General features: G+C 67.4%; 41 protein-coding genes and 2 pseudogenes (2 of these 43 running past the window's edge). 16 read left to right on the plus strand and 27 right to left on the minus strand.

The features are described 5' to 3' along the window. Positions 1-1,006: the 3' portion of an MFS transporter gene (locus tag AB0I03_RS01245; RefSeq protein ID WP_360404464.1), read on the plus strand. It extends 110 nt beyond the left edge of the window; only the last 1,006 of its 1,116 coding nucleotides appear in the window; the start codon falls outside the window, past its left edge; its stop codon occupies positions 1,004-1,006. 81 nt (positions 1,007-1,087) lie between these two features. Here AB0I03_RS01245 and AB0I03_RS01250 read toward each other — a convergent pair whose 3' ends face one another. Then, the gene (locus AB0I03_RS01250) at positions 1,088-2,089 is read right to left on the minus strand and encodes a TerC family protein (RefSeq protein ID WP_360404467.1); all 1,002 of its coding nucleotides are present in this window, start codon (positions 2,087-2,089) and stop codon (positions 1,088-1,090) included. 298 nt (positions 2,090-2,387) lie between these two features. Between AB0I03_RS01250 and AB0I03_RS01255 the strand changes: the two genes are divergently transcribed. Next, positions 2,388-4,448, plus strand: a complete 2,061-nt coding sequence (locus tag AB0I03_RS01255) for a DUF262 domain-containing protein (protein WP_360404470.1) — start codon at positions 2,388-2,390, stop codon at positions 4,446-4,448. A 79-nt stretch (positions 4,449-4,527) separates the two neighbouring features. Here AB0I03_RS01255 and AB0I03_RS01260 read toward each other — a convergent pair whose 3' ends face one another. The 5 genes from AB0I03_RS01260 to AB0I03_RS01280 form a co-directional block, all read right to left on the minus strand. Beyond that, complete coding sequence (locus tag AB0I03_RS01260; protein ID WP_360404473.1) at positions 4,528-6,678, minus strand: UvrD-helicase domain-containing protein; 2,151 nt, start codon at positions 6,676-6,678, stop codon at positions 4,528-4,530. Positions 6,679-6,805: 127 nt separating this feature from the next. Then, entirely contained in the window at positions 6,806-7,561 is a 756-nt protein-coding gene (gene drmC / locus AB0I03_RS01265; RefSeq protein ID WP_360404476.1) for a DISARM system phospholipase D-like protein DrmC, read from the minus strand. Further along, complete coding sequence (locus AB0I03_RS01270) at positions 7,552-9,399, minus strand: DUF1998 domain-containing protein (protein ID WP_360404479.1); 1,848 nt, start codon at positions 9,397-9,399, stop codon at positions 7,552-7,554. The genes drmC and AB0I03_RS01270 overlap by 10 nt, the downstream gene beginning before the upstream one ends. 3 nt (positions 9,400-9,402) lie before the next feature. Further along, a complete protein-coding gene (drmA, locus tag AB0I03_RS01275; RefSeq protein ID WP_360404482.1) occupies positions 9,403-13,113 on the minus strand; it encodes a DISARM system helicase DrmA in 3,711 nt (1,236 codons plus the stop codon). 158 nt (positions 13,114-13,271) lie between these two features. Further along, positions 13,272-14,897, minus strand: a complete 1,626-nt coding sequence (locus AB0I03_RS01280) for an LPXTG cell wall anchor domain-containing protein (protein WP_360404485.1) — start codon at positions 14,895-14,897, stop codon at positions 13,272-13,274. Positions 14,898-15,516: 619 nt separating this feature from the next. Here AB0I03_RS01280 and AB0I03_RS01285 point away from each other — a divergent pair. Continuing rightward, positions 15,517-15,891, plus strand: a complete 375-nt coding sequence (locus AB0I03_RS01285; RefSeq protein WP_360404488.1) for a hypothetical protein — start codon at positions 15,517-15,519, stop codon at positions 15,889-15,891. 135 nt (positions 15,892-16,026) lie between these two features. Here AB0I03_RS01285 and AB0I03_RS01290 read toward each other — a convergent pair whose 3' ends face one another. Then, positions 16,027-16,383, minus strand: coding sequence for a hypothetical protein (locus AB0I03_RS01290; protein ID WP_360404491.1), 357 nt, complete (start codon positions 16,381-16,383; stop codon positions 16,027-16,029). Beyond that, complete coding sequence (locus AB0I03_RS01295; RefSeq protein ID WP_360404494.1) at positions 16,380-16,796, minus strand: hypothetical protein; 417 nt, start codon at positions 16,794-16,796, stop codon at positions 16,380-16,382. The genes AB0I03_RS01290 and AB0I03_RS01295 overlap by 4 nt, the downstream gene beginning before the upstream one ends. A 442-nt stretch (positions 16,797-17,238) precedes the next feature. Between AB0I03_RS01295 and AB0I03_RS01300 the strand changes: the two genes are divergently transcribed. After that, complete coding sequence (locus tag AB0I03_RS01300; RefSeq protein ID WP_360404497.1) at positions 17,239-18,471, plus strand: hypothetical protein; 1,233 nt, start codon at positions 17,239-17,241, stop codon at positions 18,469-18,471. Positions 18,472-18,746: 275 nt separating this feature from the next. On the opposite strand, the gene AB0I03_RS01305 is transcribed toward AB0I03_RS01300, so the two are convergent. From AB0I03_RS01305 to drmD, 4 genes are all read right to left on the minus strand, one after another. Further along, positions 18,747-18,932 carry a DUF397 domain-containing protein gene (locus tag AB0I03_RS01305; RefSeq protein WP_360404500.1) on the minus strand — a complete coding sequence of 62 codons (186 nt, stop codon included), beginning with the start codon at positions 18,930-18,932 and terminating at the stop codon, positions 18,747-18,749. Beyond that, positions 18,929-19,750, minus strand: coding sequence for a helix-turn-helix transcriptional regulator (locus tag AB0I03_RS01310; RefSeq protein WP_360404503.1), 822 nt, complete (start codon positions 19,748-19,750; stop codon positions 18,929-18,931). Before AB0I03_RS01310 ends, AB0I03_RS01305 begins: the two co-directional genes overlap by 4 nt. Before the next feature lie 151 nt (positions 19,751-19,901). Beyond that, on the minus strand, positions 19,902-24,113 hold the full coding sequence (locus AB0I03_RS01315; protein WP_360404506.1) for a DNA methyltransferase: 4,212 nt from the start codon (positions 24,111-24,113) through the stop codon (positions 19,902-19,904). After that, positions 24,110-27,208, minus strand: a complete 3,099-nt coding sequence (drmD, locus tag AB0I03_RS01320) for a DISARM system SNF2-like helicase DrmD (RefSeq protein ID WP_360404509.1) — start codon at positions 27,206-27,208, stop codon at positions 24,110-24,112. The genes AB0I03_RS01315 and drmD overlap by 4 nt, the downstream gene beginning before the upstream one ends. Before the next feature lie 259 nt (positions 27,209-27,467). Between drmD and AB0I03_RS01325 the strand changes: the two genes are divergently transcribed. Next, complete coding sequence (locus AB0I03_RS01325) at positions 27,468-28,595, plus strand: hypothetical protein (RefSeq protein WP_360404512.1); 1,128 nt, start codon at positions 27,468-27,470, stop codon at positions 28,593-28,595. A gap of 41 nt (positions 28,596-28,636) precedes the next feature. Here AB0I03_RS01325 and AB0I03_RS01330 read toward each other — a convergent pair whose 3' ends face one another. The 3 genes from AB0I03_RS01330 to AB0I03_RS01340 form a co-directional block, all read right to left on the minus strand. After that, positions 28,637-29,179: a hypothetical protein gene (locus tag AB0I03_RS01330; RefSeq protein WP_360404515.1), complete on the minus strand. Its 543-nt coding sequence runs from the start codon at positions 29,177-29,179 to the stop codon at positions 28,637-28,639. A gap of 85 nt (positions 29,180-29,264) precedes the next feature. Then, positions 29,265-29,831, minus strand: coding sequence for a TetR family transcriptional regulator (locus tag AB0I03_RS01335; RefSeq protein ID WP_360404518.1), 567 nt, complete (start codon positions 29,829-29,831; stop codon positions 29,265-29,267). A 104-nt stretch (positions 29,832-29,935) separates the two neighbouring features. Further along, a complete protein-coding gene (locus AB0I03_RS01340; protein WP_360404521.1) occupies positions 29,936-31,378 on the minus strand; it encodes a TIGR02710 family CRISPR-associated CARF protein in 1,443 nt (480 codons plus the stop codon). 119 nt (positions 31,379-31,497) lie between these two features. Between AB0I03_RS01340 and AB0I03_RS01345 the strand changes: the two genes are divergently transcribed. The 3 genes from AB0I03_RS01345 to AB0I03_RS01355 all read left to right on the plus strand — a co-directional run bounded on the left by AB0I03_RS01345 (position 31,498) and on the right by AB0I03_RS01355 (position 36,304). Continuing rightward, the gene (locus AB0I03_RS01345) at positions 31,498-32,505 is read left to right on the plus strand and encodes a CBS domain-containing protein (RefSeq protein WP_360404524.1); all 1,008 of its coding nucleotides are present in this window, start codon (positions 31,498-31,500) and stop codon (positions 32,503-32,505) included. Between the two features lie 104 nt (positions 32,506-32,609). Continuing rightward, on the plus strand, positions 32,610-33,257 hold the full coding sequence (locus AB0I03_RS01350; RefSeq protein ID WP_360404527.1) for a hypothetical protein: 648 nt from the start codon (positions 32,610-32,612) through the stop codon (positions 33,255-33,257). Then, complete coding sequence (locus AB0I03_RS01355; protein ID WP_360404530.1) at positions 33,254-36,304, plus strand: ATP-binding protein; 3,051 nt, start codon at positions 33,254-33,256, stop codon at positions 36,302-36,304. Before AB0I03_RS01350 ends, AB0I03_RS01355 begins: the two co-directional genes overlap by 4 nt. A gap of 10 nt (positions 36,305-36,314) precedes the next feature. Here AB0I03_RS01355 and AB0I03_RS01360 read toward each other — a convergent pair whose 3' ends face one another. The 3 genes from AB0I03_RS01360 to AB0I03_RS01370 all read right to left on the minus strand — a co-directional run bounded on the left by AB0I03_RS01360 (position 36,315) and on the right by AB0I03_RS01370 (position 38,551). After that, complete coding sequence (locus tag AB0I03_RS01360) at positions 36,315-36,719, minus strand: YchJ family protein (protein ID WP_360404533.1); 405 nt, start codon at positions 36,717-36,719, stop codon at positions 36,315-36,317. A gap of 55 nt (positions 36,720-36,774) precedes the next feature. Beyond that, the gene (locus AB0I03_RS01365) at positions 36,775-37,590 is read right to left on the minus strand and encodes an SGNH/GDSL hydrolase family protein (protein WP_360404536.1); all 816 of its coding nucleotides are present in this window, start codon (positions 37,588-37,590) and stop codon (positions 36,775-36,777) included. A gap of 139 nt (positions 37,591-37,729) precedes the next feature. Next, positions 37,730-38,551, minus strand: coding sequence for an SGNH/GDSL hydrolase family protein (locus AB0I03_RS01370; protein WP_360404539.1), 822 nt, complete (start codon positions 38,549-38,551; stop codon positions 37,730-37,732). A gap of 254 nt (positions 38,552-38,805) precedes the next feature. Between AB0I03_RS01370 and AB0I03_RS01375 the strand changes: the two genes are divergently transcribed. The 4 genes from AB0I03_RS01375 to AB0I03_RS01390 all read left to right on the plus strand — a co-directional run bounded on the left by AB0I03_RS01375 (position 38,806) and on the right by AB0I03_RS01390 (position 42,937). Continuing rightward, a complete protein-coding gene (locus tag AB0I03_RS01375; protein ID WP_360404542.1) occupies positions 38,806-39,834 on the plus strand; it encodes a LacI family DNA-binding transcriptional regulator in 1,029 nt (342 codons plus the stop codon). Between the two features lie 231 nt (positions 39,835-40,065). Further along, on the plus strand, positions 40,066-41,112 hold the full coding sequence (locus AB0I03_RS01380; RefSeq protein ID WP_360404545.1) for an ABC transporter substrate-binding protein: 1,047 nt from the start codon (positions 40,066-40,068) through the stop codon (positions 41,110-41,112). A 53-nt stretch (positions 41,113-41,165) separates the two neighbouring features. Further along, positions 41,166-42,173: an iron chelate uptake ABC transporter family permease subunit gene (locus tag AB0I03_RS01385; RefSeq protein WP_360405888.1), complete on the plus strand. Its 1,008-nt coding sequence runs from the start codon at positions 41,166-41,168 to the stop codon at positions 42,171-42,173. Further along, a complete protein-coding gene (locus tag AB0I03_RS01390) occupies positions 42,170-42,937 on the plus strand; it encodes an ATP-binding cassette domain-containing protein (RefSeq protein ID WP_360404548.1) in 768 nt (255 codons plus the stop codon). Before AB0I03_RS01385 ends, AB0I03_RS01390 begins: the two co-directional genes overlap by 4 nt. A 4-nt stretch (positions 42,938-42,941) precedes the next feature. On the opposite strand, the gene AB0I03_RS01395 is transcribed toward AB0I03_RS01390, so the two are convergent. After that, positions 42,942-44,102 (minus strand): MFS transporter, encoded by a 1,161-nt coding sequence (locus AB0I03_RS01395; protein ID WP_360404551.1) that lies wholly within the window; start codon positions 44,100-44,102, stop codon positions 42,942-42,944. A gap of 76 nt (positions 44,103-44,178) precedes the next feature. On the opposite strand from AB0I03_RS01395, the gene AB0I03_RS01400 reads away from it, so the two are divergent. The 4 genes from AB0I03_RS01400 to AB0I03_RS01415 all read left to right on the plus strand — a co-directional run bounded on the left by AB0I03_RS01400 (position 44,179) and on the right by AB0I03_RS01415 (position 51,573). Beyond that, positions 44,179-44,937, plus strand: a complete 759-nt coding sequence (locus AB0I03_RS01400) for a helix-turn-helix transcriptional regulator (RefSeq protein ID WP_360404554.1) — start codon at positions 44,179-44,181, stop codon at positions 44,935-44,937. A 203-nt stretch (positions 44,938-45,140) separates the two neighbouring features. Continuing rightward, on the plus strand, positions 45,141-47,384 hold the full coding sequence (locus AB0I03_RS01405; RefSeq protein WP_360404557.1) for a carbohydrate-binding protein: 2,244 nt from the start codon (positions 45,141-45,143) through the stop codon (positions 47,382-47,384). Between the two features lie 141 nt (positions 47,385-47,525). Beyond that, positions 47,526-48,113, plus strand: coding sequence for a TIGR03086 family metal-binding protein (locus AB0I03_RS01410; RefSeq protein ID WP_360404560.1), 588 nt, complete (start codon positions 47,526-47,528; stop codon positions 48,111-48,113). 223 nt (positions 48,114-48,336) lie between these two features. Continuing rightward, positions 48,337-51,573: a COR domain-containing protein gene (locus AB0I03_RS01415; RefSeq protein WP_360405891.1), complete on the plus strand. Its 3,237-nt coding sequence runs from the start codon at positions 48,337-48,339 to the stop codon at positions 51,571-51,573. Positions 51,574-51,641: 68 nt separating this feature from the next. Here AB0I03_RS01415 and AB0I03_RS01420 read toward each other — a convergent pair whose 3' ends face one another. The 8 genes and pseudogenes from AB0I03_RS01420 to AB0I03_RS01455 form a co-directional block, all read right to left on the minus strand. Next, the gene (locus tag AB0I03_RS01420; RefSeq protein WP_360404563.1) at positions 51,642-52,016 is read right to left on the minus strand and encodes a hypothetical protein; all 375 of its coding nucleotides are present in this window, start codon (positions 52,014-52,016) and stop codon (positions 51,642-51,644) included. Positions 52,017-52,409: 393 nt separating this feature from the next. After that, entirely contained in the window at positions 52,410-52,796 is a 387-nt protein-coding gene (locus AB0I03_RS01425) for an MTH938/NDUFAF3 family protein (RefSeq protein ID WP_360404566.1), read from the minus strand. A 232-nt stretch (positions 52,797-53,028) separates the two neighbouring features. Further along, positions 53,029-54,723 carry a DUF6055 domain-containing protein gene (locus tag AB0I03_RS01430; protein ID WP_360404569.1) on the minus strand — a complete coding sequence of 565 codons (1,695 nt, stop codon included), beginning with the start codon at positions 54,721-54,723 and terminating at the stop codon, positions 53,029-53,031. A 275-nt stretch (positions 54,724-54,998) separates the two neighbouring features. Then, the gene (locus AB0I03_RS01435; protein ID WP_360404572.1) at positions 54,999-55,583 is read right to left on the minus strand and encodes a hypothetical protein; all 585 of its coding nucleotides are present in this window, start codon (positions 55,581-55,583) and stop codon (positions 54,999-55,001) included. A 143-nt stretch (positions 55,584-55,726) separates the two neighbouring features. Then, on the minus strand, positions 55,727-56,548 hold the full coding sequence (gene fdhD / locus AB0I03_RS01440; protein ID WP_360404575.1) for a formate dehydrogenase accessory sulfurtransferase FdhD: 822 nt from the start codon (positions 56,546-56,548) through the stop codon (positions 55,727-55,729). Between the two features lie 121 nt (positions 56,549-56,669). Then, positions 56,670-56,765, minus strand: a pseudogene (locus AB0I03_RS01445) (zinc ribbon domain-containing protein); the annotation flags it as partial. Positions 56,766-56,778: 13 nt separating this feature from the next. Continuing rightward, positions 56,779-56,913: pseudogene (locus AB0I03_RS01450) on the minus strand (helix-turn-helix domain-containing protein); the annotation flags it as partial. A gap of 91 nt (positions 56,914-57,004) precedes the next feature. After that, positions 57,005-57,671: the end of an FdhF/YdeP family oxidoreductase gene (locus AB0I03_RS01455; protein ID WP_360404578.1), read on the minus strand. It continues 1,688 nt past the right edge of the window; the window shows 667 of its 2,355 coding nt (coding positions 1,689-2,355); the start codon falls outside the window, past its right edge; its stop codon occupies positions 57,005-57,007.

A 57,671-nucleotide genomic window follows, 5' to 3' on the forward strand; every position in this document is an offset into this window, starting at 1 on the left:
CCTGGCCGGGATCGCCGCCGAGCTCGACCGGCCCCGCGGCGAACTCGTCTGGCTCACCATGACGTTCGGCGCGGGCCTGGTCCTGGCCGCCGCGGCCGGCCCGGCCGTGCTCCGCGCGGGCGCGGGCCTGGTGATGCGGCTGGCGTGCGCGGTGATCGCGGTCGGCGCGGTGGTCATGGCCGCGTCGCCGCAACTGCCGGTCGCGGGCACGGGATCCGTGCTCGTCGGGTTCGGTTGCGCCGCAGTCGCTCTCGCTACGCCGTCACTACTGCGCGGCCCAGGCGCGGCGAAGCGGATCACGATCATGGTCGGGCTCGCCAGCGCCGCCGGGGTCTGCGCGCCGCTGGCGTTCGGGGCGCTGGAGTCGGTGGGCGTGCCCGGCCGCTGGGCGCTGCTGAGCGCCGTGCCGGTGCTGCTCGCGGGGGCCGTGCACCGCACGGTCCAAGGCCCTCCGGACGAGGCGGTCGCCACCGGCGGCGGCGTCCCGGTCGGTCCGGCGGCGCTCGCGTGGTCGCGGATCGTCCTCTGTGTAGGGATCGAGTTCTGCTTCTCGATCTGGAGCGTGGCCCGCCTGGTGGACACCGGGGTCGCGCTCGGCACGGCTTCGGCGCTCGGGGCGAGCTTCGGCATCGGGATGGCCGCGGGCCGCCTGGTGGGGCCGCGGTTCGTGGACCGGCCGTGGGCGGTGCACGCGGCGCTGGCGACGATCGCGGTCGGCACCGTGGTGGTCTACCTCGGGCAGGATCCGGTGACCGTGACCGCCGGGGTCGCGGTCGCGAGCCTCGGCATCGCGCCGCTGTACCCGATCATGCTGGGGCGCCTGGTCGGCATCCCGGGCCTGAGCGGGCGGCACTCGGCGTCGATCGGGTCGCTCGCTTCGGGGACGGCGATCCTGTCGGCGCCCGCGGTGCTGGGCTGGCTGGACGGGCGGATCGGGTTGCGGGAGGCGTTCCTGCTGCCGATCCCGCTGCTGGTGATCCTGCTGGTCCTCTCGAGGCGCCGGTAGCGCAGCGGCCCCGGACGCAGCAGGCCCGGATCGTGCATCCTATAGGAAATATGATGCACGATCCGGGCCGCTGAACGACTGCTAGTACTCGTCGTCCCTCTTCTTGGTGGCCGTGAGCGAGCCGGCGTGGGCCTTCTCCTCGGGGCTCATGCGGGTCTTGATGAGGCTGGCCACGGTCACGACGATGAGGACGCCGATGACCACGGTGAGGCTGACCGGCGTCGAGACCTCGGGGACCGCGGGGTCGATGTCGACGTGGGCCCAGTGCAGGACCAGCTTCACGCCGATGAACAGCAGGATGATGGCCAGGCCGGCCGAGAGGTAGACGAGGCGGTCGAGCAGGCCCTTGACGAGGAAGAACAGTGCGCGCAGGCCCAGCAGCGCGAAGGCGTTCGCGGTGAAGACGATGTATGCCTCCTGCGTGACGCCGAAGACGGCCGGGATGGAGTCGAGCGCGAAGAGCAGGTCGACGCTGCCGATGGCGATGAGGACGATGAACAGCGGGGTGAACAGCCGCTTGCCGTCCACTTTGGTGGTGAGTTTGCCGTCGACGTAGTCCTGGGTGATGGGCAGGAAGCGGCGGGCGCCGCGGACCATCAGGTTCGACTCGACGTCGGGGTCCTCGTTGCGGTGGCGGAAGAGCTGGATCGCCGTGTAGACGAGCAGCAGGCCGAACACCAGGAACATGAACGAGAACGAGTTGATGAGCGCGGAGCCGAGCGCAATGAAGATCGCGCGCATGATGAGCGCGAGGACGATGCCGAAGGTGAGGACCTTGTGCTGGTGGTGGTCCGGTACCGCGAAGGTGCTCATGATGATCACGAACACGAACAGGTTGTCCACCGAGAGGCTCTTCTCGATGATGTAGCCGGCGAAGTACTCGGTGCCCGCGGCGTTCCCGTACTGGGTGCCGAACCAGATGCCGAAGACGATCGCGATGGCGATGTAGAAGACCGACCAGGCCGTGGCCTCCCTGAAACCGACATGGTGCGGGCGCACTGCAGCGAGGATCAGGTCCACCGCCAGCAGGACGACGATGAGGCCGATGGTTCCGGCCCAAGTGAGTGGGCTGATATCGAGCAACGCTTCCTCCGTCAGATTGCCATCATCACGACTGCAGGGTTGACATCATCCCCCCAGTGCCCGCATCCTAACGGCCGCTTGCCCCGTTTGTCACGACCACCCTGACGACCGTGACCTCGACCAAAGCATGATCACGACCACGCCGCGGCCGATCTGGCTTTTCCGCGTCCCTGAGAACCTTGGTCGAGAAGCCGCCTACTTCCGTTGCGGCGGCGAACCAGGGCGCGAATCCCGCTCGTGGATTGCCGCTACTATCAGTACGCCTAGCGTCGCCCTTCGGACTCCGGAGTGAACCCCCATGCGTCTGTACAAGGACACCACCTATTCCGTACGGCACCTCGTCGAAGCCATCGAACGGGGCCGCATCGCCTTGCCGGAGCTGCAGCGCCCGTTCGTATGGAACACCACCCAGGTCCGGGACCTCTTCGACTCCATGTACCGCGGCTATCCGATCGGATACCTGCTGTTCTGGGAGACCGGGGCCGAGGCTTCGCGCCGCGGAATCGGCGAATCCGATGGCGAGAGCGCCGCGCACCTCATCATCGACGGGCAGCAGCGGACCACCGCGCTCTTCGCGGTGCTCACCGGACGGCCGGTGCTCAAAAAGGACTATTCGCGGGCGCGCATCACCATCGCGTTCCGTCCGGCCGACGAGACGTTCGCGGTGGCCAATGCCGCAAGCCGCAACGATCCCGAGTTCATCAATGACATCTCCGTGGCCTTTGCGCCAGGATACGACCAGTTCACCGAGACCATGGGCTTCATCGCCCGTCTCGCCGAGCACCGCGAGGTGCCCGCTGAAGAACAGGGACGCATCGCCCGCGCCATCAGCCAGCTCCGCGACCTCGCCAACACGGACTTCAAGGTCATCGAACTCTCAGCTTCCGCCGGTGTCGAAGAGGTCTCGGAGATCTTCGTCCGCATCAACTCCGCAGGCACCGAGCTCAACCGGTCCGACTTCCTGCTGACACTCATGAGCGTCTACTGGGAGCAGGGGCGCCAGGAGTTGGAGCGGTTCTGCGAGGACACCCGCACACCGCGCACCGACGGGAAACCCTCCCCGTTCAACTGGCACCTGCACCCCAAGCCGGTGGTGCTCCTGCGCGCCGCCATCGCGCTCGCCTTCCGCCGCGCCCGCCTCGACAGTGTCTACACCGTGCTCAGCGGTCGCGACGTCCCTGAAGGGCCAGAGCGGGCCGCCCGCATCGGCGAGCAGTTCGAGAAGCTCGCCGCGGCCCAGAACCAGGTGCTCGACCTCCTCAACTGGCACGAGTTCATGCAGTGCCTGGAGCTCGCGGGATTCCGGGGCCGGAAGATGATCACCTCGGAGAACGCGGTGGTCTTCGCCTATGTGATGTGGTTGATCGGTCGCATCGAGTTCAAGGTCCCCATCGATCGCCTGCGGCACCTGGTCGCACGCTGGTTCTTCATGGGGCAGACGACCAGTCGCTACTCGGGTTCGTTCGAGACCCAGGTCGAACGGGATCTCGCGCAGATCTCGGCCCTCGCGAAAGGGGACGCCGACGCCTATGTGGGCCTGCTCTCGCGTCTCATCGACGAGCGGATGACCAGCGACTGGTGGGCCGTGACGCTCCCGGGCGACCTCGCCTCATCCGGCAGCCGCTCTCCCGTGCTCTTCGGATATATCGCTGCGTTGAACATCCTCGACGCCGACGCGCTCCTCTCGAAGGTGAAAGTCCGCACCCGGCTCGACCCCTCCGTGCACGTCCGCAAAGGCATCGAGCGCCACCACCTGTTCCCCCAGAACTTCCTGAAGAACGGGTTGGGGATCAAGGACCGCAGCAGGATCAACCAGTTCGCGAACATGGCCCTCGTCGAATGGGCCGACAACATAGCCGTCTCCGACCGTCCGCCCGCCGAGTACTGGCCGGCGCAGGTGCGGGCCAATCGGCTCCCTGACGCGGATCTGGCTCGGCAGGTGTACTGGCACGCGCTGCCCGAGGGCTGGACCGGCATGGAGTACGAGGAGTTCCTGTCCGCCCGCCGCCGGCTCATGGCCGCAGTCATGAAGGACGCGTTCGACCTGCTGGCGAAGGACGACTACCTGGCCGCCTACCCCGAGCCGGCCCCGGCGACCCGGCCCGTCGCCACGACTGTGGCGGACTTGATCGGTCTGGGGCTCGTCATGTCAGGCGAATCCCTGGTCAACGAGTCGGACGAGGTCCAGGCGACGGTTCTGGAGGACGGGCGCCTGGAGTATGACGGCGCGGTCTTCGAAACGCCGGACGAAGCGGCCCGCTCCGCCGCGGGGAACCCCTGCGACGGCTGGGCCTACTGGTCGGTGGAGTCCCCTGGGGACGGACCCCAGACACTCGCTTCACTGCTGCGGGAGGCCTAACCCGGACGTTCGAACCTGATCAGCGTGAACTTCCGCTCCATCCCAGAGTGGTTGCAGGGGCTGACTGCGGGTGGCGCCGTCACGCGGCGGCGAGGCGCAGAAGGGGGCTGGGTTCGCCGGTCCAGGTGAAGACCACTGCGTCGCGGGCGCGGGTGGCGGCTACGAAGAGCAGGTTGCGGGCCTTCGCCATCTCCAGCTCGAATCGCTGCGGGTCGGTGTCGGCCAGTTTGCGCACGTAGCCGTACGGGAACTTGTCAGCGCCGATGCCGGAGACCATCATGAACCGGTACTCGAGTCCTTTGAGGCGGTGCATGGTGCCGACGTGGACGGTGTCGGAGGAGGGGACCGCGTCCGCGGCGAGCGCGGCGGCCGGGACACCTGCGGCGTTCAGGCCGTCGATCACCTTGGCGGCCATGGCTTTGAGCGGGACGGCCACGGCGATGCCTCCGGTGCCGTGAGCCTCGGTCCAGGCCCGGACCTGCGTTGCGATCGTGGCGAGTTCGGCCTCCGGCGTGGTTTGCGGCCTGAACTCCGGGAGTGCGCCGCTCATGACGGACCGGTATCCGGCCAGGCTGTCGGTGTCGCCGTCGAGGTCGTCGGCTTGTGCGCCGGAGCCGATGGCGAGCGCGGCGAGCAGGATCTCCCTGGTGGTGCGGTAGTTGAGGGTCAGGCGCTTGGAACGGCCGCGGATGTCGATGCCGAGCTGGCCGAGTGTCACGGGCTGGCCGTAGATGCGCTGGAAGGTGTCGCCGGTGATGAACAGGTCGTCAACGGCTTCGGGGACGAGGGCGCGCAGGAGAACCCAGTGCGCGGGGGTGAGGTCCTGGGCTTCGTCAATGACGATGTGGCGGTAGCGGTAGTCCCCTTTGAGCCGGTGCTTCTCGGCGACCGCGGTGGTGGCGCGCACTTGCGGCCAGCACCATGCCCCGCGCTCAGCGAGCAGCTTGTTGAAGCGTTCCACGAGTTCCCACACCCTGGCCCGCTGGATCCGGTTGAGCCGCCGGGGTCGCTTGACCCGCCGGGCCTGGAGGTATTCGGCACGGCTGGTGACCAGCTGCGCGCAGACGACGTCGTTCCATTCGCTGAGCAGGAAGTCGGCGTCGAACTCGGTCTCACCCCGGTCGCTTCGTACCTGCTCCCACGCTGCGAGCATGTCGTCGTCGCCCATGAGGGCTCCGAGGTCGCCTTGCTCACGGGCCAGCCGGTGGACGACGGCGTCGAGGTGCTCGACGTCGACGCGGGCCAGGGCCTCCTGGTCGAGGAGCAGGCCCAGTTTGGACTTGAGGTCGGCGGCGAGGTTGCGGGTGAAGGTGGTGAGCAGGATGCGTTCGCCGCTCGCGGGGTCGAGGCCGCGGGCGAGACGGGCCGTGCGGTGGAGCGCGACGACCGTCTTGCCTGTGCCGGGCCCGCCGCTGACGCGAGCGGGGCCTTTGTAAGTGCGGTCGATGAGCTGCTGCTGGGTCGGGTGGGTCCAGAGTCGCCAGGCTTCGAAGCGGCCGTCGAGCATGGCGGTGACGGCCGCGTCGGAGCTGGTGACGTAGCTGGTGCGCCGTTCGACGGCGGCGGCGAAGTCGCTGGTGTCGACCGGTTCGGGGGCGCGGACGGGGGCGGTGACGAACTCTTCGATCTCGGCGAGGGTGAAGCCGGCATCGATGGCGTTGAGGATTTCGGCGGTGTGGCGGGGCGCGACGTCGCAGAAGGCCTTGAGCTGGTCGCCGGTGGCGATCTGGCGGATCGCGGGGAGGAGCGGGGCGGCGACGCCGAAGTCGAGGAGGACGTCGTCGGGGTAGTCCTTGAACAGGTCTGTCACCGCAACTGCCCGAACGGGGTGGGCCGGTGCGGCGGGTTCGGGGCTCCGCTCAGATTCGGCTACGGCGCTGTGGATCTCGTCGAAGTCGGCGACTTCGAAGGCGCCGGTGACGCCGTTGACATGGGCGGTGTAGCGGTGGTCGATCCGGTCGTAGGAGGACTGGCGGGGAGCGACGTCGATGAGGACGAAGTGGGCGCGGGCGACTTCGCAGAGGATGGCCCGGTAGTCGTCAGTGATCCGCGCGGACCAGAGTCGGCGGTCGCCTTGGAGGCGTTTGAGGCGCAGGCCGGGCAGGTCCATGTTGGCGCAGAACTTCGATTGGAATTCGGCGTAGCGGGCCTGGACGGCGCGGTCGAGTTTCGCGAGGCGGCGGGCGGCGTTGCCGTAGACGGAGAGGACGGCGGACTGCGGCTCGGTCAAGACGGCTCCCTGGGATGCCTGGAAGAGTGGTTCAGGGCGGGAATCACAGCATCGGCGATGAACAGCGTTCGCAATACTACCGTCCGTGATGAATGCTGGTGAAACCGGCGCGGGACGCGATGAACCGTCATATTCGCACGAGCTGTCCATTGCGGACGAGGCCGCGCAGGTGCTCGGCGGTGCGTTTGGGGGCCGGGCCGCCGCTGATGAGAAGGCCGGCTTCGAGGTTCTTCTCGATGCCGGAGGTGGTGAAGTTAGCGCTGGTCGACAGCAGGAGCTGGTCGTCGGCGAGGGCGAGTTTGGCGTGGAGCCTGGCGTCCTCAGGGCGAGTGGCGCGGTCCCAGGTGTAGAGCTTCGCGCCGGTCACGGTGGCGAAGGCGGCGGCGGGCTCGGAACCGGAGATCGCCGACCCGGCCCCTGCGAGGGTCTCGACGGCAATGTTGACGGTGACGCCGTGGGCGATTCGGCGCTGGAGCTGTTCGAGCATCGGCGGGTACGGCTTGGCGGAGTAGGTGGTGAGCCACAGCTCCTGTTCAGCGGCGACGAGGACGCTGAGGAGGGCTCGCCAGGTGGAACGGACCGGGACGCCCGGCACCGTAGGGCCGGTCCAGACCACTTCGGCGGCCCGGGGCCAGTTGAGAAGGCCCGCGAAGAACCCGTGAAGGAAATCGAGGGCTCGCTGCTCACCCAGTTCGCGGCAGGCATTGCAGAGTTTTCCGAGGAGTTCGGCGGCTTCGGGATGGCCGAGGCGTTCGGCCAGCATCGCCGGGTGTTCCGCGGCGACGATGTCGTTGATGTTGCTGATGATCGTGTGCGGGCCGACGAGATCGAGCAGCTCGATGGCATAGAGGTGGACCGCCTCGCGCGGTCGTATCACTCCCATGGCGGCAGGAAGGTCAGGCCGTCGCCGAGGTCGGCGACGAAGCGGCGGTCGAGGAAGCGGTTCCCGCGTTCGCAGGTGGTCTCAGAGACGAACAGGCAGGCGTGGCAGGCGGCGCCATGGAGCGAGTCGGCCGGTTCGGCGGGAAGGTGGTCGGAGCAGACCGGGTCGCTGGAGCAGCGTTCGGCGGCGGTGAGGGCCTTGCCGACGATCCGGGTGAGCTGGGAGGACTCGGCGAGGCTGACGAGTCCGCCGAGAGTGCCCTCCGCGTCCGGCACGGCCGTGTAGATGAGGATGCCGGCCCGGTCTTCGCCGTTGCTGTAGATGCGTTCGGCCAGGCTCGCGGAGTTGTAGCCGCATTCGAGTGCGATGGAGCGGATGAGCAGGTGTGACAAGGTATGCAGGACTACGTACCCGGTGCCGGGCCAGCCTTTCTCCGCGTCGAAGGCGGCACCGAGCCGGTGCGAGTGGCGCTTGCCCCGGAACTCCTTCCAAGCCGCCCGGAGCCGCTGGACGGCTTCGCTCGACTCGGTCTTCGCCGTCCATTCGGCGAGGGCTTCGGCGTCGACACGGAGAAAGATCCCTTCCCCGAAGACCTCGCTGGCGGGAGCCCATTTGGGGGCGCCGCGGCCGATGGACGCGGTGGGGACGAGATCGGGTTCCTCGGGGTCGGGCGCGTCGAGCCGGGTGAAGCCGTAGAACGCGCGCACAGCCCGGAGTCGTTCGGCGCGGACCACATCGGTGAAGAAGGGCCGCAACCGCTCCGGGACGCCGTCGCTGCCGCGGACGGCGGTGAAGTTCCGGCCGTCGTCGGCGAGCTGCCCGGCGGTGAAGGCCTTCCATTCAGGTTCGAGGAGGTCCTGCTGCTCCTCGGTGCCGGGGGCGGCCGGAATGTAGGAGTCCATTGCGGCCTTGAAGTCCGCGGCCTCGAATTCGGCGAAGGGCTTGAGCGCCGGGACGGAGCGCATCACCAGTGCAAGCTGCTCGGCGGCGAACCCCGCGAACGGCTGGATCGAATCCCAATACTCGGCGATGAGGCCGGCCAGCTTGTCGGCAGTGTCGGGCGGCACGGACAGGACCGCCGCGGTCTGCGGGAACCACAGGTTCGAGGCGCCCACGATGAGGGGCACGGCGTCTTCGGTGCAGGGCCCGAACTCGCGAAGGTGCGGATGCCTGCCGCGGCAGCCGGGCAGGTTCGCCTTGCCCAACTCCCCCATCGCGTCGCGAAGGTTGCGCTGCGATCCGCAGTTGCCGCATTTGATGAGCACGTTGACGGCTCGGTTGCCGGCCCGGTCGAGCATGGACAGCTGCGGGAACTCCGCCTTGGGGCAAGCCGCGCCGTGGTGGACGAACCATTCGTACGGGAATTCGTCCAGATGCCCGTTCCGGCAGGTCAGCAGGAAGCGGGCCGGGATGGCCTTGAAGTCCTTGTTGTTCTTGCATTTCACGTGCTCGAACCGGGCTTCGTCGGGCCGCCCCGTCTTGGTGTTGATATAGGTGAAGATCCGGCTGTCGATCGGCGCGAGCCGATCGCAGCCGGTGCAGCGCAGCCAGGCCGGGAAGGGCCGCACCGGTACCCCGATCGGGGACTTGTCGTCCTCTTCGGAGAGCGGAATCAGCCGGAGTCCGTCCACCCCTCGGCCGATCTTCCGCCGGACCTCGTCGAGGAGCCGCGGCTCGACCACTTCCACCAGGTCGTTCTGGAAGCTCGGCCAGTCGTCGATGCCGCCGACGAGCACGGACATGTTCGGCAGGTCGACGATCGCGCCGATGCCTCCGGTGAACATAAGGTGGCTCGGCCGGGCGGACCCGACCTTCCTGATGGGCTGCTTCGGGGCCATCGGTCACGCACCGTCCTTCGCATCGCCGGGTTTGACCGGGAACGCCCACGCCGCGGCGCCGCGCGGTCGCTCGTACACCTCGTCCAACGGCGGGAACAGGAGCTTGGCCTCGCCTTCGGTCTCGCGCATCGAGTTCGCCACCGTACGGGAAGTCCAGTCCGATCCGTCCGCGCTCTTCAAGAGCCCGTTGCGGTTCGTCTGCGACCGGCCGGGCCGGTAGACCAGGTTCCCGCGAGCCCGCTCGTCGTCCCAGTCGTCGAAGAACGCCTCGGCGCGTTCACGCAAGTACCCGCCCGCCGGCCCGGCGATGTCCTCGGCTCGCTCAGCGAACGTCTCCAGAACGTCGCGGACCTGCGGCGACGTACGGTCGAACGCCGCCGCGGCCGGGTTCGGCGAAGAGGCGGCATCGGTTTGGCGGATCGCCGCCGCCAGTGCCCCAGTCGCGCCCCGGTCGAGCGACCGGCGGGTAAAGGGGGTGACCGAAAGCGCTTCGACCTGCCGGTAGAAGGTCTGGTGATAGTGGTGGAAGTCTTCGAAATGGTCGAGGTCGCGGGGCCGGGTCCAGTTGTACAGGGCGACGACCAGACCGGGCCTGGAGGCGTCGCGACCCACGCGCGAGGACGCCTGGATGTATTCGGCGGTGTTCTTCGGCTGGCCGGTGACGACCATGAGGCCGAACCGGGAGACGTCGACGCCGACCTGGAGCATGGAGGTGGCGAGGACGGCCCCGGCGCGCGGGATGCGGCGCGAGTACTCGACGGCGAGTCGGTCGGGTTCGCGGCGCTCCTTGGCGGCGGCCCCGAATTCACCGCGCCAGCCGCGTTTGCGTTCGGTGGTGTCGGACTCGGGGTCGAAGCCGGTCTCCAGGTCGGTCAGGGTGGCCGCGATTTCACGGGAGGCGATGCGCGAGGTCAGCTCGATGATCCGCAGGGTCTCGGAGCCGATGAGCCGCTTGGGAAAGCCGTCGCGAGCGCGGCTGACCCTGACTGAGACGTCGTCGTCGAGGTAGCGGCGCATCCCAGCGAGTTCGCGGGTGGCGTTGAAGTACCCGACTGGGGTCATGTACGGGTCGGCCGGCGTCCCGTGCTTGTCGAACAGGGACTGGCCTATGAGGAGCAGCGTGTCCCAGAGCCGGATCTCGGCCTGCTTGAGGCGCACGCCGTGCGCGCACAGCCCCAGGTAGCGTCGGCCCGGGGTCCGCTCGTTCACCTCGTCCTGCTTGGAGAAGAACGTGTCCTCGATGTCGATCACCGGGGGCGGGAAGATGGCGACCCGCCGGTTGTAGAGGCCGCGCACCTGTGCCTTGGAGCGTTTGGTGGTCGCGGTCGAGGCGACGATCTTCGGGCCGACAGAGCGCACGTCCTCGCCGTCGTCGTATGGCCACTGAAGGAGGTAGTCCACGGCGGATTCGAACAGGGCGACGCTGGTGCCCAGCGCCCCGGAGATCAGGTGCAGCTCGTCTTGGATGATGAGGTCGAGCGGGCGCGGGGCGACCACGGGGACGGCTTTGACGGCGGGCAGCTTGCCGGTGGCCTTGTGCTGGCTCGTGCAGCCGACCTTGCCGTCGAGGTCGGGGTGCTTGTAGCCGTGGCGGGGGCAGCGTTCGCGGACGCGGCCGAACAGCATGCCTGCCTCGCCCTTCCACGGCAGCTGCGCCAGTTTGTCCACTGTGGCGATGATGAACGCGGGCAGGAGCCGGTAGATCTCCTCGTCCACGCTGACGATGGGCACACCTTCGTCACTGGAGCGGCGCGAGAACGGGCAACGGTCCTCGTCGGTGTTCGAGCGCGGGCAGTACACGAGCACGCGCTGGCGCTCGATGTCCACTTCGACCGAGTTCGGGTCGAACGTCTCGCCGCACCAGGGGCACGCCTGCAGTTGCAGCACTCCGGACCCGGCGGTCTTCCCCGAGTCCTTCATCTTCGCGACGTCCTCTGCGGCGCCCTCGAAGGAGTTCGGCGTCACCTTCATTCCGACCCACAGGCCGATCCGGTACGGCTCGGCGCCGAACACTTCCGGTTCTGCCTGCCGCAGCAGTTCGGCCGCGCAGACGAGGGCCGAGGCCCGCTGGAACTGCTGCGAGGTGAGTAGCCGCAGGGTGTAGCGCATGAAGACCGCGACCCCGGCCGCCGCGTCGCGGGCGTCCTCACCCGTGCCCGTGACCCCTTGCAGGCGGCGCATGGCGAGCGTGAACGCCGCCAAGCCGAGGTACGCCTCGGTCTTGCCGCCGCCGGTCGGGAAGAACAGCAGGTCTACCAGGCCGTTCTTGGTCGCCTGCCGCTCCGGGTGCCCGGGGTCCGCCAGGCTGGCGAGGTTGAGCAGCAGGAAAGCGAGCTGGAACGGGCGCCACGATGCGGCACCGGCGCCTTTGCCCTCGATGGCGGCTTTGGCCGTGCGGTAGTCCTCCCCGGTGGTCGCGCGCCTGGCCGCGATCTGGGTGTGGACGCGCTGTTCCTTCATCGCCGACTGCGCGAACCTGAAGGCCCGCAAGGCGTCAGCGTGGGCCGGGACGCGCTCGTCGGTGAGCAGCCGCACCCCGTCCGCGATCCGACTGGCGACCGCGCGGGCGTCTTCCATGGCGCCGACCGCGTAGGGCCGCAGTTGCTCGGGCAGTCCGGCGATCCGGGCTTCCTGCTCCTCAAGCCAGTCGCTGTAGCCGGCGGCGAGCGGTGCCAGTCCAGCCTGCAACGCGGGGACGTCGGCCTCCGCGAGTGCGGCCATCGACAGTTCGAGGCCCGCCAGACGCGGCGACTGGGCCGGGGTCGGCGCGGAGGTGCCGGGCACGTCGGTGACCGGCAGCCATTCGGTCCGCAGCAGGTGGGCGCGGCGGCCGTCTTCGGGCGCTTCGGCGGCGACGGCCACATTGCGGCCGCGGGCGTACTGGAGCCGGTTGCGGTACAGCAGCCGCAGCCGCATGTCCTCGGCGTCGGCGACCCAGCTCGGGGGGATGTCGTCGGACTCGGGGTCATCGAGGGGCAGAAACACCGGTGACGCGCCGTCGAGGGCGCGGATCTGCAGCCGCGGCTGGAAGAGCCAGGCTTCGTCACCGTTGGTCTCGAGGGTGCGCTGGCCGTTGACGAGGCTGACCACGACCGAAGTGCCCTCGCCTTTCGGTTTGGCTTCGACATGCAGGACGACGCAGGGCTCTTCGGCGGACGCTCCGGTGAGCGGAATGCGCTCGGAGCGAGTGGGGATGCGGATCTCACGCGCGTATTCGACGGGTTCGCGCTGCCAGACCCGTTTCGCCGCGCCCTCTTCGTCGGTCTGGCCGACTTTGCGGTAGCGACCCCAAGAGGCCGTGACATGGATCGTGTCGGTCTCGGGGGCGAGTTTGAAGGAGACGCCCATACTCGAGGCCCACATGCGCCCGGTGTCGACCGGCGGCGTCTGCTCGGCGAGTTCGGTGTCCTCAGTGGAGGCGATCGGGGCGGAGCCGTCGTCGAGTTCGGACGGGTCGTTGGCCGGGTCGTCGCGGTCACGGCTGGTCTGTTTGCTGAGCGTCTTGGGGCCGAGTTGGCCGACCAGGTACCGGTCGCGCGGCGTGTAGTCGCTCAGCTGCTCGGTCTCGCCGCCCCAGGGGCCGAGGAGGTCGCGGCTCAGGTACTCGATGAGGCCGTCGCGGACTTGGAATGAGGAGGCGGGCTCGAAGTCCTGCGCCGCGTGCAGCAGCTCCGCGGGGGTGGGCGCTCCCGGTTCGCGGGACGGTGTGGCCATGACGCTCCGTTCAAATCCGGGTGGGCGGCAGTGGTGAACATTCTGCCCCAAGAATCCGACACACGGGGACTCCCGGGGTCGTACCGGTCCTGCGGGAGTTGCGGTTTCGGGCCCGGCCGTACGGCCGAGCCCGAAACGCGGTCAGTACCCGCAGGGGTCTACCACTCTGCGGCGGCCTTGCGGCGGCGCATGAGCACGAACACGACCGCACCGGCGGCGAGAGCGACGGCGGCCGCACTGCCGATGACCGTGAGGGACGTGCCGGTGTCCGGCAGCCGCCCGGAGCCGCCGGCCTTCAGCGCGAAGGTGTCGCTGTTGTCGCCGAGGTCGCCATCGAGGATCGGGAAGTCCTCGGTGGTGAGGTCCCAGTAGGCGAGCTGCTCGTCGGTCCAGAGTTCGGCCGATTCGAGGACCACCGCGGTGCCAACGGCTCCGGCGGCACCGGTGACCTTGACCGGGAGGGCAAGGGTCAGCGTCGCGCCGGATTCGATGTCTTCCCAGATCGAGCACACCACGTCGACCCGGTCGAGGTGGTAGAGCGCCGGGTCGTGCTCGGCGATCCATTCGTTCTCGGCGGCGAGGTGGCAGTGGTTGTCGGCTTCGGTGACGAAGTACCCGTTCTCCTCGATGTCGGCGTCGATCGCCACTCCGGCGGGCAGTTGGATCGCGTAGAGGAAGCTGCCTTCGCCGCTGCCGGGGTGGGGCTGGGCGACGGCGTTGGCCGGGCCCGAGTTCACGACGGTGATGTCGACGACGTCAGTCTCGCCATTCGCGGCGTCGATGTCGTTCGCGGTGATGGCGAGGTTGTAGGCGTTCGCGCTGGAGGTGACGGTGACCGGGCGCTCCTCGATCTCGGCGCGGTCGGTCGCTTCGAAGACGAGTGCGGTGTCGGCGTCGAAGTAGTCGAGGTTCTCGATCTCGTCGCGGTTCCACACGTCAAAGGCTTCGACGCCGTACCAGGCGTCGTATTCGCGCGGGCCGGGAGCGTTCGCGTCCAGGGTCACGGTGAGGGGGGTGTCAGCGGAGAGCTCGTAGACGACGCCGGGTTCGGGGGCGAGGTCTTCGAACACGCACATGATGCCGCCCCACTCGATGAGTCCGCAGTTGCTGTACTCAGCGGCGGTCTGGAGGTAGGGGTCGTCATTGCCGATGTAGAAGTAGACGTCCTTGTAGGTGCCTGCGTTGTCGTTCACGAACGCCACCTCGGGGGTGACCGAGGTGCCGGGGGCGACGTCTTCGTGTACGGAGCCCTCGACGAGGTACCGGGCGTATTCTTCGCCGGCCGGCTCGAATTCCCACGTGCCGCCGAAGACTTCCGGAGCCTCTGCCGCGGCGGGCTGGACGCTGACGGACCAGTCGACGGAGGCGTACGCCTGGACGGTCTCGGAAACGAGCAGGTCGAAATCGACCCAGGTGGTGTCCATGTACGTGGTCACGTCAGTGAAGTCGCAGGTGATGGTGACGCCTTCGGCGAAGCAGTGCTCGTCCGCGGTCGCCAGGGCGAGACCGCCAGCGAGATCGTCGGAGAGGCCGAAGACGACGCGGACGGCGCCGAGTTCGGTCTCGTCGTCGCCGTAAGCCGAGGCGTAGAACTGGCCTGCCTGGCTCTTGGTGTCTTCGGTCCAGCCGGTGTAGAAGGCGTCTTCCATCGGGAAGGCGTACCCGTCGAGCTCGAGCTCCGGCTGGGCCTGGGCGGGGATGGCGGCAGTGGCGCCGAGCGCGGCGGCGGCGAGGACCGCTCCCGCGCGGAGCGCACCGCGCTTGAAGGGGGATGCAAGGGTCAATGGAATACCGATTCGATTGTCGTGGTGTTGGGGGGGATCGAGCGTGAACCGTGTTCCCGCTTCGGCTTGGAACACGCTCGTCGTCAGATACCGGTTGCACTCGAGATCGGGCTTCCCGGAATCGGTGCCAAGCGACTGAAATACCGACGCCGATTTGCCGTATACGAGCGTTTTGGCAGATCTGCAGAGCGCGCGGCAAGCCGAACCTGCCAGCAACATCCGCATGGCGAACGGGCACGGTGAACCACCGCGTGCCTCAGTCAGCCCCCAACGGCTTCAGTCGCCGAATTCTCCGGCGGGGCGACCCCGCATTCCCCTCGCGTATTCGTTGGTGATGCGCGGGTCGTTCTCAGGGGGCGTATAGGTACGGGTCTTGATGGGGCCCGTGGTGCGGCGCACGACGCGGGGTTTGACCGGCTCTGGCGTCGGTGATTCCCCGGGCACCGATTTGCGCCGTGTTCTCATACGGACAATTCCCTTGGCATCCACCCAGACCGCGGCGGCAGGTTCACCTGTCCTCTGCGATTGCCGCGGGGTCTCCTTCGCGCGCGCTGTACACGACGCACAGTATGCGGGCCCGGATTTCGGGAGCCTCCCGCAGCGAACGCACAGTGGCGAGTTGGGCGGCAGGTTCGGCGAGGCCTTCGACGGTGCGGGCACCTTGGGTCTAGCTGGGCGAAGCGCGGGCTTGTTAGCGCACGGCCTGCAACGCTTGGATCCCTTCTTCGGCTGGTTGTTGCAGATCTCGCACTTCGACCGTGCGCTGGGGCGGTCAGGCATCTTCCCGATGACCTCGACGACCCAACCACCGGAAACTGGTCGCGTCGGTTCGCCCCCGGACCCGCCCCCGCGAACGGCGCGCTGCTTCCGTTCAAGCGTGCTCGCCCGGGACGACGCGCCACGCAGCAGCTTCTTCGAAGTCAATCTGCCGTTGCAGAATTTGCAGACCTGCAAGTCGGGGAACAGCACCAGTGCCTCGCACTGCACGCAGTAGCGGTCGACCGGTCGCGACGAAGGTGTCTTTGGCATGGAGGGGGTCCCATCGAAGACGTTCGGTGGAAGTTACCACGATCACACCTTCTTGGGAAGCTCCATTGTCTACCAGTTTGGGGCAACCGCCCTCAAGCGTCTACGGATCGACGTCATCGCAGTTGTGGGCGCCGCGCGAACGGACTTGGCGGACGATGCCGATCATGTTGCCGTAGATGACCCGCGCCCAGGGGTCGCGCTCGTCGATCCAGCCCTTGCGCCACTCGGTGATCGGGGCGGGGTCGAGGCGTCCGAGCCCTTCAACCGTGAGGATTGCATACGGCTCCTGGATGCCGTCGTCAAGCACCACCCGCGCCGCCTTCGGATCGCTGCCATCGTCGCCGAACACCTTGAACCGCAACGTCTTCGCAAAGTGGAACTCGACGAGCGGGTGCACGAACCGCTCACTGTCGGCTCGCCCGCTGCAACCGGGTTCGATGCCGGGAAACGTGTTCACGGCACGCTCCTTTCAGGGCCCGCAACTGCTCGATACCAGAGCGCGCCTACCTGCTCCAGCACCGCTAGGCGGCCTTCGAGGTCGAGCAGGTCGGCATGGTCGGGTTCGACTCGCAGCCGCGGATCGGAGGCAAGGCCGACGACAATCCCGAAGCGGCTCGGTCGGGTGAGGAAATCGATCCCGACCGCATCTCCACCCCAGGGCCAGGTGACCGCCGCGAGGTGCCCGGCGACGTCGATCTCGCCCAGCGACTCCAGTTCGGTCGAGGAACGCGATGGTCCCGGAGGCCCAGCCACAGAAGCGCTTTGTAGCGCAGGGGCGAGCGGTCGTGAAATCTGTGGTTGCGGCATGGCCGCCTCCATTTCATCCTGAGAGTTCCGACGAGAGGAGGCCCCCACCAACAGCAGCGCCAAGCCGGCCTCCTCCCGCCGTGCCGCAGCGCCCCACCGCGCTCCGACAACTTGACCGTACGGGCTCCAAGCCTCGATTCCAAGCACCTGACCTGGGGCTTAATCCGATATGGATGAGCACGTGCTGTCGGGGCGAACGCCCTGAACGCATCGCTGGCAGACATTTCTCCCAAGTGTCGTTGAGCGACAGTCGATCCGAGGAAGCTTCCGAAAGAGCGAGCTGCGACGGAACAAACAGGACTCCTTAGATATGGCTGCTCAGCCTGCTCACCGACGTATGAGGACCGTGGCACCACAGTGGCATGCTGGAGCGATGCACCCTTCACAAGCAGGAGCTTCGCTCAACCAGAGGGCGACCGAGTTCCGCCTTCACGGGCCGCTGACTCTCGTACACGAGGGCAACAGCATTGAAGTGCCCCTCGGCGGTCCGAGGGAGCTGCTGGCAATGCTGCTGTTGCAGCCCTACCGCGGCCGGTCGCGACTAAACCTGAGCACCGCGCAACACGTCCTCGGGAACCGCACCGCGAGGCGAGCAGGTTCGTTCGCACACGCTCGCGATGCCCTCAACCTCCTGCTCGAGGGCACGGGACTGCGGGTGTCCGCCATTCGTTCCGGCGCCCGCCTCGCCGGCACCGGCCATCAGTCCGATCTCGACAACCTGATTCGCGATCTCCGGCATGTCGAAACCGCGACCTCGACCGCTGAAGTACTCGAATTCGTTGACAGGGCCGTCGATGTCGGTCCCGGAATGCCGTTGGAGGCCTTGGGAGGCGTCTACTTCCACGCGATTCGCGAGGGCTTCGTACGGGCATGGGAGGCGGCGGCCTTCGGTTGGTGGTGCGCGGCGACCGCCGTGAGATCACCCGCGTCGGAGGAACGCCTCCTCGCCCTGTTCGGCGACAAGGCACCCGGTCTTGAGCCGAGTATCCCGGCCTTGGCGCGGGCCGCTGAGGACACACTCTCATCGGCCACGCAGGATGACCAGTTGACGACGGTCAAAGCGGTGATCGGCGAGGTGGTCGACGACATCGAACGTCATTTGGCGGAGGCGCTCGCAGAGGGCTCTCGCGCGATCGCACGGGCCGCGAATCGGACCCGCAAGCCGGGAGCACCCGAGCTCGCCAGCCGGGCGGTGGCCTTCGAAGTCTCCATCTATCTGGGTGACGGCCAGGAGCACCGAGCGGTAGAGGATGCAGTGGAAGGCCTGCTCACCGAGGCTGACATCGTGACTTTCGGGCGGAAGCCTCCGGAGATCGGGTCTTGGTTTCGACGGTTCTGGGCACGCACACAGGCCGGGACGGCCCACTTGAGTGCGGAACAGGTTGCGGCCGAGTTGGAGCGGAAGCTTCGGATCGAAGTATTCGACAAGGCTCAGGCGGTCATCGACAACCAGCAGGCGACGGGTGCGGCCGCACTGATCGCTGCGCTTCAGGGCGAGCGGCATGCATGCATCCGGGTGGGCTCGCTGCTGGTCCTCAAGGTCAACGGCAAGCTGCTGGTGAACACGTTGACGCAGTATCAGTTGGCGTGGCTGGAGCGGAACCAGAATCTACTGCGCGATCCGGCTGGACTGCTTCAAGGATTGGAGACGCTGACCGCGGAGCCGACGAGCAACGGGGTGAGCGAATTGCCGGTCTCGGATCTGGCCGACATCGAGCTGGACTCATCGAGTCCTTGAGCCGCGCTACCAGTCGCACCGTGCGGCAACCGGCTGAAACCTCAGCGAGTTGGGGATCGCCCCGCAGGAAGACGACGAGCCGGGGCTCGCTGGCGCGGGCCCCGGCAAAATTGCAGTAGTGCTGCGGTAGTTCCTGTGTTGTTGGCGCTATTGGCTGCTGCCGCTGGTTGCCCGCCTTGACGGGCTGGCCTGGCCTGGGGGCACCTGTCGGGTTGTCAGCACCGGAAGGTGTCGGGGCCAAGAGAACGGACGCGATGGCTTCACGCCCCTGGGATCTAACGCTGCACGCGTTCCAGCAGGGCGGTGAAGTCGCCCTGGTCGAGCCCGAAGACTGGGGAGTCCTCGGACAGTTTGGAATCGCGAACCTCGAACCCTTCCCCAGCGGCGCGAGCCTCAACACAGTTGCTGCTGGTCTGGTCAGCACCCGAACGGCTGGACTTGCGCCACTTCGATGTCGTCATGATGGTTTGTAGTCCTTGATCAGGTCGGCCTTCTTCTCGGAATCCTCGAAGGCGAGCTGGAACGAGACGACCCGTTCAGGTCGCTCGATGTAGCGCGCCCCTTCAAGCGATTCTAGATAGACCGTCTTGGGGAACTCACCACCCTCGAACTCGAAGATTTCATAGGCCCCACCAAGCGACCGGTGTTTCCCTGCCGAGAACGGCACCACTTTGAAGGTGAACAGCGAATACTCCCGATCCAACCGCTTCAGATGTTCGAGCTGCGCCGCCATGACCTCAGGGCCACCGATGTGCTGCCGCAGGGCTGCTTCCGAAGTCACGTAGACGACCTGAGGAAGCCAGTCTCGCTCCATGAACTGTCGCTGCCGGTCGAGCCTGAACCCCTCCCCGGCTGCAGGACCCCGGTACTCGGGGTCGACACCGTCGCGAAGTGCCTGCATGTAGGCCTCGATCTGGAAGAGACCAGTGATCAGCTCGGTCTCATAGATCATGATCTTGGAGGCGACCATTTCCATCTGGAGGAAGGTGTAGAAGGCTGAAGGGATATCGAAGGTGTGGAACAGGTCTGGCTTCTCGGACTCTTCCGCGAGCTTGACCAGGTTCTCGGTCTCCGCCGGGTTCAGCTGGTAGATCCTCGCGAAGGTCAGCATGTCCCCCCACTTCACTTGAGGCGAGCGAGCATGTTCGAGGTCCCGAATCTTCGTGACGCTCATCTGGGCCTTGTCGGCGACCGCCTTGTGGGTCAGACCGGCCCGCTTGCGGTACTGCACGAGCAACCGTGCAATCTGGATGATGGTGAGGAATGCCTTCGCGCTCATGCAAAGCATCGTGACAGATCGACTACACCAGACACAACCTCAGGCACAGCGTTTCCGACACATCAAGCGACGTAACAACCCACGTAACCCAACTTCTGCCAGCGATCCGACAGTTCCCCAATTTGACAAGAGCCGCAGGCAACTTCCACGATCAGAACAATGAGTCCTGCCTAGGCTCATCCGGCTTCGCCTTGGCGACCTTTCGAACCTCCTTCTTGGCAGCTTTCCCTTTGGAGTGCAACCCCTGCTCGACCTCTAGCGCGTAGCGCCGGTGATTCTCTTCGAGCAGTCGGTCAAGAATCTCCTGCCGAGGCCCAGGAGCGATCGTGTAACGCAACCCCTGTCGGGTCTCGTAGTGACCATGAGCGAGGTCAGGAATGAGATCATCCCACCCATAGCACCGGCACACCTCAACATCGATCAACCGATGAATCTCACGGAGATTCCAGATGTCAGTGTCAGAATTCAAGGCATCATGAACCATATTATAGGTGTCAGTAAGACCAGCCTGCCGACCAAGCATCAAATCTCGCCGCTCAGCATCAAGCCGCTCACCCAATCCTCGAAGCTCATCAGTCATATCCGGCCGAGGCAAGGTCTCAAACACATCCGATGGCGTATACCGGAGGTCGCTTTTCATTGTCGACCCCCTTTGAATAGCCCACCAATAGTGAGGAGCACTAGACAAATAAGCAAGCATCGCCGCGTCTTCTGAAGCAAATACAACAGTTGCATCGCTAAAGACTTGACCGACTTCAACCATCACCGGCATCACCGTCTTGGTATGGCGGATCATTACAATCACTCTGCGGAATTTAGCGATCACATTGTACAGTTCTGGACGACTTCTCTCATACCGCCAGTAATTCTTGTTTGAAGATCCTGGTATAGCAGGAGTTCCATCTGATCTAAGCCTTTGCCGCTCGGGTTTAACAAGCTTCAAGACTTGTTCGAAGCATTCTCGGTAGCTCCTTGCCCGATCCTCACTCCAGTCATGAAAATTGATTACCCAACGACTTGCCGAACTATCTGGACGTTGATTAATATCCTGACCATTCAGAAATGGGAAAAGAACATCAGTGTTCTTCGGATCCCTCCCAATCAAATTGAGAGCATCACCAGGGCTCAAAGTGAATCCCATCCCGAGAATATTGGATCCGACAAATCCCAGACCATAGTTCCGCCTCAATCTCTCCGCCGGTCCACTCAATCGAGATTTCGGATCAAGAGTCGACGTGATTCCAGAAGCTGCACTACCGTTAAGGTATTGCTGCGAGGCCTCCGAAAGCGGGTCCCTGGACAGCCAAACTACGCAGTATTCAAGCGCTGCACTCTTCGAGGGCCATGGCTCACTCTTGATAGCAGATCTAATTTCCGCACCTTCAGAAACAATTCGATCTAGCCCGACTTCTCGGGTGTCACCCTGAGCAAGAGTGTTGGTGGCAATTAGACCTGCCTGGGCGTGTGGATTAGACAAATCTATTGCGCGAACCGCAAAATAGGCAACCAAATCAGCGCTGCCTCGGGCGGCTCGACCAATGAACTTGACAATATACTCCCGATATGCATGTCCCAAGCTGCCAGAGAGCTTTTGTCCGCCCAGAAATGGTGGATTTCCGATAATTCCATCAAATCCATTATTCTCGAATACTTCAGGAAATACCAAAGGCCAGTGGATCGGATTTCGGTCAAACGCTCCTACTGGCCTATCGGTTCTGAGCCATTGGGCTGCTCGCTGGTCGAGGTTTGCCCGCCCCTCCGCGGCCTGGTCGTTGCCGAGGTCGGCTGCGATCATCCAAGCATCGAGTCTGCCTGTCATTCCTGCCCCAACCACAAGGTCCGCGAACCGCGCCGCCTCGGCCGTCAACGTTTGAGCATGTTCCAGGAGGTCCCTCTTCATTTCCTGATCGCCCGCACTCTTGTCGCCAAGGGCCGTGATTGCTTTTCGAGTCTCCGCCGCCTCGGCCACGATCTCTCGGATGTGGGCTGTGTAGTCGAGGATCGTTCCTTCGTGCAGCTTCCGGCCCTCGGCCGGGTCGAGGTGCATGTATTCCAGCTGCTCAAGGCTCGTGATGCCCAGGAGACTGTCACCGCAGACCAGCTTGTCATCGATGAAGGTGAAGGGCCGGTCCTTGTCCATCGAGACCAGCCAGAGGGACAGCTTCGCCATCTCGACCGCGGCCGGGTTGATGTCGGCCCCGTAGAGGCAGTGCTCGATGATTAGTCGGCGTGCCTCGATCAGGTTCGGGTCTTCGCGTTCCTCGCCCGATTCCGCATCGCCCGCAACTGAACCGCGCGGGTCGCCCTCAGCTCGCCACGCCTCGACCAGCCGGTCTGCAAGGAAGCGACAGGCCGCCACGAGGAACGCAGCCGAGCCCATAGCAATGTCCGCAACCTTCAGCTTGAGAATGTCCTCGCTGCCTTTGAGGCGCCAGGCATCCGTGTCAGCCGTCTGCAACGGACCCGGCTCGTACACGAGCGGTTCCAGCGCACCCTGAACAACCTCGTCAGCCAGCTTCCTCGGCGTGTAGTGCGTCCCGGTGTTTCCGCGCAGGTTGGACTCGGTCATGTACAGCGTCTCTTCGAGCACCACCGTCGCCTGCCCGCGCAGGTCGGTCCGAATCAGCCCATAGAACGGCAGCAGCCGTTCGACCAGTTTCGGGTCATTGTTGGTCACCGCCAATAGGTCTCGTTCGGCCCGCTCGCGGTCCTCGGTGTTCAGCGGAGCGAGGTGGGCCGCGATGACCTTAGCCGTTCCGATGCCAGTCTTCTCCTGCTTGCCGAAGCGCTCGTACAGATCCGCAGCCAGCGCGTCAACATCCCCGCCGACCCGTTCCCGCATCTGCTCCAGTTCCCGCAGCGGGATCTCGGCTTCCTTGCTCTGCGTCCCGATGAGGCCGACCACGACCTCGTCAGACCAGCGGCCCTCCCAGGCCAGCAGGCCCTCGTACACGTACCCGATCTGCTCGACTCCGAGCCGGTCGAAGTTCAGCGTCCGGTACTCCCCCTTGGGGCGCTTGCCATTGGCGAGTTCCAGGCCATTGATGGACTTCGGGGTCTTCTGCTTCCCGGCGCTCATCCAGACCGTAGTCACGGACTTGAGCACGTTGTGCACCGTCCGGTCGTCGATCGCGAGGGGCTGGCCCTGGTCGAACAGCCAAGGGTAGGTCTCAGGATCGAACAGGGAACCGCCATAGGCGGGGATGCTCAGGTCCTCGGTGTCGACGCCTCGGTGTACGGCGTTGAAGAGGGCGAGCAGGCGCAGCCAGTGCTGTCGGCTCTGCTCCAGGTGGTCTTCGCTTTCCGAGTCGGCGGTTTCTTGCAGTCGCCGCGCCGACTCGACCACCGAGTACGACTCGCTGTACAGGTCGTTGTCTGCTGGAAGGAGTCGCCGCTCCTCGGCGAAGAGCAGGAAGACGATGCGCATCATGACGGTGACCGCGCCGCGGTAGACCTCGTCGGCTTCGACAAGCCGCCGCGTCCCGTCCTCGGCGGTGACGGTGATGCCGAGTCCGTCGCGGGCCTTTTTGGCGATGTGGGCGCGTCCGATCGCTTCGACCAGGAGCTCTACTGCGCGCCGGACCTGGACGCCGAGTGTTTCGGTGAGTTCTTCTTCCTTCTCGGCGGAGAGGGCGAAGAGAGCCGGGAGTTGCTGTGCTGGTTCGTATTCGGTGAAGCGGCGGCGGTTGAGGAGGCTGTAGAGCGCGCGCAGAACCACCTGGTCGGAGGTCTCGGTGATGGTCATGGTGTCGAACACGCCGTAGGCGCTGGCGCCGTCGGCGGGGGCGTAGACGAGGGCGAGGAAGCGGCCGTCGGTGGCGATGCCGAGCTCGACCTTGTTGGTGGCGCAGAGCCTCAGGAGCCGGTCGATCGGCGTGGCGGCCCAGGTCTCGCCTTTCAGGCGTTTGGCCGGGTGGTTGTCGGGCGGGACGATGAGGCCGATGGCGCGGGGTGCGTCGCCGTCATGGAGGGTGAAGTCGGGGCTGATGGTGGTGTCGTGCTGGCCGATGTGAACTGGGCTGATGCCGTCGATCGAGGTGCCCGCCTCCGCAGCGCCTTCCGCAGCACCGGCGTTCTCGGCGAAGTGGAGTCCGGCCCCCCAACCCAGGAAGTCGCCGAGCAGGGTCGTGATCCAGGTGCGGCTCTGCTCGGCGTTTCTCGGGTTGTCGGCCCATTCGGCGTGTGCGGCACGGAGCTTCGCGCGGGCGTCGGGGGTGACGGCGTCGAGGTCGGGCCAGGTGTCGCGCAGGACGGGCAGGGAGAGCCAGGGCCCGTCGGTGTCGATGAGCTCGTTCCAGTCCTGGTGGACCTGGGTGCGGTCGGATCCGGTACGACCGCGCTTGCGGCCCATGTTGCGGTTCAACGGTTCTCCCTTTGCGGAACGACGCACACGATGGCGAGCGGGGTGAGGTGGCCCTTGGGGTCGGCGTAGCGGACGGCGGCGGCGGCGAGTTCGCGTTCGCATTCGGCGTCGAGCTGCTTGAGGCGTTCGCCCCAGTGGTCGGCGTCGCGGCGGGCTTGGGCCGCCTCGAGTTCGGCGAGGCCGATCAGCTCGTCATCGCCGAGCCTGCGGCCGTTGATCGCCTCGTCAAGAGAGGTCTTGAACTGCGCGTATTCGAAGCGGATGCGGTTCTGCTCCTCGGTGACGCGGCGGATGAGGAGCTTCTGGAGGGATTCATCGCGGTCGCCGGTGCGCCATTTCAGGGCGTCGCGCAGGCCGCGGTCCACTTCGGGCCAGCGCTCGGAGAAGCGGAGCTTAGCGCCGGGGCGGGCTTCGACAGGATTGTCGAGCGCGCGGTCGAGGAGGTGCTTCGTGTCGCGGAGGTTGGCTCTGCGGAAGCGGCCGGTGCGGGAGTCGAGCCAGCCGCCGACCTCGATGATCTCCTGGTGCAGTTGGGTGGAGGTGCCGCCGGTCATCGTGTATTTGGCGTAGGCGGCGACGAACATGTCCTCCAGGTCGTCGCTGCCGACCACAGTGGTCACGCGGTGGAGGTCCACTCGGTCGGAGTCGGCGGCGGCGCGCAGGAGCCGGGCCGACATGTCGACCAGCGGGTGGGAGAGGTGCGCGAGCACGAGGTCGTCGCGTCCCCTGGCGACCAGGGGATCGAAGGTGACCGGTCGGCGGACCGGTTCCTGGCCTTCAGGGGTGAAGGGCGCGGCGAGGCCATCGGTGACGCGGACCCAGTCGCTGGTCATCACTGGGACGTCGAACAGGCTCGGTTCGTCGCCGTAGACCGTGGCGTGCGGGACGAGCGGCATCTGGCGGGCCAGCGCGAGGCCGGTTTCGACGACGCCGCGGATGCGCCTGGGGTGCAGGTTGAGTTCGTCGATGCTCTGCTGGAAGGTCTCGCCGATCTTCTCGACCTGTTCGGAGACGTTCGCGGCGGCTTTGACCTCGCCGGCTTTGCGGCTGCGGGTGACGGCCTGCTGGGCGAGGGTGTCGACGTCGGCGACAGTGGTGTCGCCGGTGAGCCGGCGTTGGAGGCCGTCGGCGAGGACGGGGTTGACGGAGCCGAGGTCGGCCTGCATCTGGCTGACCTTGACGGCGACGCGGGCGAGGAATTCGATCTCGCCGAGGAATTCGGTCCCGTCGTTGGTGGCGGCGGGCACGAAGTTGTAGATCTCGGGGCTGTGGCGCTGTCCGTAGCGGTCGATGCGTCCGGCGCGCTGTTCGAGTTTGTTGGGGTTGAAGGGGATGTCGTAGTTGATGAGTCGGTGGCACTGGTTCTGGAGGTCGATGCCTTCGCCGGCGGCGTCGGTGGCGAGGAGGATGCGGACCAGGTGCTCGCTCGGGTCGGCTTGGAAGGCGCGGCGGGTGAGTTCGCGTTCGTCGACGTCCATGCCGCCGTGGAGGACCGCGACGCGGTCGTGGCCGAGGCCTTGGGAGTGGAGGAGGTCTTTGAGCCAGTCGAGGGTGTCGCGGTATTCGGTGAAGACGACGACGCGCTCGTTCGTCCAGGTGTCGCCATTCTTGCAGACCTCGCGGAGGTAGGCGAGGAGGCGGGCGGCTTTGGTGTCGGGGGCGGCGCGGTGGCGCTGGGCCCACTGGTTGACGCGGTCGAGGAGGGCGTGCTCGGCGGGGTCGAGTCGTTCCTGGTGGCCGGCTGAGCGGCGGAGGGTGTCGGCCTCGAAGTCGTAGAGCTCGTCGTCGTCGAACTCGGCTTCGCGGTCCCAGACGTCCTCAAGGGATTCGGGGAGGTCGTCGCTGGCGGCGGCGGGGGCGGGCGGCAGGGATCCCGCGTAGACCTCGTAGGTGTTGGCGAAGGCGACGGGGCTGGAGAGGAGGCGCTTCTTGAGCAGGAGGGTGACGAGGTCGGCGGCGGCTCGGCCTCGGCGGCCCTGGGCGCGGCGGGTGCGGCGGGCGTGGGTGAACTCGCTGAAGGCCTGGTGGACTTCGCGTTCGTCGTCGGTGTATTCGAGGCGGAGGTCGCGGACGACGCGGGCGGGGAACTCGGGGCTGCCGTCGTTTCGGGTGATCTGGGATTTGAGGCGGCGGATGACGACCTCGCCTTGTGCGGCGGGTGAGGGTTCGACGCCGCGGGCGAAGCGGGCGGGGTCGAGGATTTCGAGGAGGGCGGTGAAGGACTCGGGGTAGCCGTTGTGCGGGGTGGCGGAGAGGAACAGGCGGTGCGTGAAGTGCTTGGCGAGTTCGCGGATGGTCTTGGTCTGCTGGGAGTCGACGGCGTAGCGCTGCTTGGGTGCGGACGGGGCGATGTGGTGGGCTTCGTCGAGGATGAGCAGGTCGAAGTAGGGGCGGGCGTCCTCGGCGCGGCCACGCAGGAGCTCGCCGAAGAGGAGCCGTTCGGCCTTGGGGCCGCGGAGCCAGGGGAGGCTGACGATGGTGTGGCGGTAGACCTCGAAGGGATTGGCGCCGTTGCCTCGTTCGCGGCGGAGATCGGTGTAGGTCTGGGCGTTGACGATGGTGAAGTTCAGGCCGAAGAGGTCTTTCATCTCGTTGTGCCACTTGGTGGTGAGGCCGGCGGGGCAGACGATCATGATGCGCTTGGCGCGGCGGCGCAGCAGGAGTTCAGAGGCGACGAGACCGGCTTCGACGGTCTTGCCGAGGCCCACGTCGTCGGCGAGGAGCTGGTTGACGCGCGGGGCGGAGAGGGACCGCCAGACCGGTTCGAGCTGGTAGAGCTTGATGTCGGCGCCGGAGCGGAACGGGGCTTGGAGACGGCCGGTCTCGGCGCTGGTAAGCGCGGACCAGCGCATGGCGTCGAGGAAGGCGACGAGTTGTTCAGGCCGGTCGAACCCGTCGCGGGTGACCTCGGGCAGACCTGAGGACGGGAGGACGCGGCGTCCGGGCTCGAGCTCCCACACGATCTTCAGCTGCTCGTGGAAGGCGTCGTCGGCGAGGCTGTTGAGTTCGATGACGGTGTCCGCGCCCGTGGCGTCCACGGCGGCCACCATCCATCGGGTGCCGCGGACCTCGACCCTGTCCCCGACTGCGGGCACTCCTTCTCCTCCCACGGTCTGCTGAACGGGCATGGCAACCTCCGGATCCGACAGCGCCGCACAGTGTTCGCCCTGGCAAACGCCCCTGAGAGTTTACCAGCGGCGGTTTCGCGCTGACGCCCTCAGCCATTCCCGCCCAAACGCTGAAATATGCGGTCATCACAATATTCACCTCATTAGGCGACTTAGCTTCACGTCCTTGGCCGATTGGCGATTACAGTTCGCTCCCACGATCACAGCTTGCAACCGAGGAGAATACATGGGGCTACAGGAGTACTTTCGCCTACTGATCGGCAGCGCCTGCCTGGGCATCGCCCTATTCGCGCTGCCTTTCACTGCGGCCTTTCTGACCGACTTCGTCTCCCGCCGGCTTGCCGCACGCTCGCACCGCGTATGGACAGTCGGTGTCAGTCTGCTCGGCAGCGCTATCGCAGCGGCCATCATCCACCCTCTGGCCACCTGGCCGTCGCTTGCCGAACCTGTCCGCTGGTACTGGCCAGTCTTGATCGGGCTGGCCGGGACGTACTGGGTATCGCTAGTTCTGCTCAGCCTCGGCTCATTGAAATGGAACTTCGAAGGTCCGCGAAAGGACAAGCGGTACTTCACCGGTCTGGCCGACCTGGGCATGGAACTAGACCAGCGCGAACTGCGAGAACGCCGGCACGAACTCGGTCGATTCGGATTCGTGGGGCCGATGGCGGTATTGACAGGCACCACCTTGGAAGCCGGCTTCCTGTACCTCGTCATTGTCTCAAGCCACAGAGCGGACGAGCAGGTACAGACATTCGGGTTCGGCATGGCTTTGGGGGCGGTCGTGGCGATGTGGGGCGTCCGCCAGTTCTCCCGCAAGCGCTACACGCAAGGCAGGTTGCTCCAAGAGGTCGTTCTAGTGCTGCTCCCGCCTGCCGCTGAATCGATCTCGAACATGCGCATCCGCCGCAGCCGGCTCCCCGGTCTCCTTCGGGGCGAAGCCATGCGGAGAGCTCGGGCGCGTCGGCGAAACGGTGGGGACGGGGAGTCGGCCGACATGTACGTGCTCCTCGCTACGAGCCGCTTCCTCCGGCGGTATGCCAGGTCACATAGAAATATTGCTGCTGAACTGCCTGAGGAGACTCGAGCCGTACTTCGCGACCTGGTAGTGGTGCTGGCGAATCCATCGAGAACCGTGGTGATGCTAGAGCTCGGGGGCAAGGTCGACGCCTTCGACGACGATGGCGATCCGGATTCCGAGCTTCGACGTATGGCAGAAGCAGGTATCCAGGAGCGCGTCCAACGTATCCAGCCCACGGTTCGGGGCCTCATTCCGATCGTCGGCCTGGCGCTGCTCATCGCTGCAGCGGCATTCGCCCTGCTCGGCATCACGTCGGTCGAGTGGCCCCTGATCTAAGAAGGAAGCACAGTGTCATATCTCAAGGGAACGCCGGACGGTCACCGGGCGGGCGCGGAGCCGAATCCTTCGAGCGCGGCGGCCTGGACGCGGCTGAGCTTGTACCCGGGGTGGGCCGCGCGCGGGTAGACCTCGGCGGCGTGCCAGTGCTCGGCGCGCACGCTCGTGGCGGTGCCGATGCGGCGCATATAGGCGCGCAGGGCCTGGGTCAGCTCGAAGGCGTCGAAGAGGTAGACGTGGTCGATGCTCCAGGGCCGGTGCGTCCCGGGCCTGGCGGCGGTCCGCGGGCCGGTCATGACCAGGTAGTGCTCGAGTTCGTCGGTGTCGACCAGGTCGAGCAGGCCCTCATTGCGGGTGTAGTGCTTGATGTTGACCGTGCGGCCGGCGAAGGGGCCGCTGCGGAACCAGCCGTCGACGGCGTGGCCCCCGCCCGGTTCGAGCTCGATGTCGAAGACCTGCGCGGCGATCCAGTCCGAGAGGTGCCCGTGGGCGAGCGGGCGGCCGACGATGTCGGCGATGCGGGCCTCGATCTCGCCCCGCGCCTGGAGCAGCATGGCGACCGACTTGAGTCCGTCTTCGTCCATCAGCGCTCCTCGGGTCGGCCCTCGCCGCTCATCGTACCGAGGTGACGCCGGGGCCGCCGCCTTCGCCAGGTGGGCGTCGGGGCGGTCAGGTGCGGTGCGCGTGCGCTTCGAGGGCGGTGGTGAGGAGGCGGCCGATCGACTGGAGGCGGTCGGCCATGGCCTCGGGGTCGAGCGGGTCCTCCCCGGAGTCGAGCCAGGCGGCCATGAGGGCCGCGCCGCCGCCGGTGACGAACACGGCCAGGTCGTCGACCGTGCGGGCCGGCACCGACTCGCCGAACCGGGCGAGCAGGGACTCGCGCCGCAGCGGGACGAGCAGGCCGCTCACCACCTGGTTGAGCGCGAAGGCGCTCGCGGTCGCGAACATGGCCCGGTAGAAGCCCTGGTGGGCGGCGAAGTGGCGGGCGACCGCGAGCGCGCGGTCGCGCCCGACCGCCTCCCCCGGGCAGTCCTCCCAGGGTTCGGTGAGTTCGCGGCGGGCCAGGTCGAGGGCCGCCTCCAGGAGCAGGGTGTCGCGGTCGCCGTAGTGGAGGTAGACGAGCTGGCGGCTCACTCCGGCGGCATCGGCGATGTCGGACACCGGGACGTTCGCGGTGCCGCGCGCGCTCACCAGCGCGGTCGCGGCGCCCAGGAGGGCGGCGCGGGTTCGTCGCACCCGGCGGTCTTTGGCGGGTGGTGGAGTCGGGAGGCTCACCCGACGAGGTTAGACACGCGTCCAAACATCGACAAGTATTCGACGACTTGCGCCTCCTGAACTCCTCAGATCCGTCTCACGAATCGCAGCTTGTCAATCGTTTCGGGCAGATCCCGTACATCGAACTGCGAGGACCAGTAGCGACGCATCAGTTGCAGCACATAGGTTTGGAAGGTCCGGATCAACTCGGCATCGACGTTTGCAGTGCCGTGTGCGAGCATCGACCTGTTTCGCCCCTCCACGATGCCTCTGAGATGCCGCAGCGCTTTGAGCTCGTCGAGGCCCAACGCGGTCATCACCTCGTCGCCCAGCACGTTGAGGAGCACGGCCGCATCAGTCAGTCCGATACGGCGCGGCAGTTCGGCGGGCTGCTGGTAGACCTGCTGGGCTAGATCCCGGTACCGCTGCTCGAAGAGCGCCTTGTCCTCGGAGAGAAGCGCCCAATCAGGTTTGTCGCAGGCGAATCCCGGTGCACGCTCCTCCAGGTGGCGGCAGAGCAAGTGCTCGAGGGTGCGGTAGTAGAGGAGGAGGGCGAACTCGTCCCGTTCCTGGCTTCGGTAATGCGTCCCCATCAGGTAGAAGTTGAGGGTGAGATTTGGTCCGCCCGGGTCCTCACCCAGCGCTTCGAGGAAGTCCAGCTGGGCACGCACGTGATCAGCGACCACGGCATCGGGTGCGTAGCCCGGGTCCACCAGCCGCTTCCGCAGGACGGCGACACGCTCGGGCAAGTGCTCGCTGTCGAAATCACACCAGGCCTTGTAGCAGTTGGCGAGGTCGCGACCGAAGCGCGCCCGAGCTGGGCGATCGGAGGTCTGGGACAGGTGCTCGTACAGGTCGAACGCCGCGCCGAAGGATCCATGCCGGAGCAGATCCTCAGCTCGATCCATCTCTCGGTCGCCGAACAACCTCGTCGGGTTCGCCAGGGGAATGAGCTTTTCCGTGCCCGGGGCAGACTGCTTGGTCCACGGATCGGCTTCGCCCTCGACGTAGCACATCGGCAGGTCCAGCTGGGAGGCGGCCAACGCTGCCGAAGCGCTCATGACCTTCTTGCCGCCGGTGATGTCGATGATGATGTTGGGCCGCGTATCGGAGCGCGATGTCGCTTTGTCGACGGCTGTCTTGACCTCCCTGTAGATCTCCAGGGGATCGGCCGGGTTCACGCACTGCCACTCGAAACGTGCGGCGGTGAGCCGCAGCGTCTGCTGGATGAAATCGACTCCGTCGAAGGCCTGCTCGGTTCCGATGACGAGCAGTCGCTTCGGCTGCAGGTATTCATAGGCCATCACCGTGGTCTCGGGAGAGAACCCGGAGAGGCTGATCAAGAGGTCGACTTCTCCCATGTCCGGTTTATCCGGGTCGCGGCGGATCCTATCGACCATCAAGGGCACCATCTCGGCGCGTTTGAACTTGCTGGCCTGCTCTGCTGGTGTTCCCAGACCGTCGTAGGTCTCTTCCGCGTCGTAAATTTTCCGGTATCGAAGAGCCATGCGCTGCATTGCGTCTGTCACCGACCCAGGGTAGCGGCTCTCCGGCCAGATTGCACCCTCCAATATGACCGTCGTTCACCCGAATGGGTGAACGTCTTGCGGGGCAAGCGGACTCCTGCGCGTTCCGCTACCGTGGATCGATGGAGTTGAACCAAGAGGCATCCGATTCCGATCGCGATAATCTGCTGCACAAGGCAACTGCGGGCGAACAAGTCACACTCACCGTTAGGGAACTCCTCGCACTCTGGAAACTCGAACGACGGTCCCCTGAGGCTGTGGAGAAGATCCGATCCGAACTGCACCAACGCGGACTCACCACACGCCCCTCATTCATAGACGTGTGGATCAACAGCGAGGTCTCCCTGATCGCCACTCAAGGCAGTGGGACGCAGGAAGTCGACCCGAAGGAGCTCCAGGAAGATCAGGAACACGATCTTCCGAACACCGCGTCGCTCCAGGTCAAGGCGCTGCCGCAAGCGAACAAGCAGGTCGAGTGCGTCGAGCTGAATGACTCCATCGCCGATGCGCTCACCAAGATGACGCATTTCGGATACTCGCAGCTCGGCGTCTTGGACGCTCAGGGCCATCTCCTCGGCGCAATCAGCGAACGCAGCCTCGCTCAAGCGTCGTTCCGGGCCAGGCCTTCAACGGTCGGAGAAGCGTACGACCATGTCCGGCACCTCCGCCCCGAGACGCCGCTCTTCGACGTCGAACAGGAGTTGCGGGATACGGGTTACGGGTTCGTGTGCTCCACCGACGGGAAGCCCTGCGGCATCATCACCACTGCCGACCTTGCCGCCGAGTTCTCGTCGAGGCTCGCACCGCTGATCACCATCGAAAGCATCGAACTGCGGGTACGGCAACGAGTACTCGCGCGCATCAGCCACGCCGAGCTCAAGCAGGCGCATGCGATCCCCAACCGAAGCCGAGACGGCGATTCTCCGACGCTCGGCGCATATGCCCACCTGCTCAAGGGCCGGTACTGGAAGATGCTCGAATGGCAACTGCCGCAAGAGTACTTCTACAAAATGATGCGGAAGACCGCCCGGATCCGAAACCACCTCGCTCACTTCTACCCCGATCCGCCCAGCAAATCGGATCTGGAAGACATCGCCAGATTTGAAGCGACACTGCGAAACCTGACTTGAGCGCCGACTGAGGACTGTCCATGATCTGACAGATTCCAGGTGACCGAACCACTACCATCCATATCCGCATCCCTCCGCCCCCTCCCCCGTCTGGAGCATTAGCCATGCAGGTCGCCCTCTCGCAACGCGAACGACTCATTCTTCTCGCCCTCCTCGTCCACCGACCTTCCATCGACGTCTCGATCAAGGAGCTCAGGTCCGCCTTCGGCTTCGGCATCGAGAAATCAGAGCGAATCCATCTCATCGAGGCGGGATTCCTGACCGCCATTCAAGCCAAGGGATCAACTGCGCTGCTCTACACGCTTACAGCGGCGGGCCGTGAACGGTCGCTGGCCGAGCTCTCCGGGGAAGCCGACCCGAAGTCGCCGTTGAACCTTCGCGTCGTTTATGCAGTCTTCAATGCCGTGCACCGGTTCCTGCGCAGGAATCACCTCACTGCGGACGTCGTGTTCGACGCGAAGGAAGATCTCAGCGCCGAGCAGATCGACGAGGAGGTCTCCAGCTCGATCGGGGACGCGTACCGCAAACTGGCCGAAGGCCGCTCGATCTGGGTGCCGCTGCGGGAACTGCGCGCTGCGCTGACTGACGTCCCTCGCAACCACCTCGATGAGACGCTCACGATCATGCACTCGAATAAAGTCATCCATCTCATCAGCGAGTCGAATCGCAAAGCGCTGAAGCCGGTCGACCATGAAGCGGCTCTTGACATCGCTGGAGACCCGAAGCACTTCCTGGCGATCGGGGCGGAATGACTCCTGAGGAACACCGAACCCTCGACCTGCTGAAACTCGACTACACCGTGCATCGGGGCGCGATCTGGAGCGACACCAAAGCCCATGTCTCCATGCACAACAGCAAGACGTACGAATACCTCCTGCGCGGCTTGGATAGGGCGACGCGATCCCACTACACCAGTGTCCCCGGCGCTGTGATATACGGCGATGACGGCTCAGGGAAGACCCACCAGCTGCGGCAGCTCCGCATGCACACCACCGAACGCAACGGCTTTTTCATCCAGTTCGACGCCGATAGCAGCGGTGAATTCGAGACTGCTGTGCTTCGCTCCTACCATGAGAGCCTCACGAAGAGGATCAATCAGGACCAGTCCCAGCTTCATGCGTTCCTGCAGCAGTTCTTCAGCCTGATCTCAGTCCCGGAGCCGGACAAGATGCCGGTCTTGGACGGCGCACCGACGCCGGAAGCCGTCGAGGCGATCGTGGACGCGGCCTGCGCCAAGTTCAACGAACTCGACGACATCAGCCGGGATGCGATCAGAGTCCTCTGCCTCCGGACTTCCGACAGCAACAAGGACCGGGTCGTCGCAGACGCCTGGCTCTCGGCACGGGGAGCGCGCAGGCGTGGAGAGCGGACGAAGTGGATGATCGACACCGCGCAGCATTCTGCCCGGGACACTGTGCTGGCGATCGCGCGAGTACTGGCGCTGTGCGGCCCGACGCTGTTCGCGATCGACCAGGTGGACAGCCTGGTCAAGGAGTTTAAAGGTCAGGTCAATGAAGCGGACCGCGACAGGAGTCGCCGTCGCCTGAGCGATCTCGCCAACGGCCTGATGAACTTCAACGAGTATTCGCCTCGTACGTTCACCGTCGTCTCCTGCCTGCCGAGTTCATGGGTCCAATTGCAGGCATTCGGCGTCAAGTCGATGGACGGGCGCTTCGATTCGGCTCGCAGACTCGATGCGAGCCTGACGAAGGATGCGGCGCGCGCGATCGTCGCCGCCCACATCGATTCCTGCTTCGCCGGTTCCGGCTGCAAGCCGGAGTGGCCGACGTGGCCGGTGGCGAAGGAGGCCTTCGACACCGCCGACGGCATGAAGCCTCGTGAGCTCCTCCGGGCGATTGCGGACCACGTCCATTCCTGCCTCGATCTTGGTGAATTCACTCCGCTGACCAGCTTTCGCGCGACCTCCACGCCCGCACCAGAGCCGGCGGCACAGCCCGAACACCCGGAATCGATCTCGCAGCGGTTTGCCGAGCTGCTCGAAGCGGCGGACATCTACGACTTGATTGATCCTGCGACCGAAGACAGCAGCATCCCGGAGGTGCTTGTCGAGGCTCTGGGTTGCTTCGGCATCGAGAAGGGCATCGACATCCTGGCCCTGCCGCGATATGCGCCCAGGCACTGCGGTGTACATGTCGAAGTCAAGGTCGGCGAGCGCCGGTTGGCCCTGCGGGCCGTTGCGGACTCGAAGGGGATGAAGTTCAAAGGTCGTCTGAACTGGTTGACTGAGCAGTCCGGCATGGCCGAGGAGGATGGCGCCGAAGCCGTGCTCATCCGGACCTCTGACACCCCGCTCATGACTCGGGCCTCGGTAGCCGCCGTCGACCTGTTCAAGCGGGGCGGCGGCCGGATGGTGCAAGCCGACCATCACGATCTGCGTGTGTTCGCCGCACTCAAGGCGCTCCGCAATGAAGCTCCGTCGGGCCTGCGGGCCTGGCTCGCCAAGGCGCGCCCGGCCGGAAGCACCCGTTTGATGCAGGAGATCTTCGATGAGCACGGAGGGCAACCACCGCCGATCGCACCTCCAACGCTCGACCTGCCCGTGGCAGTTTCGGACAAGCAGATTTCGTTCGGCGCGTTGGAAGACGGCGACGATGCCGCCATCGACCTCGAAGCGCTCCGCAAGCACGTCGCGGTCTTTGCCGGCTCGGGGTCCGGAAAAACGGTGCTCTTGCGCCGCCTGATCGAGGAGACCGCACTCCGTGGTGTGTCCTCGATCGTGCTCGACCCCAACAACGACCTGGCTCGGCTGAAGCTGCCCTGGCCATCGAGTCCTTCGGGTTGGACCGCCTCCGATCACGGAAAAGCGGACGAGTACTTCAAGGCAGTGGAGGTCGTGGTGTGGACGCCCCGGGTGGAGAAGGGGCGCCCGATCAGCTTCCAGCCGCTGCCGGATTTCGGCGCCGTCCTCGACGACGCCGACGAGCTCAGCGCGGCCCTCGACACTGCAGTGGCGACCCTCGCACCCAGAGCGAAGGTCGACGGGACCGGTGAGAAGCAAGAGCAGGGGCAGGCGGTGCTTCGTGAAGGGCTATCCCACTACGCCAGGCGCGGAGGTCTGGGTCTGGACGGATATCTCCAACTACTCGCCGAGTTCCCCGCCGACGTGGTCGCAGGCCTGGAGAAGGCTCCGGAGATAGCGCGCCGCATGGCGCAGAATCTGGAGGCCAGCCGCATTAACGACTCACTGTTCGGCGGATCGAATCCGGCTCTCGACCCCGGCGAGCTGCTTACTCCGTCGAACGGACGGCGGGCCCGCATATCTGTAGTGAGCCTGGTGGGCCTTCCGGATACGCAGCAGCGGCAGAACTTCGTCAACCAGCTCCAGATGGCGCTCTTCGCCTGGATCAAGCGTCACCCTGCTGCCGGGCGCCCGCTGGGCGGCCTGTTCGTCATGGACGAGGCGCAGACGTTCGCCCCTGCTGGTGCGATGACACCGTGCACGGGCAGCACTCTGGCGTTGGCCTCACAGGCACGCAAGTACGGCCTTGGACTGGTGTTCGCCACGCAGGCGCCGCGCGGCATCCACAACCAGATCACCGGCAACTGCGCCACCCAGCTGTTCGGGTACCTCAACAGCCCGACGCAGATAGCTGCCGTGAAGGAGATGGTCAGCGCTAAGCAGGCGAAGACACTCACCAGCACCTCGCTCAACTCAGGGGAGTTCTATCTTCGAGCCGAAGGCCGCCAGTTGCGCAAGGTCGCCGCGCCGATGTGCCTGAGCTATCACCCTCCGAGCGCGCTCACGGCTGAAGAAGTCATAGCGCTGTCTCGCGAATGACGGCCCGAGCTCAATCGAATGTGAGCGCGTCGACGTAGGTCCAGTCGCCGCCGATGCGCTCGAATGCGCTGTCCTCGGTCTGGGAGCCGGGGCCGTCGGCGTCGGTGTAGTCGGCGCGGAAGCGGACGGTGCCCTGGGTGTGGAGCGGGGAGCCGCCGGTGGTCGCGAGGATCGTGAGGCCGGTGAAGCGGCGGCCGTCGCTGTCGAGGTCGAGGTGCTCGGGTCGGGTCGCCGGGTGCCAGGTGCGCAGGAGGTAGGCGGCGTCGCCGATGGCGAAGGCGCTGTAGCGCGAGCGCATGAGGGCTTCGGCGGTGGCGGCCTTCGCGGTGCCGGCGTGCAGCGGACCGCAGCAGGCGGTGTACGCGGCGCCGGTGCCGCACGGGCACGGGCGCGTCTGACGGATGCGTCGGGGCATACCGGGATTGTGCCGGAGCGCCGCACCGGCCGTGGGGCCGGTGCGGCGCGTCCTTTTAGCAGTCTTCGAGGTACGGGGTGACGACCTCGGCGTACGCGGCCTGGCCGGCGGCGTTCGCGTGGAAGGACTCGATGGTGCCGGTGTAGCCGAGGATCCACGGGTCCGCAGAGCAGATCTCGTGGCCCGCGAAGGCGTCGCGGACGTCGGCGAACAGGAAGCCGTGCTCGTCGGCGACCGCGGCGGTGGTGTCGGCGAGGAGGTCCGCGGTCTCGTTCAGCAGCCCCTGCTCCTCGGGCGTGATCGCCAGGGTGCCGGAGCAGGCGGTGCCGTTGAACAGCAGCGGGTTGCCGACGATGGTGACGTCGGCGAACGGCGCGCGGTCCTCGACCTGCGAGTAGAGGTCGTCGAGCTCGGCCGGGAGTGAACCGGTGATGACGGCCTGGGCGTTGGCGATCGCGCCCTTGCACAGGGCCGTGTCGGTCCCGGCGCAGGCGCCGAGGACCGAGGAGAACCCGGCGTCGTTGCCGCCCACGCCGATCGAGACCTCGCGGGTGCGCCAGGTGAGGTTGCCGAGCTGCTCGGCGACGACGTCCTCGACGCGCGCGCCCGAGCAGGCGTCGAAGGACAGGCGTGCGCCCATCGCCTCGGCCGCGAGCTGCGGGTAGGCGTTCGCGGAGCGGTAGCAGTCGGTGCCGTCGTCGGCGTAGTCGCCCGCGCCCACACCGGAGACGTACGAGTCGCCGAGGGCGACGTACCGCGGCGACCAGGTGTGGCCGGCCGAGGCCGGGGAGGCGAACGACGCGGCGGCGATGCCGGCGACGGCCGCGGCCGCGAGGATGCGGGCGAGCCGCTTGCTGGAGTGTCGGGACATGGGTCTCCTTCTGGTTGCGGACGGGCCCGGGAGGCCCGTCCCCTGGGGGGTCAGAGCAGTGTCGCGCGCCGGTCCGAAGTGGCGGTGAACGCGAACCGGCCCCGAGGAGAAGACTCCCGCGGGGCCGGTTCCGGTTGCCTCAGTAGTCGAGCGCGGGGAGGACGACGTCGGTGTAGGCGTCCTGGCCGGCGGCGTTGGGGTGGAAGGACTCGAGGGTCCCGGTGTAGCCGAGGATCCACGGGTCGGCCGAGCACACGCCGTGGCCTTCGAAGGCGGCGCGCGGGTCGGCGAAGTCGAAGCCGTGGTCGGCGGCGACGGCGGCGGTGGTCTCGGCGAGCAGGTCGGCGGCGTCGTTCAGCAGCGCCTGCTCCTCCGGGGTGATCGCGAGCGCGCCGGAGCAGGCGGTCTCGTTGAACAGGCGCGGGTTGCCGACGACGACGATCTCGGCGGAGAACGCGCGGTTCCTGACCTGGGTGTAGAGGTCGTCGAGCTCGGCCGGGAGGGAACCGGTGATGATGTTGCGCGCGTTGGTGATCGCGGTCTTGCACAGCGCGGTGTCGGTGCCCGCGCAGGCGCCCAGCACGGACGAGAACCCGGCGTCGTTGCCGCCGACGCCGATGGTGACGTGCTCGGTGTTGACGCGGTAGAGGTGCTCGAGCTGGTTCGCGACCACGTCTTCGACCCGGGCTCCCGAGCAGGCCTCGAACCAGAGTCGTTCGCCGAGTTCGACGTTGACCTGCTTCGCGTAGGCGTTGGCCGAGCGGTAGCAGTCGGACCCGTCGTCGGCGTAGTCGCCCGCGCCCACACCGGAGGCGAACGAGTCGCCGAGGGCGACGTACTGCTGGATGGTGATGTCGGCCGAGGCGGAGCCGGCCAGGCCGGCGATGCCGAGGCCGGCGGCGGCCGCGACTGCGGCGACGCGGGCGAGGACGCGGCGCGGCTTGCCTTCCTTGAAGGACACGGGGTCTCCTTGCTGTCGACAGGGCCGGCGGGTCGGCCCGGGTAGGGCTCCCCGCCGGAGGACGGCGTCATTATAGACAGGGAAGTCCATTGTGTCGCAATAGAAATGGTGCGTGACTTTGCGTCACGTCCGCCCGCCGCGACGTCGTTCTCCGGAGCGGATCCTCCCGGAATCAAAACTGTTTCGGCATCCGTTTGGAAACTGTTTCGAGTTCTGGCTAGAATGGCCGCACCTGATCCGAAGAGGTGCAGCAGATGAGCAACCGCCCCCGGGCGACCCTGACCGAGGTGGCCGCACGCGCGGGCGTCTCGAAGGCCACGGCGTCCAAGGTGCTCAACGGCCGCCCCGGTGTCGCCGACGAGACCCGCAAGGCGGTGCGCGAGGCCATCGCCCAGCTCGAGTACGTGCCGAGCACCGGCCCGCGCGAATCCCCTGCGCCCCAGACGATCCACGCGGTCTTCGACACGCTCCTCAACATGTACGCCGTGTACGTGCTCGACGGGCTCATCAGCGGCGGCAGGGAGCTCGGCGTCGAGACCGTCACCAGCTCGCTCGAGGCCGAGACCCCCGGCCAGAACGACCCGCTCGGCGTCGACCGCATCAAGGCGATCGCCGCGCAGGGGGCCGCGGGCCTGGTCCTGGTGACCGCGCAGCTCACCGCCGCCGAGATCGACGTGTGCGACCAGCTGGGCCTGCCGCTGGTCGTGATCGACCCGGCCAACCCGCTCGACGAGCGCGTCACGAGCCTCGGCGCCACGAACTGGGCGGGCGGCGTCCAGGCCACGCGGCACCTGCTCGACCTGGGGCACACCAGGATCGGCTTCGCGGGCGGCCCGCCGGGGTCGCTGCCCGCGCGCGAACGCCTCCACGGCTACCGCGAAGCGCTCGAATCCGCCGGGATCGAAGTGGACCCCGCGCTCACCGGCGCGGGCACCTTCTACGCCGAGACCGGTGCCGTCCTCACGAACCGGATGCTCGACCTCGACGACCCGCCGACCGCGATCTTCGCCGCGAGCGACAGCATCGCCGTCGGCGTCATCCGCACCGCCCGCCGGCGCGGCCTCGAAGTCCCCCGCGACCTGAGCGTGGTCGGCTTCGACGACACGTACAACGCGATGTGGATCGAACCGCCGCTCACCACGGTGAAGCAGCCGCTGCGGCAGATGGGCCGGGTCGCCGCGCGCACCGTGCTCGACCTCGCCGCCGGCAAGATCCCCGACTCGCACCACGTGCAGCTCGCGACCAGCCTCGTGATCCGCGAGTCGACCGCACCGCCGCGCTGAACGCTCACCCCTGCGGGACAACGGGGCACAGTCCTGAGCGAGGGAGCGGCCCCAACCGCAACGCGGGCACAGATACCCTGGCCGCCGCGGGTGGAGCGCGCTAGTGCGGACGATTGTGGCAATGGCCTCAATCACGAACCCGCCTCATCTTAGTTAGCCGAGCCTTACCTAAGGTCTCGTGGCGAGGGGCGGCCGTCGGCGCCCCCTCTGCCCGAGCAAAGGAATGCATCGATGAGTGTCGGCGTTCGCGCATCGTCCATTGCGGTCAGCGCATCGGTCCTGTTGGCGGTCCTGGCCGGTTGCGGGGCGTCCGAGCCCGTGCCGGAGACCGTGGCCGCGGCGGGCGAGGGCGCCACGGCCTACCCGCTCACGGTGGCGAACTGCGGCCAGGAGGTCACCTTCGACGCCGCGCCGCAGCGGGCCGTGTCCCTCGACCAGAACGCGACCGAGATCCTGCTCTCGCTGGGCCTGGAAGACCGGATGGTCGGCACCGCGTCCTGGACCGACCCGGTCCTCGAGAACCTCGCCGACGCAAACGACGCCGTGCCGCGCCTGGCCGACGAGGCTCCCACCTACGAGGTCGTCATGGGCGCCGACCCCGACTTCGTGACCGCCTCCTTCGGGCGCCACTACGCCGAAGGCGGCGTGGCCGAGCGGACCCGCTTCGCCGAGACCGGCATCGAGGCGTACCTCTCCCCCACCGACTGCGACGGCGACATCAGCGTCAACGGCGGCGGCACCCGCACCAACGCGCTCACCTTCGACGCGCTCTACCAGGAGATCCGCGAACTCGCGGCGATCTTCGACGTCCAGAGCCGCGGCGAGGCCCTCGTCGACGAGCTCGAAACCCGCCGCCAGACGGCGCTGGAGGGCATCAACGCCTCAGGGCTGTCGGTGGCGTTCTGGTTCTCCGACCTCAAGACGCCGTACGTCGCCGGCGGGCTCGGCTCCGCGAACCTCCTCGCGACCGAGGCGGGCACGACGAACGTCTTCGCCGATCAGGACGACGACTGGCCCGCCACCACCTGGGAGGACTTCGTCGACCGCGACCCGGACGTCATCGTCATGGCCGACCTCAGCCGCGAGCGGTGGCCCGGCGACCAGGCGGCCGAGAAGATCGAGTTCCTCGAGTCCGATCCGGTGACGAAGGGGCTCACGGCGGTCGCCGAGCAGCGGTACGTCGAGCTGCACGGCGCCGAAATGAACCCGTCGATCCAGCTGGTCGACGGCCTCGAGAAGCTCTCGGCGGCACTGCAGTCGTTCGAGGGCGACGCGTGACCCTCAGCCCCACCACCACCGCGCCCGCCCCGGAACACCGGGGCCGGGCGCGGCTGCGGTTCCTGGGCGTCAGCGCCGCCGCCGTCGCGGTGCTCGTCGCGTCGATCGGCACGGCGATCACGCTCGGGCCCGCGGACGTGTCGCTCGTCAACGTGCGCGACATCCTCCTCAACCACCTCGCCGGCGCGGAGATCCCCGTCAGGGTCGCGAAAGAGGCGATCGTGTGGGAGGACCGCCTGCCGCGCGCGCTCGTGGCCGCCGCCTGCGGGGCCGGCCTGGGACTGTGCGGGCTCATCCTGCAGTCGCTCCTGCGCAACCCGCTCGCCGACCCGTACGTCCTCGGGATCTCCTCGGGCGCTTCGACCGGCGCGGTCGTCGTCGCGATCCTCGGCGTTGGCGCGGGCGGGCTCGGCCTGCCCGGCGGCGCGTTCATCGGCTCGCTCGTCTCCTTCGCCGTGGTCCTGGCGATCGCGCGCCTGACCGGAGGCGGCGACGACAAGCTGATCCTCGCCGGGATCGCGGTCACGCAATTGTTCTCCGCGCTCACCTCGTTCGTGATCTTCGCGTTCGCGGACTCGGACGCGACCCGCGGCGTCATGTTCTGGCTGCTCGGCTCGCTCGAAGGGGTGCGCTGGAACGGGGTCGTCCTCTGCGGCCTCGCCGCGCTCGCCGGGGTCGTGCTGTGCCTCCTCCGCGCACATGTGCTGGACGCCTTCGCGTTCGGCGACGACGTCGCCGCCTCGCTCGGGGTCCACGTCAAGCGCGAGCGGGCCGTGCTCATCACCGCCACCGCCCTGCTCACCGCCACGATGGTGAGCATCGTCGGGGCCGTCGGGTTCGTCGGCCTCGTGCTCCCCCACGCCGCCCGCTTCCTCGCCGGACCGCTCCACTTGCGACTCGTGCCGCTCACCGCGCTGATCGGCGCGGCGTTCATGGTGTGGGTCGACGCGGTCTCCAGGGTCGCGTTCTCGCCCTCGCCGCTGCCGATCGGCGTCACCACGGCCCTGGTCGGCGTGCCCGCGTTCATCGCGATCATGTTCCGCCGCAGGAGGACGGTATGACCCTGCAATCACGCGAGGTCACCTGGAACCGCGGCGGGAAGCTCGTGGTCGACGGGGTCACCCTGCGCCCGCGCCCCGGCCAGACCATCGGGCTGCTCGGCCCGAACGGCTCCGGCAAGTCCTCCCTCATCCGCCTCCTCTGCGGCGCAGTGAAACCCACAACGGGCGTCGTCACCCTCGACGACGAATCCCTCGCCGCGTTGCCGCGCCGCACGGCCGCCCGCACGATCGCCACCGTCACGCAGCACGCCGACACCGTCGTGGACCTCACCGTGCGCGACATCGTCGCGCTCGGCCGCATCCCCCACCGCGGAGCCTTCGGCGGGAACCGCACGGCCGACGCCGAGGCGGTCACAGAAGCGCTGGCGCGCACCGGACTCGCCGACAAGGCGAACGAGTTGTGGCACCGGCTCTCGGGCGGCGAGCGCCAGCGCGTCCACATCGCGCGGGCGCTGGCCCAGCAGCCGCGGGAGCTGCTGCTGGACGAGCCCACGAACCACCTCGACATCCGCTACCAGCTCGAGCTGCTGCGGCTGCTCACGCAGCTGCCGGTGACCACTGTGGTGGCGCTGCACGACCTCAACCTCGCGGCGATGTTCTGCGACGCGGTCCTGGTCCTCAAGGACGGCCGCGCGGTGGCGTCGGGTCCTCCGGCGGAGGTCCTGACGCCGGCGCTCATCGCGGAGGTCTACGAGGTCGACGCCCATGTCACCGTGGACGGCTCCACGGGGCGGCCGCTGATCGTCTTCCGTCCGGGGGCCTGAAGGCTCAGGGCCGCTTGAGGAACGCCCCGAGGACGACCGCGATCAGCGGGACCGCGCAGACGAGGGTGAAGACCCCTTCGGGGCCGTGGTGCTCGGCGACGAGCCCGAACGCGGGGGCGAAGAGGCCGCCGGCGCTCATGGCCAGGCCGAGCGTGACGCCGGCGGCGGTGCCGGGGCGGGTCGGCAGGTAGTCCTGGGCGAGCTTGACGAGCACCGCGAACGGGATGTTGATCGCGATGCCGACGGCGAGCACGACCAGCACGGCGGCGTACTCGTCCGCGGTGAACCGCAGCAGGACCAGCAGCGGGATGATCAGCACCCCGCCGATGCGGGTGGTGCGGACGGCGCCGAAGCGGTCGGCGAGGCGCCCGCCGAGGAGGGTGCCGACCACGCTGCCGAGCATGAAGCCCGCCAAGGCGATGCCGGCCACGGCGTGGCTCGCGCCGAGGTGGCGGATCCAGTACAGCTCCAGGAAGGTGATGATCCCGACCCACAGGATCGAGCGGACCACCTCGATGCCGGTGAGGACCGCGAACGGTCCCCACCGGTCGTGCCCCGTGCGGGCCTTCGGAATTGCGGCGGTGGTGCGGGTGCGGTGGCGGATCATGACGAACGCGATGAGGACCGCGGGCGGGATGAACAGGGCGGTCGCCCCGACGCCCATCGCCATGAGCGCGGGCGTGGCGAGCACAGGGGCGAGGAAGAAGCCGACCGAGCCGCCCGCGGCGAAGATGCTCATGCCCGCGGCGCTGTCGCCCGCGGCTTCGCGGGCGCCCTTGCCTGCGGCGGGGTGGAACATCGCGACGCCCAGGCCCGAGAGGAAGAGCAGCGCGAGCACCAGCGGGTACGGCCCGGCGAGTCCGGCGAGGCCCAGGCCGATCCCGGCGAGGGCCACGCCGGCGGGCGCGAACCAGTCGAGGCGGCGGCGGTCGACGAGGACGCCGAAGAACGGCTGCGGGATCGACGCGCCGAGCGCGGCGGCGAGGGTGAGGCCGGTGGCGGCGACGTAGCCGTAGCCGCGGTCGAACACGAAGTAGGGCACCACGGCGGGCACCAGCCCCTGGTACAGGTCGTCGACGGCGTGGGCGGTGCCCCACAGCCACATGCGCCGCAGCGGTGACGGGGCGGCCTCCTGGGTGGCGGGCGGGGCGGCGGTCTGGGTCATGCTCGGTGCTCCTTGTCGGTATGGCCCAAGGATTCCGGTTCGCCACCGCCTCCGGCTAACGGTATTCTGCCGAGTTATGTCGATGGACGGCCACGTCATTCCGAGCAGGCCCATCAGGATGCTCACGCACCTCGAGCGGATCGACTGGCACCGCCACGACGGCCACCAGCTGATCTACCCGCGGCGCGGGGTGCTTCGGGTGTTCACGGCCTCGGGCGTGTGGGTCGTGCCGCCCTCGCAGGGCGTGTGGATGCCCGCCGGCCAGGACCATGCCCACCGCGCGTGCGGAGCGACGGAGATGCGCGCGATCCTCTTCGCGACCGAGGGCCCCGGGCCGTTCATCGGGCGCCCGACGGTGCTGGCGTTCACGCCGCTGCTGCGCGAGGCGGTCACGTGCCTGACCGACGACGCCGGGCTCGAGGCGGGCACGCGGGGGCGCCTCGAGCGGGTCGTCCTCGATCTGTTGCGCGGTGTCGAAGCGCCGCAGCGGTTCCTGCCCGCGCTGCCGGACCCGCGCCTGCGGGAGGTGGTGGCGCTGCTGGAGGCGCATCCGGGCGACCGGCGGACCCTGGCGCAGCTCGGGACGGCGGTCGGGGCGTCCGAGCGGACGCTGAGCCGGCTGTTCCGGGAGCACGCGGGGATGACGTTCGCGCAGTGGCGCGGGCAGTTCCGGCTGCACCACGCGCTCGTGCTGCTCGCGGAGGGACACCAGGTCACGCGTATCGCGGGGGCGTGCGGGTACGCGAGCCCGAGCGCGTTCATCGGGGCGTTCCGGGAGGCGTTCGGGGTCACGCCGGGCGAGTACCTGCGGCGCGAGCCCGGTCTTCGCCTGTAGCCCCCATTGCCTTGATCGCGCTTTCAGGTTATTCTGGCTCCACGCCATTATATCGATTCAATTCAATGTTTCGATGTCAATGCAGGCGGTCGCGCGCCCCGGCACGCCGCGTCGCCCGCCACCGCACCCTGTGCCAATGCGCGCCCGCCGCGGCCCTTTCGCGTGCCCGCGGCCGGGCGACCCTCACCACATACGGAGTGACCATGAACGAGTCCACCGCTCGACGGGCCAGACGCCTGCGAGCCCCGGCGGCAGCGGCCATAGGCCTGGTCGCCGCCGCGGCGACCTTCATCGCGATGACCAATGCGAACGCCGCCACCGTCCGCTACGAGGCCGAGACGGCTCCGGCCGTCTGCGACGGCACCGTCGACGCCAACCACGCCGGGTACTCCGGCTCGGGGTTCTGCAACTCCCGCAACGCCGTCGGCGCCTCCGCCCAGTTCACCGTCACCGCCGCGAGCGCCGGCACCGCCACCCTGGCGATCCGGTACGCCCACGGCGGCACCGACTCCCGCCCCGCGAACCTCCTCGTCAACGGCGCCACCGTGCAGTCGGCCGGCGCGTTCGCCGCGACCGGCGCGTGGACGACCTGGTCGACCAAGACCGTCACCGTCCCGGTCAACGCCGGGTCGAACACCGTCCGCCTCGATGCCACCGCCGCGGGCGGGCTCGCGAACATCGACTACGTCGAACTCACCGACGGCGGCACGGCCCAGACCGGGCCCGTCATGGAGGACCTCGGGCGCGGCGTCACCGTCGTCCCGTCCGGCGGCGGCAGCCTCGTCAGCTGGCGGCTCCTCGGCACCGACGCCGCGAACACGGCGTTCAACGTGTACCGCAACGGGACCCTGCTCAACAGCTCCCCGATCACCGGCGCCACCAACTACCTCGACGCGGGCGGCAGCGGCACGTACACCGTGGCGGCCGTCAACGGCGGCACCGTCGGCACCCAGAGCGGTGCCGAGGTGGTCTTCAACGGCAGCGGCTACAAGGACATCCCAATCCAGCGGCCCGCGGGCGGGACGACCCCCTCGGGCGAGGCGTACACCTACAACGCCAACGACATGAGCGTGGGCGACCTGGACGGCGACGGCCAGTACGAGTACCTCGTCAAATGGGACCCGAGCAACGCCAAGGACAACTCGCAGTCGGGTTACACCGGGAACGTCTACATCGACGCGTACAAGCTCAACGGCCAGCGGCTGTGGCGGATCGACCTGGGCCGCAACATCAGGGCCGGGGCGCACTACACGCAGTTCCAGGTGTACGACTACGACTCGGACGGCGACGCGGAGATCGCGATGAAGACCGCCGACGCCACCGTCTCGGGCACCGGGCAGGTCATCGGCAACGGGAGCGCGGACCACCGCAACAGCGGCGGCTACATCCTCACCGGGCCCGAATACCTGACGATCTTCAACGGCGCCAACGGGGCCGTGCTCGACACGATCAACTACCAGCCCGCGCGCGGGAACGTGAACGACTGGGGCGACAACTACGGCAACCGCGTCGACCGGTTCCTCGCCGGAACAGCCTATCTGGACGGTCAGCACCCGAGCATGGTGTTCGCGCGCGGCTACTACACGCGCAGCGTCATCTGGGCGGTCGACTTCAACGGCACGGACCTGGTGTCGCGCTGGGTGTTCGACTCCAACAGCGCCGGCAGCCAGTACGCGGGCCAGGGGGCGCACAGCCTCTCGGTCGCCGACCTCAACGGCGACGGCCGCCAGGACATCGTCTACGGGGCGATGGCCGTCGGGTCGAACGGCCAGGCGCTGTACAACACCCGGTTCGGACACGGGGACGCGCTGCACGTGAGCGACTTCGTGCCCGGCCGCGCCGGGCAGGAAGTGTTCATGCCGCACGAGAGCGGCAGCCAGCCGTCCTCCAGCCTCAACGCATCGAACGGCGCGATCCTGTTCCAGACGCCCGCGAGCGGGGACAACGGTCGCGGCGTGGGCGCGAACGTGCTGGGGAGCAACGCGGGCGCGGAGTTCTGGTCGCTGAACGCGGCCGGCCTGCTCAACGCCTCCGGGTCGAACATCGGCGCGAAGCCGGCCTCGGCCAACTTCGTGTCCTGGTGGGACGGTGACGGCGAGCGCGAGCTGCTCGACGGCACCCAGATCACCAACTACCCGTCCGGCACGCTCCTCTCGGGCTCCGGCGTCGCCTCCAACAACGGCACGAAGGCCACACCGGGCCTCTCGGCCGACCTGTTCGGCGACTGGCGCGAGGAGGTCGTCTGGCGCACCAGCGACAACAGCGCGCTGCGCATCTACGCCACGCCCTCCACCACGAACCTGCGCATCGCCACCCTCATGCACGACCCGCAGTACCGCGTGGCGATCGCCTGGCAGAACACGGCGTACAACCAGCCGCCGCACCCGAGCTTCTACATCGGCAGCGACGTCACCAGCTACCCGTTCCCGGCCATCACCACACCCTGACCCTCCTCTGGAACCGGGGCCCGCGGCCTTCGCCGCGGGCCCCGGCCCGCTGCACCGAAAGGTGCACCGATAAATGTGCACCGATGAATCCGGGCGCTGCGCGTCGTCTCCACTCGTGAGCCATCGAAGGAGCGCAGACCCATGAGCGAGAGCACGACCGACTTCAAGCACACGACCGGCCTGGTGGCGGGCCTGATCGACGGCGTCGACGACGCCCGCCTGTCCGACCCGACCCCGTGTGGCCACTACACCCAGGCGCAGCTGCTCAACCACCTGATCGGCCTGAGCCTCGCCTTCACCGCCGCCGCCCGCGGCGAGACCGGCCCCCACAACGACGCCCCTCCGGGCGAGCCGCCGACGACCCTGCAACCCGGTTGGCGCGCCGAACTCGAACAACGCCTCGGCGAACTCGCCGACGCCTGGAGCGAGCCCTCCGCCTGGGAAGGCGAGGCCCTCGCCGGAGGCGTGACGCTCCCCGCTTCAATCATGGGCCTCGTCGCGCTCAACGAAGTCGCCGTCCACGGCTGGGACCTCGCCCGCGCCACCGGCCAGCCCTACGAACTCGACCCCGCCGTGATCGCCACCCTCACCGCCTTCACCGGCCAGGACGCCCACGACCAGACCGCCCGCGAAGGCATCTACGCCCCCGTCGTCGAAGTCCCCGCCACCGCCACCCCGCAAGACCAACTCATCGCCCTCACCGGCCGCAACCCCGCCTGGCGCCCCTGAGCGAGCCTGCAAGTTCGAAGGCGTGGCAGGCCGGGTTCGGCCTGCCACGCCTCAAGAAGCGTTCGCTTCATCGACGGGAGTGCTTCCGCAGGTATCCGTTCATGCTGCCCCACTGGGATGACGCCGGAGGTCTCACCGGTGCTGTCGACCCGTCTGGGGGACCGCGCGGTGTGCGGAGGGTGCCTAGACTCGTGCTATTCCCCTAAGGAGCCTTGTCGTGTCGATGGAAGTGGCGGAATTCCTGATCGCCCAGGCGGTTCGGACCGGTGCCGAGGTGTTGGACCTCTCCGGGCTGAAACTCGCGAAGCTTCCTGACCGGGCTCGCGAGCTCACCGGTCTGGTCGATCTTGATCTCAGTTTCAATCGGCTCGCCGTGCTTCCGGATTTCATTGGTGGGCTTCGCGGCTTGCGCAACCTCAATCTCCAGCGCAATGAACTCGATCAGCTGCCGCCGCAAATCGGCGATTTGACCCGCCTGACCCGTCTGCAACTCCACACCAACCGCTTTCCTGAAGTGCCCGAGGCGATCGGCCGGCTCACTCGGCTGGAGGAACTCGTGCTCGGCGGCAACCGGATCCAACACCTTCCATGGTTCCTCTTCCGCCTCCCACACCTCAGCTTCCTGGACCTGTATGGCAACGAGATCACCTCGCTCCCCCACGACGTCGCTTCGTTGCAGGGCCTGATGGATCTCGACCTCGGCGGGAACCGCCTGACCAGTCTGCCCGGGTCGATCGGCAGTTGCGTCGGCCTGACCCGACTTGTCGTGAGCGGCAACCGCCTCGAAAGAGTTCCTAGGGAGATCGGCGAGCTAAAACGCCTGACGCATCTCAGCCTCGGCCGCAATGAGATCAGGGGGTTTCCGGGCGTCGTCGTCAGACTCGAGAATCTCACCCAACTCGACCTCGGCGGCAATCACATCAGGACGATCCCGGCCGACATTGGCAGACTCGTGCGCTTGACCCACATCAATCTCAGCGACAACCGTCTGACGTCGCTCCCCTACGAGATCGGTGAGCTTCGGGAAACGGTCACGATCAATCTCCGGGGCAACCGCCTCACCGACCTCCCCTCGAGCCTCTCCCGTGCCACTGCGCTCCGCACGCTCGCCGTCGAGGGCAACGACCTGTCACCAGAACTCGAGGCCGCGAGTGAGCAGGGGACCGAGGCGGTTCTGACCTACCTTCGTGAGCGGGAGATCGACACTGTCGTCGTCCGCGAGGCCAAACTGGTCGTCATCGGCGAAGGCGCGGTCGGCAAGTCCTCGCTGCTCGCTGCCATGCGCGGCGAGCCTTTCGTCGAGCAGCGCCCCCTCACCCACGGGCTCGAGATCGGACCGGTGACGTTGGCCGACGGACTCGGGCGGCCGTTGACGTTGAACGCCTGGGATTTCGGTGGCCAGTCGGCCAACCGCACCGTACAGCAGTGGTTCTTCACCGCGCCGGCGGTGTTCGTCATCGTATGGAACCCCCGCAGCGGGGCTGCGCAGGGCTTCGTCGAGTACTGGGTGAATCTGGTGCGCCGACGAGTAGGCCCCGGCGCGCGCCTCCACATTGTCGCGACCCACGCCGACGCGGACGACCATCTCGGCGACCTGGATCGGGCTCGCCTGGAACGCAAGGGCGGCGAGGACATCGCCGGGTACCACCGCATCGACAGCAAGACCGGCCGCGGCATCGCGGAACTCGCCGCCGCCATCGCCGCCACCGCCGCGGACCTTCCGCATCTGGAGCAGCGACTTCCGGCCCGCTGGCGGGTGGTCATGGAGGAACTCGCGGATGGCGGCGAGAGCCACCTCGCGATCGACGACTACCTGGACCGGACCCGGAGCCGCGGTCTCAATGACGACTCGGCGCTCACGCTAGCCCGGGTCGCGACCGAGCTCGGGCGCTGGTGCTATTTCCCCGATGCCAGGGGGCTCGACGACCTCGTGGTACTCAAGGGGGACTGGCTCAGTCGAGCCGTCAGCCTGGCCTTGAACGACCAGATGACACGGGACCGGGAAGGGTTCGTCTCGCACGATCGACTCAGGCGGTTGTGGGACGATCCGATGAGGCCTGAGCACAAGCGCTACCCGCGGCGCGTCCATGCGGCGCTGATCGAGCTCATGCACAAGTTCGAGATCGCCTACCCAGTGAGGGATTCCCGCGACGGTCCGACGAGCCTCGTCACCCAGCTGGTATCCACTGTGGAGCCTGATTTGGAGGACTGGACGCGGTACACCGACGGGCTTCCGGAGCAGTCGTATGTGATCGAGTTCCGCGATGCGAGCGGCCGCCCGGCGATACCCGAGGGGCTCATGTTCCGGCTCATCGCGCGGTTCCACCGCTTCGCACTCCGGAAGGGAGATCTCGACCGCGGCGTGCACTGGGCGTCCGGTGTGGTCTTGGACGACGGCAACCACGGCAGGGCCCTAGTGCGGATCGAGGACGATCGCCTTTCGGTGGCCGTCAAGGCGGCCTACCCCACGTACCTGTGCAAGCTGCTGGCTGACGAGATATGCAACCACCTACCTGAGTGGAGGGGCCTGACCCGGGTGACGCGAGTCCCGTGCGGTGCCGTCTGCGCGGCCGGGGACCGGCCCGAGGCGGGCTCGATGCTGTTCGACCTCGAACGGCTTCAGGCGTTCAAGGCCGAGGGCCATGACGGCGCCGCCTGTCAGCAGTGCAACCGGATGGTCCCGCTGGACGCACTCATCGGCGAGCTCGGGGCGATCGCCGAGAACCGGCCCGAATCCGACGGCGGAATCGTCGCGGATATCCAGGCGCGACTCGACTCGCTTCGCGAACTGGTCGACGAGCAGGGCTCGCTGACGCGGGCCCATGTGAGCGCCGACCTGCGCCGCGCCATGACGGAGGCGGACACCCGGGTCGAAGAGCTGATCGAGATGGGTTTCCGACTGCTCGCCGATGACGGCCTGCACGGCCCGCGGCTGTTCACGGTGACCCAGGACGATTCAGCGCCGCGGCTCAAAGGCCTTGCGCAGCAGCGCATCCGCGTGGTCCTCCACTGCGAGCACTCGCGCAGGCCCGTGCACCTCCTCGACGGCGACCCGGACAAGGGGGTCTACACGTTCGACATGGACCGGGAATGGCTCACCAAGGCCCGGCCGTGGATCAACTTCACGGCCAGAATGCTCAGACTCGGCGGGGAACTGGTGCCCGCGGGTCTACGCCTTGAGCTCGACAGCTCGGATTGGAAGGGCATCGAGAACGAGGTCGGCTTGGCGGCGTCCGCCGTCAAGGAGCTCGCCTCCAACGCCTCCGACTTCGCCGCCTGGAAGGACGCCGATCCGGCTCTCGGCGGCGAGGCTCGGTTCGACGAGTTCACCCGCGGCCGCATCCATCGGCTTCGCGCCCTGGTGGAACAGCAGGACCCCGACTTCGGGGGGCTGGTCCGGGTCCGGTCCGGCGACCGGTTCCGCTGGGTCCACAAGGACTTCGCCGACCGCTACCGGTGATCCGCAACCTCGCTCCGGCCGGGAACGGAAACGGCGTCGGCGCCGCAATTCCAGCGCCGACCGCGCACTCACTCAGGGCGGTAGGCGGCGAAAGCCGCCTCGCATTCCCATTCCACGAACTTGCGTTTGGCTCCTACATCGTCAGTGGGCGGGAGGCGGCGGAGGTCGGCTGCCAGCGCGAAGAACCCGGGCCCGGGGAGGCCTGAGTCGACGCCGTGCACGAGTGCCGAGATCATGAACCCGTGCCCGGTGGTGGCGTCGTGGTGCTTGTTGATGTCGTCGCAGAGCTTCCCGATCCTCCCGGGGAAGCCGGCCGACGGGGAGGTGATGGGCGAGCCGAGTTCCCGGTTGAGTTCGCCGTAGGTGAGGGTGGCGCCGCGGGCGGCGAATCGCTTGAGGACTTCCAGTCCGTCTTCCACGAGTTGGGGGTCAGATTCGGGCATCACGGGCCTTTCGTCGAGGAGTACCGGTTCGGCTGCGGACCGGTCCGGGGTGGCGGCCCGGTTCGGAGGTTCGGACCGGGCCAGGGTGGCGGCACCGTATCACGGTCGCGAGCTCTGCACCAGGTTCAGTCCATGCTCGACGGACGGCCGGTTCGCTGAAACCAAGCGCACGCAAGCTCCATCCGCTCGCCGCGCCGCCGCGCCGTCGCGCCGTCGCGCCGTCGCGCCGACGATCGTGAGCGAGACACCCGTGGTCGAGGAGACGGCCGGGCGGTTGAATGCCATTGGCGTCGAACGGAGTGCGCCGCAGATGCAGCAGGTCGCAACGGCGCTCGAAGGAGAGGCCGAGTCGATCAGGGCTGCGCTTGAGGGTGGATTGCACCAGCGAAGAGATCAGCAGGTCGAGTGGAAGAGTCCTCCGACGGAGCCGTTCGCGAGTGCTTGGTTGTACAGCTCGACGGCTTCCAAGGTCTCGGCAGCCTGATAGGGAACGCTGAGGCGTTCGAGCAGTGCGATGGTGGCCGGGTCGATCTGGAGTCGTCGCTCCATGCCGAGGGAGAGGACGATCGTCTCGGCACCGTGGTCGATCAGGTACTGGACGTCGGAAGGCTGGATGCCGGGGTCGTGCTCGGTGCCCGACTCCCGCCAATCCCACGGCTTTCCACCGCCTGGGTGCAGCATGAAGTCCTTGCCGATGCCGAGGTCGGCGATCTCCATCCGCCCCCAAGTGATCGAGAGAATCCTCGGTGAACGCAGTCCATCAGATGTTGTATCGCTCATCCCATCATGATCTCGCGCGGTCATGTTCAGATGCGATCGGCAAGCCCGCAGGGAATCTGCTTCAGGGGGTTCGGCTATCGGTGACCCGGTCGTCGCGGTCGACATGGGCAATCGCGATCTCGATGATGCGATCCCACCGCGTACATGACACTGTGCCTCCGTCTCGCTACAGCGAACGATTCACTGTAGCGAGACGGAGGGCGGTCGCGGCTCGTCCGAACGGGTTGAGTCGTCAGGAGGGCGTCGCTCCAGTGATCTGGAGTTCGTACGGGAACGGGTCGCCGACGCCGGTCTGCCACATCGTGTAGTTGCGGTGCTGCGACGGGGTGGCGGCGACGACGAGCATCATGTGGGTCTCCCCGCTCTGGAGCGAGAAGTTAGCGGTCTGGCCCGGCGCGAACAGCGGGCTGTAGCGGACCGAGAAGTCGGCCTTGACCGCGACCAGGCGGAAGCGCCAGTCGGCCCCGGCGAGGCCGGAGGCGCCGGTGAGCTGGACGCCGACGGTGCTCGTGGTCGGGTTGAGGCGGATCATGTTGTGGCCGTACTGGTGCGGCGCATCGGAACCGGCGATCCGGTAGCGGTTCGAGCCGAGGCTGGTGAGCGGGTCGGTGTGGAGCGGGCGGTAGCTGCCGCCGTTGCGCCACAGGTCGCTGCGCATGGCCGCGCCCTGGTCGAAGTCGTAGACGACCTGGCGGGAGGTCATCTCGCCGATCAAGGTCGCGAACTCCTGGTGGTCGAGCTGGAGGACGCGCTTGATCGTGTCGATCGGATGCTCCCCCTGTCTGGCCTCGAACCAGAGCCGGTCCACCGCTTCGGCGCCGTAGAGCTCTGCGATCGTGTCGAACATGAGCCAGTCGCCGTAGTAGGTCTCCTGGGCGAGCCAGCGGAAGTGCTGGCGTTCGAGGTAGTAGCCGGAGCCGAGGACGACCTCGGGCCGCTGCATGCGCGCCATGTAGTTGGCGTGCGCCTCCCAGACCGGTCCCGCGACGGGGTTGCCGTGGCCCCAGCCGCCGCCGTTCCCGTTGTCGGCGTTGATGTCGCTGGCGTACGACTGCATGATGTGGTTGAGCTCGTGGGACTCGACCCAGTCGTCCCAGATCTTGTCGTACGGCAGGCACATGTGGCCGACGCCGGCGTCGTCGGGCCCGGCCCAGTTCGCGGGCGGGAGGAAGCCGTTCGACCAGGTCCCGCACAGGTACAGGTTGATCCGGTACCGCGAACCGGTGTCGTGGTCGGCGGGGTCGACGAAGCCGGCCTCATTGACGTAGAAGTCGTAGATCTCCTCCATGTGGTTCGCGACCCACTGGGGGTAGTTGTCGTAGCCGCGCTGGCGGCCCCAGGCGACGACGTCGACCGCGTCGCCCCAGCGGACGGTGAAGTTCGCGGACTCGACGTAGTTGCGCGTGGAGGCCCCGGCTTCGATGAGGAACGCGGGCGTGCGGGTCTGCTTCTGCTGCTGCGGTCCCCCAGTGGGGGTTTCACTGGGGGTCTCGGTGGGGGTGCTGGTGCCGCCGCAGGCCACGCCGTTGACCTTGAACCCGGTGGGGATGGTGCCGGTGCCGGTCACGGTGAGGCCGAAGAGCTCTTTGGTCTGGCCGGCGCCGATCTGGGCGTTCCAGCCGACGTCCTCGCCGGTGAAGTGGGCGCCGGACTGGGTGTGGTCGACGTTCCAGGCGTTCTGGACGCTCGACCCCGAGGGGAGGTCGAACTCGACCTTCCAGCCGTTGATCGACTCCGATCCGGCCTTGATGGACACGGCCGCGTTGTGGCCGGTGCCCCATTGGGAGGTGATGGCGTACTGGACGGCGTCGCAGGCGGCGGCAGCTGCCGGAACTGCCGCCACCACGGCGACGGACGCGGCCATGACGGCTCCCACCGCCAATCCGACGGCGCCGAGGCGCCGTTTTCGACTTCGTGTGACTTCCATGAGCTGCGCTCCTTCGCTCGGGCGCGACGGCTTCGGCGCGCCCGCAGGCGGAACCGCGGCGGTGCCGTGAGCACGCGAAATGCCCGCTCACGGCGTCGACCGCAGCTAATATTTACGGACGTAAATATTAGATCCCGCTTGGAAGCACGGGCACAAGCGCAGGGAATTTCTGAAACCAATCACGCATACCGGGGCGAAGCTCGCCCCTGTCCGATTGCGTCGCTTGCACCTCGGCAGTCCCGCCCGGCGGGCCGGGGCCCGCCGGGCGGCACCGGTCATCGGCCTCGACGTTCAGGCGCGGCCCGCTGGGCGGCGGTGATGGCGGCATGGGCGGTGCGGGCCCTCTGGCGGAACTCGATGCCCTTGGCCGAGTTCGCAAGGTCGCGGAGGGTCAGGCCGCGGCGCTGCAGCGAGGCCTGAAGCCATTGCCGCCAGGCGGTGGTCGCTTCGGCGCGGGCGACGGTGGCCGCGCTCCACAAGGGCATCGGGCGGCGCGCCTGCTCGTGCGGGTTGGACCTGAAGTGCTCGGGTGCGGGAAGGAAGTCGCGGATGGCGGTGTCGGTCCAGCCGCGGATGCGGAGGATCGGCTGGGTGACCCAGACCGTCGCGTCGGGCCGGCGCGGCAGCGGCGGCAGCGCGTTGCGGCTGTTGGCTTCGGCGGTCACTTGCTGCTGCCGGGCGGGGTCGGTCGCGTCCGCGTAGAACCGCTCGCGCTGAGCGGCGTCGGTGGCTTCGGCGTACTGCTCGGCGAGCGTGGGTCGTCGGGGCTTTGACAGGCGGCGCTGGATCTCGGCTTCGTCCAGCACCACTCGGGTTCGGTGCTGCGGCTTGCAGTTGCGCGGCTTCGGCTGGTTGCGCATGATGCCCCCGTTCAGGTGTCGTCCTGACCGAGAGATTAGTTACTCGCGAGTAGGGAAACGGGACGACACGCCGACCCGGCTCGATCCCTCTGGCGCACTTCGCCTCGGCGCCCGACGGGAGGCGCCAGCGCAACCGGGAACTGTCAGTTGATGCGGTCGGGCCGGGTGTAGAGGTTCATGGTGTCGTCCCGCACGAAGCCCGCGAGCGTCAGCCCGGACTCCTCCGCCAGGTCTGCGGCGAGCGACGAGGGGGCCGACACCGCTGCGAGCGCGGGGATCCCGGCCATGACCGCTTTCTGCACGAGCTCGAAGGAGGCGCGGCCGGAGACGGCCAGTACGTTGCCGCGCAACGGGACCCGGCCCTCTCTGAGCGCCTGGCCGAGGACCTTGTCGACCGCGTTGTGGCGGCCGACGTCCTCCTTGGCGGTGATGAGGTCGCCGTCGGCGGTGAAGAGGCCTGCGGCGTGGAGGCCGCCGGTGCGGTCGAAGATTTTCTGCGCCTGGCGAAGCCGGTCGGGGAGGGAGGCGAGGACCGCGGCGCTGATCGCGGTGTCGTCCTCGGCGACGCTCCAAGCGGCCTTCGTGCGGACGTCGTCGAGGCTGTCCTTGCCGCAGACGCCGCACGCGGAGGTGACGGTGGTGTTCCGCTTGGCGGACTTCGGCGGGGCCGCCACGTCGGCGGCGAGGACGATGTCGAGCAGGTTATACGTCTGCTCGCCGTTCGCGTCGACGCCCGCGCAGTAGCGCATGGTCACGATGTCGCGGGGCCTGGTGATCACGCCTTCGGCGAGGAGGAACCCGGTCGCGAGGTCGAAGTCGTCGCCCGGGGTGCGCATGGTGACCTGCAGCGATTCGCCCCCGACCCGCAGTTCGAGGGGTTCTTCGACGGCGAGGGTGTCGACCCGCTCGGATCGGTGCTCCCCGGCGATGCGGGTGGTCTTGCGGCGGACGGTGACGCGGCCCATCGGGCTTCAGGTTCCCTTCAGGTGACTTCAGCTCCCCTTCAGGTTCGGCGAGCTCTACTGGCTTGTTTGACATCCTCTCCAACCTAAAGGGCGGAGATTCCCGGCTTGCCGTCCGCTGTTCACGGCGAATGTTGACCTCAGCGTTCTGATCCCGGTCATGGACCGCCCCGCACCCGCAGGTCCACTCCCGGATCTTCAAGCCCTCCAGGCCGGACGGCCCGTCCAACATGCAGGCCTTCGGCATGCGCGTGTTTCCTCGATGCGACCGCGTCGTTGAACACGACCCGGGCAGAGCCGAACGCCCGCGCGAGCGAGACTCGCTGCGGGGCGGTCGGATACACCCGATATCGGTAACGAAGCAGCACCTTGCAAGCCTAAGCCAGGGGTACGACAAAACGGCTGCCCTCGGGCCAACGCAGTCCCGCTAACGCGGGACTGCGGGGCCCCCTAATCGGATCAGGCCCGCGCGGCCCCTGCCGGCTCGCCCCGGGCGTGGTCGCCGTCCGGACCGCTGTCGGGCTCGAAGCGCACCACGATCGATTTCGAAGTGGGGGTGTTGCTGACCTCGGCGACCGAGTCGAGGGGCACGAGCACGTTCGTCTCCGGGAAGTACGCGGCGGCGCAGCCGCGCGCCGTCGGGTAGTGGACGATCCGGAAGTGCGGGGCGCGCCGGTCCCCGTCCGACCATTCGCTCACCAGGTCGCAGAAAGCGCCGTCGACCAGGCCGAGCTCGGCCGCGTCCTCGGGATTGACCAGCACCACCCGGCGGCCGTTGTGAATGCCCCGGTAGCGGTCGTCGAGCCCGTAGATCGTGGTGTTGAACTGGTCGTGGCTGCGCAAGGTCTGGAGCAGCAGCCGCCCCGGACCCGCCTCGGGCGAGGTCACCGGGTTCACTGTGAAGTTCGCTTTGCCTGTGGCCGTGGGGAACGCGCGTCCGTCGCGCGGCGCGTGCGGCAGCGCGAACCCGCCCGGCACGCGGGCGCGGGCGTTGTAGTCCGCGAATCCGGGAACGACCCGCTCGATCCGCTCGCGGATCAGGTCGTAGTCGGCCGCGAACGCCTCCCAGGGCACGGCGTCGTCCCGCCCGAGCACGGCCCGGGCGAGCCCGGCCACGATCGCGATC

The organism is Glycomyces sp. NPDC021274, from assembly GCF_040641195.1.
Lineage (GTDB): Bacteria > Actinomycetota > Actinomycetes > Mycobacteriales > Micromonosporaceae > Glycomyces.

Bases quoted from the DNA above. Each gene is read 5' to 3' on its own strand.
- AB0I03_RS01345 (WP_360404524.1), top strand. From the start codon at position 31,498: ATGGAGTTGAACCAAGAGGCATCCGATTCCGATCGCGATAATCTGCTG.
- drmA (WP_360404482.1), bottom strand. From the start codon at position 13,113: ATGGCCACACCGTCCCGCGAACCGGGAGCGCCCACCCCCGCGGAGCTG.
- AB0I03_RS01330 (WP_360404515.1), bottom strand. From the start codon at position 29,179: ATGGACGAAGACGGACTCAAGTCGGTCGCCATGCTGCTCCAGGCGCGG.
- AB0I03_RS01410 (WP_360404560.1), top strand. From the start codon at position 47,526: ATGAGCGAGAGCACGACCGACTTCAAGCACACGACCGGCCTGGTGGCG.
- AB0I03_RS01300 (WP_360404497.1), top strand. From the start codon at position 17,239: ATGCTGCTGTTGCAGCCCTACCGCGGCCGGTCGCGACTAAACCTGAGC.
- AB0I03_RS01365 (WP_360404536.1), bottom strand. From the start codon at position 37,590: ATGTCCCGACACTCCAGCAAGCGGCTCGCCCGCATCCTCGCGGCCGCG.
- AB0I03_RS01255 (WP_360404470.1), top strand. From the start codon at position 2,388: ATGCGTCTGTACAAGGACACCACCTATTCCGTACGGCACCTCGTCGAA.
- AB0I03_RS01305 (WP_360404500.1), bottom strand. From the start codon at position 18,932: ATGACGACATCGAAGTGGCGCAAGTCCAGCCGTTCGGGTGCTGACCAG.
- AB0I03_RS01380 (WP_360404545.1), top strand. From the start codon at position 40,066: ATGAGTGTCGGCGTTCGCGCATCGTCCATTGCGGTCAGCGCATCGGTC.
- AB0I03_RS01425 (WP_360404566.1), bottom strand. From the start codon at position 52,796: ATGAGCGATACAACATCTGATGGACTGCGTTCACCGAGGATTCTCTCG.
- AB0I03_RS01325 (WP_360404512.1), top strand. From the start codon at position 27,468: ATGGGGCTACAGGAGTACTTTCGCCTACTGATCGGCAGCGCCTGCCTG.
- AB0I03_RS01390 (WP_360404548.1), top strand. From the start codon at position 42,170: ATGACCCTGCAATCACGCGAGGTCACCTGGAACCGCGGCGGGAAGCTC.
- AB0I03_RS01405 (WP_360404557.1), top strand. From the start codon at position 45,141: ATGAACGAGTCCACCGCTCGACGGGCCAGACGCCTGCGAGCCCCGGCG.
- AB0I03_RS01310 (WP_360404503.1), bottom strand. From the start codon at position 19,750: ATGAGCGCGAAGGCATTCCTCACCATCATCCAGATTGCACGGTTGCTC.
- AB0I03_RS01360 (WP_360404533.1), bottom strand. From the start codon at position 36,719: ATGCCCCGACGCATCCGTCAGACGCGCCCGTGCCCGTGCGGCACCGGC.
- AB0I03_RS01400 (WP_360404554.1), top strand. From the start codon at position 44,179: ATGTCGATGGACGGCCACGTCATTCCGAGCAGGCCCATCAGGATGCTC.
- drmC (WP_360404476.1), bottom strand. From the start codon at position 7,561: ATGGGAGTGATACGACCGCGCGAGGCGGTCCACCTCTATGCCATCGAG.
- AB0I03_RS01430 (WP_360404569.1), bottom strand. From the start codon at position 54,723: ATGGAAGTCACACGAAGTCGAAAACGGCGCCTCGGCGCCGTCGGATTG.
- AB0I03_RS01355 (WP_360404530.1), top strand. From the start codon at position 33,254: ATGACTCCTGAGGAACACCGAACCCTCGACCTGCTGAAACTCGACTAC.
- AB0I03_RS01270 (WP_360404479.1), bottom strand. From the start codon at position 9,399: ATGGCCCCGAAGCAGCCCATCAGGAAGGTCGGGTCCGCCCGGCCGAGC.
- AB0I03_RS01415 (WP_360405891.1), top strand. From the start codon at position 48,337: ATGGAAGTGGCGGAATTCCTGATCGCCCAGGCGGTTCGGACCGGTGCC.
- AB0I03_RS01420 (WP_360404563.1), bottom strand. From the start codon at position 52,016: ATGCCCGAATCTGACCCCCAACTCGTGGAAGACGGACTGGAAGTCCTC.
- AB0I03_RS01375 (WP_360404542.1), top strand. From the start codon at position 38,806: ATGAGCAACCGCCCCCGGGCGACCCTGACCGAGGTGGCCGCACGCGCG.
- AB0I03_RS01350 (WP_360404527.1), top strand. From the start codon at position 32,610: ATGCAGGTCGCCCTCTCGCAACGCGAACGACTCATTCTTCTCGCCCTC.
- AB0I03_RS01435 (WP_360404572.1), bottom strand. From the start codon at position 55,583: ATGCGCAACCAGCCGAAGCCGCGCAACTGCAAGCCGCAGCACCGAACC.
- AB0I03_RS01395 (WP_360404551.1), bottom strand. From the start codon at position 44,102: ATGACCCAGACCGCCGCCCCGCCCGCCACCCAGGAGGCCGCCCCGTCA.
- fdhD (WP_360404575.1), bottom strand. From the start codon at position 56,548: ATGGGCCGCGTCACCGTCCGCCGCAAGACCACCCGCATCGCCGGGGAG.